This window comes from Legionella quateirensis, from assembly GCF_001467955.1.
Taxonomy (GTDB): Bacteria; Pseudomonadota; Gammaproteobacteria; order Legionellales; family Legionellaceae; genus Legionella; species Legionella quateirensis.
The window spans coordinates 171,740-212,402 of sequence record NZ_LNYR01000049.1 but is presented as its reverse complement, the minus strand read 5'-3'; the positions used below and the strand labels follow the sequence as shown (position 1 = coordinate 212,402).

Below are 40,663 nucleotides of genomic sequence, written 5' to 3'. Positions count from 1 at the left end.
TTAAGAATATAGTTATATGTTTTTTCTCTTTTGGACGCACTATTCATGGACCCTCCGCCTTCGCGGAGGGTGACGGAGTGTGGAGGGTTACGGAGTGCGGAGGGTGACGGATGCTTCGTCACACTCTGCCGTTTCGTCATTCTCTTCCACTACGCCACCCTCCAACACCTCGTCACCCTCCGCGAAGGCGGAGGGTCCATTCTTTGGCTATATTCTTTTGCTCCCCAACCCCTTTATATAAGATTTACTGTTATTACGCCCCTTTTTGTTATTAGTTACAAAATACCCTTAAGAATATAGTTATATGTTTTTTCTCTTTTGGACGCACTATTCATGGACCCTCCGCCTTCGCGGAGGGTGACGGAGTGCGGTGGGAGTGCGGAGGGTGACGGAGTGTGGAGGGTGACGGAGTGTGGAGGGTGACGGAGTGTGGAGGGTGACGGAGTGCGGAGGGTGACGGAGTTCGGAGGGTGATGGAGTGCGGGGGATGACGTGGCGGTGGATGGGGAGGTGGTTGTGTTAGCTTAGGAAGATAACCCGTATTAAAAGTGAAATAATACGGGTAGATGATGAAACTATTTTAATTAAAAATGTTTTCGTAATATATCCAGTTCATTCTGCATTTTTTCAATTTTTTCTAACAGCTCAAGTGCCAGCGCTACGCCCGGTAGATTAATTTCCAAATCTCTGTGTAAACGGAATGCGGATTCAATGCGTCGAAGGGCTTTTTGATCCATCATGATGTTTTTGGGATCCGTTGGTTGATTTGGAAACAATCCATATTCTATCATCTCAATGAGCAAGTCTTCAGGAATATGGTATCGATGACATACTTCTACGAAGGTATAAGTAGTTGTTTCTTCAATAAGCATGCCGGTTAAAAGATTATTTTTACTCATGCTATGCTCCCATTTTCTCGCGTGGATTGAAAGGCATTACTTCCGCCATTTTTTTATACATCTCTTTTGCTGCTTCTGAGGTAGCTGGTGGAGTAATTATTTTTAAAAGTACGTATTGGTTGCCAGGGGTTGCTCCTGGTAATCCACGGTTCTTGATTCTTAGTTTTTGTCCACCTTGGGAGCCTGGGGGAATTTTTAAATCAATTTTTCCGCTCAATGTGGGTACTACTACTGTAGTGCCTAGAGCGGCTTCCCAGGGAGCAATGGGCAGAGTGAGATAAATGTCATTTTCCATTACATCAAAAAGTGAGTGTTTCATTACATCTATAGTTAAATACAGATCGCCTCTGGATCCGCCATTAATGCCTGCTCCGCCTTGGCCTGCCAGACGTATTTGCTGACCGGATTTTATTCCTGCTGGAATTTTAACATTTAAAGTCTGTAATTTGGTTTCCGAGCCTTGATCCACTGGAACCTGCACACTTTTTACCGCACCATTAAAGGCTTCTTCCAGACTGATTGTGATCTTACCTTGATAATTCTGTCCCGTCATTGGTTGATGTTGGTATCGAGAATGGCCAAATAAAGATTCAAAGAAATCACTATCAAATTGAACATCCTGGTATTGATGTTGCCTTCCCGTTCCAGCGTGTCCAGCGGACTGATATGCCTTTTGGTTGAATTCACGATTTTTAACGTACTGATCGTATTCAGCTCTTTTAATGGGATCTTTCAGGATTTCATAGGCTTCACCCATCTCTTTAAATTTTTCTTCAGCATCAGCTTCTTTACTGATGTCAGGGTGGTATTTACGAGCTAATTTTCGGTACGCTGTTTTGATGTCTTTATCAGAGGCATCAGGGCTTACACCCATAATTTTGTAATAGTCTTTATCCATATTATTGTTCTCTTTACTTACATTGTACGCAAGAGTTCTAATGCATGCATAGCCATCATTTTCTCTTCATTTGCCGGAATAATCAGGACAGAAAAAGGTCGCAGAACTTCGAGTCGAGCAAGGATATTCGTTCTAATTATTTCTGAATTTTCACCTATTCCACCAGTGAATACAATACCATCAACACCACCAAGGGAAATTGCCATCATTCCCATAAATTGAGCTGCTTTAAGACAAAAATAATCCAGCGCGAATTGAGCTTGTTTATCCTGACTTTCTTGTAATTCCCTGACGTTATTGGTTAATCCGGATAATCCAAGAAGACCTGAATCATTATAAAGTATTTGTTCAACTTCAGAAGGAGATAAACCTAATTCCCTGATCATGTAGGTAATTGCGCCAGGATCCAGGCTGCCGCATCGTGTGCCCATGGGTAGCCCATCCAGTGCGGTTAATCCCATAGTGGTATCAATACTGATACCGTTATGCATGGCACATAAGCTGGCACCATTACCCAAATGTGCTGTGATAATCCGACCCTGAGCCAAACCGGGATGTTTCTTTTTTAAGGTATGGGCTATCCATTCATAAGAAAGCCCATGAAATCCATACCGTCTGATCCCTTGTTTCCGGAGATATTGAGGCAGGGCATATACTGTAAATAAAGGACTGTGCTGAGCGTGAAACGCGGTATCAAAACAAGCGATTTGAGGTAATTGGGGAAATATATTATGGATAATTTCTATAGCGACCAGGTTATGTGGTTGATGCAGCGGCGCCAAAGGATTTAGTTTTTTTAATTGAAAGAATACATCGTCTGTAACCAAAACACTTTGAGAGAATTGAACACCACCATGCACCACTCGGTGCGCCACAGCACTGACTTTCCAATTGTTTTGGTGATTTATCCAGTCGAGTATTTCCTGAATTGATTGTATGTGATTAAAATCTATCGCAAGTGATTTAACTGTTTTTTGCTCGGATTGAGTTTCATTGCAAGCGGAAAATTGGGGTTCTGTACCCAAGTCGGATATTTTACCATGGGCCAGTGAAGTCAGTTCTGCCGTATTGGTAAATACTTGGAATTTTACGCTGGAAGATCCTGAGTTAAGGATTAATAAAACAGAATCCGTCATTTTATTTTTCCTGCTTTTCTGGCTGCGGAAATTTTCACCGCTACCGCGCAAGATAACAGCCGAGTCCTTAAGGAGTCAGCCCTGCTTGCTAAAATGATCGGGACGCGCGCTCCCAATACAATACCCGCGGCATCGGCGTGCCCCAGAAAGGACAGTTGTTTCGCAAGAATGTTTCCAGATTCAATTTCAGGTACCAGCAATATATCAGCATCACCCGCTACAGGGGATATTATCTCTTTTTCGATAGCCGCTTGTTTGTTTATCGCATTATCAAAAGCCAGGGGCCCATCTAAAATACCGTCACAAATTTGTCGTCGATCTGCCATTTTACAAAGAATAGCTGCATCTACAGTTGCTTGCATTTTAGGATTCACGGTTTCAACTGCAGCAAGTATGGCGACTTTGGGCTTATGTTCATCTCCAAACAAAATCCGCCAGAGATTGATGGCATTTTGACAAATATCCGCTTTATCTGCTGCATTAGGAGATATGTTGATTGCAGCGTCGGTAATCAGAAGTGGTTTATGATAGGTAGGAACATCCATCACATAAACATGGCTGATTCGATACTTGGTACGTAATCCGGATGATACAGGAACTATAGCGGACATTAATTCATCAGTATGCAGCGCTCCTTTCATTATTGCATCGACCTTACATGATGAAGCAAGCTCTACAGCTTTAACAGCCGCAGCATTACTGTGCTCTGTATTAATAATCTCCCATTGGGATATGTCGATGTGGGCTTCCTTTGCAGCGGATTTTATTTTTTTAATAGGGCCGATTAAAACAGGAGTGATCAACCCCGCTTTGACGGAATCATCGACTGCTTCCAATACATTGGCAGTTACCGGGTGAACTACAGCCGTCTTGATAGGAGGTAGATCGCGACAGGATTCTATGGTGGCGTTAAAATGATCGTGATTCAGGATTTCAACATGGGGCAAGGAGATACGAGGTACTCTCAACTTTTTAACAGGAGCAATCACTTTAGCTAGTCCTTCAACGCTAATTTCTCCTTTTTGATTGATGCCCGTACAGTCAAAATTGACAATTTTTGTTGCGTCATCCTTGTCTCGAACTACTACAGTCAGGGTTAATTCATCACCTATATGTACCGGGTTTTTAAATTTGATGTCCTGCTCCAGATAAATTGTTCCTGGCCCTGGTAATACTGTGCCCAATAACGTGGATATAAGTGCTCCAGCCCACATACCGTGTCCCACTACACCATGAAAAATATCACTTTGAGCGTAATTGGGATCCATGTGAGCGGGATTCACATCTCCGGACATCGCCGCAAATAAGTTGATGTCATTTTCTGTTAAAGTTCTCACTAATGTCGCTTTTCGTCCTAAAGTGAGTTCATCAAAGGTGACATTATCAAGAAATTCGTTATCCATTTTATCCTCTATCATTTCTGTAAGACATATTCTCCTGGAGCATCAGGGAGTTTTTTATCGAGTTTGGGAGGAGTCACGAGTTGAGGCGATGAATGTTGCATTAACCACTTATGCCATGCCATCCACCATGAGCCTGTTTCCGTTGCCGCTTCTTTTAACCAGGTTGTCGGATCAAGATAGGTTGAATCTTTTTTCCTTTCGCGAATCAGATAGGATCGGCCTTCATGCCCCGGCTCACTGACGATTCCAGCATTGTGACCGCCATTGGTCAAGACAAAGGTAATGTCGCTATTAATAAGCAGATGGGTTTTATACACAGATTTCCAAGGTGCCACATGATCTTTTTCTGTGCTGACGACAAAGGCGGGTAAATGAATGTTTTCAGCGACTATATGTTTCCCTTCAATTGAAAATCGTCCTTCAGCAAAATCATTGTTAAGAAATAATTGTTCCAGATATTCGCTGTGCATTTTATAAGGCATTCGGGTCGCATCCGCATTCCAGGCAAGCAGGGCTATCATTCCTCTTTGAGTACCATGCATGTAATCTTGAACCATTTTAGACCAAATCAAATCATAGGATCGTAGCATCTGAAAAGTTCCGGACATTTGTTTTGTATCCAGATAGCCTTGATCCCACATCATGCTCTTTAAGAACGATACTTCACTTTTAGTGATAAAAAGAAGCAATTCGCCTGCTTCAGTAAAATCTCCCTGAGCCGCGAGAAGTGTCAGGCTTTTTAGACGGGCATCATGATTTTTTGCCATGGCTGCGGCTGTAATCATTGCCAGAGTGCCACCCAGACAATATCCCATTAGATGAATCTTGCTATCGGTTCTGGTCTTTGATACCGCATCAATTGCCGCCATCGCACCCAGACGGTAGTAGTCTTCCAGTCCAAGATTTCTATCTTCTTTGGTTGGATTTCGCCATGAAACGATAAAAACAGTATGACCTTGTTGGGTGAGCCAGTTCACCAGAGAATTATCTGGAAGCAGATCAAGGATGTAATATTTCATGATCCAGGCAGGTAAAATAAGAATCGGTTCTTTATATACTTTCTCTGTCTGAGCCTCATACTGAATTAACTCAATCAGATGATTTTTAAACACTACCTTTCCTTTAGTGACAGCAACCTGTTTGCCAGGAATGAAGTTTTCAACCCCGGCTGGAGGAGAGCCTGTCAGTTTTTCTGTAAAATCCTGAATGGCCAGTTCGGTTCCACGAATCAGATTTTTTCCCTGAGTCCGAAATGTTTCCAGAAGTAAATCAGGATTGGTCAGTACAAAGTTAGATGGTGATAAAGCATCAAGAATTTGCCTCATGCGAAATGATACGGTGCGTTTAACGTGGGCCGGCAATCCAGGCACACTGGTGGTAGATTGTAAACTCCATTCTTCCAGTTGAAGAAATAGTTCTGCCCACAAGCGCCACGGATAATGACTCCAATTTTCTGTATGAAATCGAACGTCTTTCCCATTTTCCGGTTTATCTTGGGTGACAAGATTAGAGATCATATCCTGAGCATGAAGCAGGGGGAAGAGAGTCAGTTGGGTCATTGTTCCAGGGGATTGTAAGAGCTGGGCAATCCATGAAAAATGGGCTGTCATTAATGCAGCAGGACTGATTCCTGCGGTGAGTTTCCCTAATTTTGCCTGGTAGAGTTTATCAATGATGCTAAAAACTGAATCTGGCTCCTTGGACTCACCATGGGTATCCTGTTGTTGATTGGGATCTGATTTGGTGATTTTCTTCTCTTTTTTCATACACTACATCCTGTAGGGGCTGATTTATAAAAAGTAGTATAGCAGTATTCCATTATAACTACCTTACTGTAGAATTATTGACAAATGTGTTACTATTCCTTCAAATAAGTACAGGACTTACGAAAAAAACCAATCTCTTCGTTAAAAGAAATTTTTAATTCAGTCATTTAGTTTATCTAAACTCCTTCATTAAAAATTCCTTTTGCCTCGACCTTGGGGTTTTTCGTAAGTCCTGAAGTAAACTCATGAGTTGATGCGTTCTAACCAGAATAAGAGACTGTTATGCCATGGATTAAACCAGATAAACTTCAAACCAGAGGTGAAGAAATCGGAAATGCGACGACTCATGCCATGGGCGCATTACTGAGTCTTGCCGCTATTACTTTACTCATTGTTTTTTCTGCAACTCAAAATGACGGATTCAAATTGTTATCCGGGATTGTTTTTGGTTGCACCCTGATTTTGATGTATGTCAGTTCTACTATATACCACAGCATCACAAATCCCAGATTAAAACATTTTTTTCGTATCGTTGACCATGCATCCATATATTTACTGATTGCTGGCAGCTATACCCCATTCATGTTAGTCACTCTGAGGGGCCCCTGGGGCTGGACCATGTTTACTATTATATGGTCTCTTGCCGTTGCAGGTGTGATCTTTAAGCTTTTTTTTGTACATAGATTTGAACTCTTATCGACATTACTCTATTTATTGATGGGGTGGATGAGTCTGGTTGTTATCAAGCCAATTTATCAATTATTGCCCTCTGGTGGTTTGGCATGTATTGTTGCTGGTGGATTATGCTACACTGTCGGCGTTATTTTTTATGCATGGGAACGATTAAAGTACAGTCATGTGCTTTGGCATCTATTCGTTTTAGCCGGAAGTATTTTTCATTTCTTTGCAGTGTTGTGTTATGTGGTTATAGAATAAGTCTGGTTTGAGGGCTTATCGGGTTGTATATCAAGATGTTCAGGATGGACTGTACTTACTCTCTATTGGAGAATCTAATGCAAAAATATTTAGTAAATGGCGTTTTGGCAGGCTTGTTTCTTTTATTGACTGGATGTATGAATAATACGGGCAGCAGCACTATGTTCAGCCCTTATCAGTCCAGTATGACTTTGGCGCAATCAGTACAGGATGCATTAATGCGTAATCCCGATCCTCTGATAGCACAGGTTCATGTTGTGACCAATCAAAACACAGTTATCTTAAGTGGATATGTTAAGAAAATTCGCCAAAGCGATACCGCGGAGCAAATAGCACGTCAAGTTCCCGGGGTACAGACTGTAGAAAATAATATTATTGTGCGTCAATAAAACCGTTCCAGACTCAAGTTCATAAGGCCGCATTGGCCTTATGAACTTGATGTAACTTCTCAGTACTTCCGAACATGTCATCCCGAATGCAATGAGGGATCTTCTTGAAGTGGCTGGATGTCTGCGATTGGAGATCCTTCACTGTGTTCAGGATGACGACGAATGAACCGTCATCCCGAGTGAAACGAGGGATCTCCTGAATGTGGCTGGATCATGAGTTCGGTGCCACTTAGAAGGAGATTCTTTACTGCGTTCAGTATGACGAACCTTCAAGAGTTCCTGTGCAGGGATCTATTGATTCATTAAGCCTTTGTTTCTTCTTTGCTTTTCATACCGCAACAGCTGCATTTACAGCAACTGAATTTATTGTACAGCCAGGCAATAAGAAAACCCGTAATAAACGCATTAATAAATCCCAAGATACCACCAATGATGCTCCCTTTTATGGAAGGTTCATAGCCTAAATATAAAGTTGCTACTGCTTCAACGAAGGGTTTGCCATAGCTGTAATGATAAGCAGATAAGCCCAGGAATAACATGGATAATCCCCAAAGAACACCTATAGACAGGCCTAGTCCAACCGGGCTTAGTTTGCAACCGTTCATGACAATCTCCTTATAAAATTGATGTGTAATAGTCCAGGGTATTTAGAGTATTCATCTATCCAGCGATGACACTCCAATCATTCTTATATTGACATATAAATTAATTGTTCGGTACTATATTTTTTCTGTAGAAACAGGTGATTACAACTATTCTCGATTCCTCCCGAGTTGTGACGACAATCCTGTTTTCAGGACGAGGGATACTTTAATTTATTTTTTATTAAGGTGTCTCTATGTCTGATTTTAACCCCTATCTGAATAAACCTTCTGTCGCTATAGAACTATCCGATTTTCCAGGAGGTGTAGCTGCCTGGGGGGCTTTGCCTGCTGTGTTTGATAGCCATGATCAAGCCTTTGATCGAGGAGTTCATATTCATGCCCGATTAACTGAGATCGGAAAAAAAGTAATTGATAAATCGTTTTCTGAAATCGAAGTGATATGGCAGGGAAAAAGCATGCTGCTAACCGAAGATAGTGCCGTGAGTTATACCATGAGTTCTATTTTTGATTTTGCCATTGTCAGCATTGACTGTGATCATTGCGGAGCTGAATTGCTGGATAAAGGCTGGTCAGCTGTACGTCCATCAAGCGAACATTATTGCAGTCAATGTGGTGGGTTAACAGCTACAGCTCAACCTTGTGTTGCTAATCCAATTATTCGGTTTAAAGAATGGCTTGGAGACCTTCAGGTACAAAGACCTTCAATACGTCCCGCTAGAACAATAAGATTGGAGCGCGATCGATATCCGGGCGGATTTCAGATTTGGGGATCAAATCCATCAATTATCTGGACAGCCAAACGTCCTGAAGAAAGTGCCATACATGTTCATGCTTATTCCAGTGAAAACAAACGGGTGGTTGATAATACCTACAGTGAAGTGTGGGTAGATGACGTGCTTTTGGATATTGAAATGGTGCGCGTGCTGCAGATTCAAAGGGCGATTCCAGAGCTTCGCCATGATTTATTCAGCTTTAATTGCCCTCATTGTAATCATCCTCATTTTGATAAAGGACTTCACTCGGTACTTCCTCATCAACATCACCAATGCGAGTTTTGCCAGAATGTTTTTAGTACGCCTGAGAGCATCAGTAATCCTTGTATTGCCATTTTGGACAAATTAACAGCAACTAATTATGGAGTTTTAGAAAATGAATCAATTCAATTTGCCGACCATTTATAAAGCTGGAGCTTTAATATTTGACCCTTATAAACGCGTTTTAGCAGTTCATAAGCGTGGAAAACCAGCCAGGGAACTTATAGTTCCTGGAGGCAAAATTGAACGGGATGAAACGGATGAACAGACATTAACGCGTGAGTTGTATGAAGAGTTGAATGTAGAAGTTCTTTCTGTTTATCCTTATGGAGTATTTCAGGCTAAAGCGATTTATGAAGATGCTCTGTTAGTGATGCGTACTTATATTGTGAACATAAAGGGTATCCCAGTTCCTGGAAGTGAAATTGATCGACTGGTTTGGTTGGATGCCAATTATGGTGACAGTGGGTATGAATTCGCCTCCATTCTGGGGCAACAGATTATGCCGCGATTATTTGCAGAAGGATTACTGGGAAACTTGAAAGAGGCAATGGGTATTAGGATTGATTAATTCGTTATGCAATGTGCGTTTTCGGAGTCTACAATTAAATCATATTCATTAATTGTGATGAAATGATGAATCCTGTTATTGGTTGGTTCCTGGGTATATTCATGGCAATGAATTGTTATGCTGATTTATCAAGTTCAACGCTTCCAGAAAATGTAGTTAAGGTAACCAAGGAAAATAATTCAAACTGCATGGTGTATCTTACTTATAAAGGAGAGCTGTATTGCAGTCTTGTCGCATTACAAGACGATGCAGCATCCCCTGAAATAGTGACCTACGATAAACAGAATGTTCATTTCGATAACAGGGTATGGAAACCTGCCTGGGGACAAAAAACCAATGCTGTATGGACCGTGGAGTATATCCCCGCAGGAGATAATATTAATCAATGGAATGAGCTGGTTACATCACAGTTTTTGCCGGGCATGGAAGAAGTGACCCCCACTCAATTTAAAAATAAATTTGTAGACAGCTTGAATAAAACGGGTGTTACGTATTCGATTAATACGATTGATGATCAACCCAATCAACTGATTTTTGAGTTTAAGGTGACAGTACCTGAAAACCTGCAACAAGATGAAATTCAAAAGATTACCCGAGGTAAAGACGGCATCTATGTACTGCATTATGCCATTAAAAAAACAGATATGAGCAAAGCGAATCGACAGAAATGGATTGAGAATATAAAGAAAAGCTCTATTAAGGAGTAGGATGTAATGGCACGTTAATGAGTTAATATTCACAGGCCTTACGAAAAACGCCCAATCTCTTTGTTAAATGGAATTTTTAATTCAGTCAGGAGACGTCATCTCGAACGAAGTGAGAGATCTCCTGAAAGAGGCATGGTGCCTGCTTCTGGAGATCCTTCACTGCGTTCAGGATGACGTATAAAACAACCGTCATCCCGAGTGAAACGAGGGATCTCCTGAATGTGGCTGGAACACGAGTACAGTGCTACTTTGAAGGAGAGTACTGCGTTCTGGATGACGAAATTTCCGCGGTAATTGAGTAGTTACAAAAATTCCTTTTGCCTCGACTTTGGGTTTTTCGTAAGTACTGATTCAGTTCGTTGCAGATAGTTCTGACTTGAAAAGAAATACGAAAGGCGAGGCATTAATTTCCGGATAGGTTCTGCACAGAATAAATATCATAAAAAACTGTTCCTACTGATCTTATCTGCTTTATAATCAACTCATTATAAAAAAGGAATTATTATGAAATTGACCTTTATGGGTGCCACAGGTACGGTGACAGGTTCCAAATATCTAATGGAATTAAATGATAAAAAAATTCTGGTGGATTGCGGATTGTTTCAAGGGTTAAAAGAACTGAGGTTACGAAACTGGGCTCCTTTTCCAGTATCGCCCAAATCGATTGATGCCGTTGTATTAACCCATGCCCATATAGATCACTGCGGCTATATTCCTTTACTGGTAAAGCAGGGCTTTAAGGGAAGAATTTATGCGACCAAGGCTACAAAAGAGCTTTGTTCCATTCTTTTGCCTGATAGTGGTTTTTTACAAGAAGAAGATGCGCGAAGAGCAAATAAATACGGGTACAGTAAACATAATCCAGCAGTACCCTTGTATACTCAAGAGGATGCCTATAATTCCTTAAAGCATTTTGAGGAAGTCGAGTACGATACTCCTTATCCCATGCCAGGTGATTTTGAAATAAGCTGGCATCGCGCTGGTCATATTCTTGGATCGGCATTCCTACAATTTCAATACAACCAAAAGAAAGTATTGTTCAGTGGGGATATCGGCAGATTAAATGATCCGATCATGCGACCTTCAGAACTCATGAAGAATGCGGATTATTTGATTCTTGAGTCCACATACGGAGATAGACTGCATGATAAATCGGATCCGCTTAAGGTTATCGCCGATATTATTAATACCACATACAATCGAGGCGGTACTGTATTAATACCCGCTTTTGCAGTGGGACGTTCCCAATCGATTCTCTACTATATTTATCTCTTAAAACACAATAAATTAATTCCGGATATCCCGGTATATCTGGATAGTCCTATGGCCATTGACGCGACTGAGCTGCTGTTGAAAAACAGCAATGAACACAAGCTTAGCCCTGAGTTATGCCGTGCTGTGTGTCATGTGGCGAGTTACGTCCAGACTTCTGAGGAATCCATGGCGATTGACCGTGATCACCAACCTAAAATCATTATTTCCGCCAGTGGAATGATGACTGGCGGCAGAGTGCTTCATCATTTGAAAGTGTATGTGACTAATCCTCTAAACACTATTTTGATGACCGGATTCCAGGCATCAGGTACCCGGGGTGATAGAATGTTAAGACATGAGCCTACAGTCAAAATTCATGGCGATCAATATCCCGTTAATGCCCAATTGGAAGTATTAACCAATGCTTCGGCACATGCAGATTATGAGGAGATTCTGACCTGGTTAAGCCATTTCGAAAAAGCGCCTAAAAAAGTGTTTATCACTCATGGTGAACCCTCGGCTTCCCTGGCATTGAAAGAGCATATTGAAAACACATTGAAATGGACTTGTGAGCTGCCAACTTATTTGCAAAAGGTGGAGCTCAGTTAACGCTAGGGATAATATATGCGTCGCAAGATTGCCTGGTCTCGAATAAAAGACTCTACCTCTACTGAGTGGAGTCTTGATAATGAGGATGTGCTAAGACGCCGAAATCAATATGGACTTAACGATATTGCTGGCATAAAGGTAAATGTCTGGTATGAATTAATCATCAATACCATGACTGATCCCATGATTTGGTTTTTGTTAATTACCAGTATGTTGTTTGCCAGTTTGAACAATTATCGTGAAGCCATCATTCTGGGTTTAGCCATCATTCCATTGATTGGTATGGATGCATTTTTACATTGGCGCACGCAATCATCGACTCAAAGCCTGATTGGGCAATTGGCGACATCAGTGAGCGTGATTCGTTCCGGAAAAGTAATTCACATACCCTCTATTGAATTGGTACCAGGCGATTTGGTTCTCATTCAGTCTGGGGAGCCAATTCCTGCAGATGGATTAATTCTTGCTGCAGATAATATTCAAATAGAGGAATCCTCATTAACTGGTGAATCAATTCCAGTGACTAAAAACACTGGATTATCTCTGCAAGTAACGTATAAGGATAGTCCTGTTGACTCCAGTTATTGGGGTTTTGCGGGAACTAAAATTCTGACAGGGCACGGTCTTTTAAGAGTGGTTTTTACAGGTAAGGAAACGCTTTATGGACAAATCGTTCATTCTGCTTTAGCGACTGCGAAAGAGAAAACTCCATTACAGGCTGCACTCAGTAAACTGGTTTTTAATCTAATATTTGTTGCTGGTTTTTTGTGTGTTTTATTAGCCGTGGTTCGTATTGTTCAGGGATTTGGAGTAATTGATGCAATCCTAAGTGCGGCTACACTCGCAGTAGCAGCATTACCTGATGAGTTTCCTATAGTACTTACTTTTTACCTTGGTGTCGGTGTATATCGATTAGCACGGAAAAAAGCATTGGTACGACGTGCGGTCTCCGTTGAAAATTTAGGCCGTATTACCGTGATTTGTTCCGATAAAACCGGAACAATTACAGAGGGACATTTTAAAGTAGCCGAGTATTTTCCCACCGCGATTACAGATGCCAAAACACTGTTGTATTTAGCTGCCATTGCTTCTCGTAAAGACAGTTATGATCTTCTCGATATAGCCATCATGGATGAAGTAGATAAGGCTCAACTTTATGTTGAACCAAGATTAAAGACTTATCCCTTCACCGAGGACAGAAAAAGGGAAACGTCGGTTATAGCAAAAGATTCTAAGTGGTTGATCGTTACCAAAGGTGCACCTGAAACAATTATGGCGCTATCCACTTTGAATTTTGAGGAAAAAGCAGCATGGAAGGAGAAAATAAAGGAACTCGCGGCACTCCGCTTTAAAGTGATAGCCTGTGCCAAAATCGAGATGGCTGAGGATTCCGATTTAAGTGAACCCACACAGTATTATGAATGGATGGGGCTGCTCGCATTTTCAGATCCGGTACGTCCGGGAGTCATTGAGGCAATCGCGGAATGTCAGGCGTCACATATTCATGTATTGATGATAACCGGGGATCATCCCTCGACTGCTCAAGCCATTGCCCGGCAGATAGGCTTAGGCGCTGGTAACCCGACTGTTATTCGTGCTGAAGAGTTGAATGACTATATTGGAGAGAGAGCCAATAAAAATTTACTTGATATTGATGTAATCGCCAGAGCGATTCCTATTCAAAAACTGGATGTAGTCAAGGCTTTGCAGAGTCAGGGCGAATTGGTTGCGGTGACTGGTGATGGAGTCAATGATGTGCCTGCACTTAAAGCCGGAAATATAGGGATTGCCATGGGGGAGAGGGGATCTCAAAGTGCTCGTGAGGTTTCGGATATAGTATTGTTGGATGATAATTTTGACAGTATTGTGAATGCCATTTCTGAAGGGCGGCAATTATTTAAAAACATCAGGCACGCTTTTAATTATTTATTAATGCTCCACTTTCCATTTATACTATCAGCAGCTTTGATTCCTTTGATGGGCTATCCATTACCTTTTTATCCCATTCATGTTGTTCTTTTAGAGTTGATTATCCATCCAACTGCTTTGCTGGTATTTCAGGACATACCTGAAGATAACGAACTTGGACCTATAGAGCGCAATAAAAATTATAATTTCTTTAGTCCTCGCGATTGGCAAAAAATAATAGTCACTGGAGTAGTTACGACGATTATTATCACCATGAGCTTTATATTATCTTTGAAGCTGGGATATACAGACAATTATGCCAGAGCATTAATTCTGGCAATGCTCAGCTCAATCAGTATTGGGATAACCATCGCTTTAAATGGTCTGAGCATTAGAGGAAAACGAATAATAATTTATATTATTGCTTTATTTACTGTCCTATTGATTCAGCTGCCAGTTGCTGCGGCATTTCTGGATCTAGTACCTCTTAATTTTTTAAGTTGGCTTTTGATTCTAATGACGGGGTTAATAACCTGGATTATGGTGAGAGTGAGTTGATGACGCACTGCAGTCATCAACACGGTTTGGTACAAGGCGCATTTGTCTTTAGTGCCGCAGCACGTTTTAATTTATGCATCCGGTATTTTATAGACATCTTACCTGATTAAAGTCGGGTTGAATGATTCAATAGTTCCTTCCTGGGCCATTTTTCTTAGCTCAGAAACATGGCTTGATCGAAAAAAGCCCGATAGTCCTAATTGGGATGATAATGAACCACTGTCTTGCTTTAAACTGTTCTCTATCATTGTTTTAAAATCTGTATAAGAGATGTAGGGGGTATTTGATTTATCAATTTCTTTTAGAACTTTGGCAATGCTGTGCGGGAGGGTATAGCCTCTGTACAAGGTTCCACCAGAAGTAACTTTGCTTTGCCAGAATAGCATTTGCTTATGCTCATAAAAATTTAGATTTAATTTATTGAGCAGTCTATTGATGCTTCTTGGGTCATTGGATGGTTTTAACGTTGTGACAGGAATCTCTGCTCGTCGTGAGGGATTTGGGACGGCTTTCTTAGGTTGAAGTGCTGAAAATTGGCTCAAATCACCACTTTGTTCCCAATCGGATTGAGCTCCATTTCGTTTAAAAATTCCAGCAAGTGCCTGTCCATTTTGGTATAAAGCTGCTTTAGTGGCCAATGCAGGATTAGCGTTATTGTATATCCAGTCAAGTTGTGACATGGACACGAATGCTTGATTGGTTATCGGGGCATTATATATTATATCTCTAAACTTGTTTAAATGATCTGATTTTTTCCATTCAGTATGGGTCTTATCTCTAAAAATACCGATAATAACGGTGCCTTTTGAAATGTATGCAGCTCGATTCTGGCCCTGGCTACAAACCCAGTATCCAGAGTGTTGAGAAGTGGGGAATTGAGCTTGACTTATTTGAGGGGCTGCATGAGTAACAGAGAGTTGATTTTGTTGCGGTTCCAGAATGTCATGGGATAATTGATGACGATGAGATTTTTGTAATGCAGAATATGCTCCTCGTGGATCAGCGATCGTGAGTGAGTAGCCATGTTCCGCAAGCAATCGATTGCCTTCTTCCAGAATTAATATACCTAACATATTCAAACCAGAGCCGTCAGGACCAGATGCCCAATTGTAGTCATGGCGACTGACTTCTATAGGTAAAATTCCTTCACCGGCCAATTGCATTACCATGTGTTTCAGGTTGGGGTTTGCATCCAATTTAAGACGAAGAACAGTCCTCATAAATTCGAGGGTGTAAGGTTCCTGTGTGAGTGGATTACTGCCACCTGCAGGATTATATTTTACATGAAAATGTGCATCACAGAGGCGATCAAAATCTTTTTTAGTCTCTCCAAAATGCCATGGATAATTTTGTGTTAACTCATCAACAATATTTTTGTAATCTTCAGGTAAAAAACTATTCTTTCCTGAAAAATTGTGAATTGACCAAAGAGCGGTGGTTAATAGTTGTTGTCTTGCATCGTTAGCGCTCAGTTTGCTTTTTAAATGCAGTATTTTTTGAGCGTGATAGGCTTGTTCTGATGAGTTCCAAATAAAAATCAAAACCTCGTCATTGATTCGAACGGTTTGAGGTACACGGAATTTACCCAGAGGAGTTGTGTTGATTAAGGGACCATAGAAATAATCAAAATGTTTGAAAAGAGCAATTTTTTGGTTGTTGATTAGTACGTGTGGTAAAGGCATGTAATTCTCAGAGTTGAATTGATAGTGCTTATCATAATCTAACAAGCTCTAAATGTAAACATAGTTGTCATTAATTGAACTACTAATGACATTGAAGGCTAGACTTTAATTAAACCTACACACTGGATATTTTACAAAATTGATATGTTTCACAGCCTCTTACGGTCGCGGCTCGGTTCTTATGCATTATTGATATTCAATTAATTGCAAACGCGGTGAGTAATGTTCATGTTGGCTTGACAATTTTTAAGTTCACTCTCTAGAATGATGTGGGCAAAAATTTTTATTTTGTCTGGCTTAAAATAATTTTAACTTAATATATAAAGGGAACTTTAATGAACAAATTACAATTAACTGGTGCTGCTTTGGCAGTAGGTGCTGCTTCTATGTTTGCTTTAGCTCCTGCTTTTGCGGTAGAAACTACGACAGCACCTATGGTTCAATGCCAAGGCGGCAACGCATGTAAAGGTCAAAGCGCTTGCAAAACCGCTGACAACGCATGCAAAGGTCAAAACGCGTGCAAAGGAAAAGGCGTTGTTCAAATGACTAAAGAAGATTGTGATAAAGCTGGTGGTACTGTAGCTCAATAAGCCAGGTATCGCAGCAGGAATTACTCCAGGCATGTCACGCATGCCTGGTTTTATACGTTATATAGGGAATATATGGAATTATCAGAACGTGTCAACATTCCCAAAATGCCTTTCCTGGGGTTTGGTTTAGGATTGCGTCCCAATTATTATGAAGAAATAGTATCACGTAAACCTGATTTGGACTGGTTCGAAATATTAAGTGAAAATTATTTGGTTCCAGGTGGTAAGCCTTTGTATTACCTTGATAAAATACGTCAAGATTATTCTATAGTCATGCATGGCGTATCGCTGTCTTTGGGTAGCAGTGACGCACTTGATATGGACTATATGCATGAATTGAAAAATCTGGCAAACCGTATTGAACCTGTCTGGATTTCGGATCATTTGTGTTGGACTGGAGTCGATAGCCTAAATGTACATGATTTGCTTCCTGTTCCTTATACGAATGAAGCAATAAATCATATTGTTTCTCGAATTCAGCAAATACAAGAGTTTTTGGGACGTCCACTATTAATAGAAAACGTCTCCAGTTATCTCACTTTCAAGCAATCTGAAATGACCGAATGGGCATTTTTATCTGAGATAGTTAAGAAATCGGGTTGTTATATTTTATTGGACGTGAACAATATTTATGTCAGTTCAGTGAATCACCAATTTAACCCTCTGGATTATATCCATTCTGTTCCTGCAGACCGTGTCGCGCAAATTCATTTAGCAGGTCATTCCAATCATGGAGATTATATCATTGATACACATGATGCTCCGGTTATTCAACCAGTTTGGGATTTGTATGCTGATACGATTCAAAGATTAGGGCCGGTTTCTACAATGATTGAACGGGATGACAATATGCCTCCTTTTGATGAGCTGTTACATGAACTTAATCATGCCAGGCTTATCGTTGAACAGGTGTTAGTAGAGGAGGTTCTGGTATGACTGAGCTTCTTAATTTACAGAGTCAGTTTCAAAAATTTTTGTTAACAGGTCATCCTGATATCAAACATTCTATCGAGCAAACGGAACGAGTTTTAATGGATACTCGTCTTGGAATTTATCGTGATGCTTATAAATTGAGATTGATTGAGAGTTTAACAACGAGTTATCCCGCATTACATGCTTATTTAGGTACCGAGGAATTTAATAAACTCTGCAGCAGTTATATCGATGCTCATCCTTCAACCTATCGCTCCATCAGATGGTATGGTGATGCTTTAGCCGATTACGTACAACATTACTATGATAAACCCTATGCTTATCTGGCTGAACTTGCAGATTTTGAATGGAAAATGACTCTGGCGTTTGACGCAGCTGATGATCAGGTTTTAATGATTCAGGACATGGGTAATGTCCCCGCTGAATCCTGGGCAGGGTTGCAGTTTATGCTTCATCCATCAGTACAACGATTGAATTATTTTTGGAATGCGATTCCTGTTTGGCACACTCTAATCAACGATCAGGATTTGCCGGAATGGAATAAAAGTGCTAATGCAGTTTCATGGGTGGTTTGGCGAACACAGGACTATCTGATTCAATATTACAGTTTATCTGAAGAGGAGGCCTGGGCTTTGGACGCGGTGCGCCAGGGTTTATCATTCGGAGAACTTTGTGAAGGATTGTGTCAATGGATTGCAGTAGATGAAGTGGGGATGAGAGCGGCTTCTTTTTTAAAAAGCTGGATTCAAAACGGAATTCTGTCACGTTTATTAATTTCTGATTAGGTTCTGTTCGCGAACTTCAGGTAGTTCAAGGTGTGGGTTGTGTTTTTGCGAAAACATCTTTGACAGGGTACACTCACATATCATTCTCCTTCAAATTAAAAAGCAATTTAAAACATAAGGATATGTCATGCTGAAGTCTAGAGAAGTTCATTCTATTGAAGATGCAAAACGCATTGTTGAAGAAAGACAACTGACTCATGTCAAAGTAGGGATATTTGATATTGATGGAGTAATGCTTGGAAAATATATGAGTCGTGAAAAGTTTTTTTCCGCTCTGGAACATGGTTTTGCTTTTTGTGATGTCATTTTAGGTTGGGACTCAAAAGACAAACTGTATGATAACGTACAATACACTGGATGGCATACGGGTTATCCTGATGCGCATGTCCGTATTATCCCTTCCACCTGCCGCGATATTGTCTTCGAAGACAATCAATTGTTGTTTATGGCTGAGTTTGACCAACACGCCGAATCAATTTGCCCTCGCGCTGTATTAAGACGTGTGATTAAAAAGGCTGAAGACATGGGCTTTGATGCTTATGCAGCCCTTGAATATGAATTTTTTGTCTTTGATGAAACTCCCGAAAGTGTTCGTGCCAAAGGCTATCGAAATTTAAAACCGATTACTCCGGATAATTTTGGTTATTCAATTATTCGCAATACGGTTCATGCCGAGTTTTATCATCAAATACTCGATATGGCGCAACGAATGGATTTTTCAATTGAGGGACTGCATACAGAAACGGGCCCCGGAGTTCTGGAAGCGGCTATAGCTGTAGATTTGGCTGAAGCAGCAGGAGATAAGGCTGCGTTGTTTAAAACCTTTATGAAAATTCTTGCCCAACGCAATAATAAAATGGCAACTTTTATGGCCAAGTGGTCTCCAAATTACCCAGGGCAGAGTGGTCATATTCATCTGTCTTTAAGAAATAGGGATGGGGGTAAATCTGCTTTTTATGATTCGGGAACTACTCATAACATGAGTAAAATTCAACGTCATTTTCTCGCTGGCCAACAAAAATTAATGCCCGAATTATTGGCTATGTTTTCACCCACTGTGAACAGTTATTCGCGATTAATACCAGGCTATTGGGCACCTACCGATGCAACCTGGGGAGTAGAGAACAGAACTACAGCCTTACGAGTCATTCCTGGAAGCGATAAATCCCAACGCATTGAATATCGATTAGGTTCTGCAGATGCCAACCCTTACCTGGCTCTGGCTGCTGCCATTGGTTCAGGATTGTATGGCATAGAGCAGGAATGGGAACCAGAACCAGAAATAAAGGGGAATTCTTATGAACAGACCCATAATCAAGAATTGGCTTTACCTCGAACTTTATGGGAAGCAGCCCAAAATCTGCGATTTTCAAATGCGGCAGGCCAGTTATTTGGAAGGGAATTTGTTGAGCATTTTGCAGCAACCAGGGAATGGGAAGAACGTGAATTCAGGAAACATATAACGGATTGGGAATTAGACCGCTATTTTGAAATTATTTAACCGAATTCAGGTTTCATTTAATCGAATAACATTGGACTAAAAATGACTGAAATTTTGAGAACTTATTCACCTATAGATAACTCACTCTATGTCGAACGATCTTATGCAAATCAACAGGAAATGGAACAGGCTTTAATTAAGGCACATTCAGCACAACAATTATGGTGTCGTTCTTCCCTGGCAGAACGCGAAGAATACTGTAATGCCGCTGTAGATGTCCTGGTAGCAGAGAAGGAGGCAATAGCCGAGGAACTGTGCTGGCAAATGGGGCGGCCTATCCGTTACGCTCAAGGAGAAATTAAGGGTTTGGAGGAACGGGCACGGTATATGATTGCTGCTGCGCATTCCGCACTGGCTCCCATAGAGTTACCTGAAAAAACAGGTTTTATCCGATATATTAAAAGAGAACCACTAGGTGTGGTTTTTGTAATTGCCCCTTGGAATTATCCTTTTCTCACCGCGGTAAATGCAATTATTCCAGCCATAATGGCGGGTAATGCGGTGATCTTGAAGCATTCCGCGCAAACCCCATTAGTAGCAGAGCGTTTTGATGACGCATTTAAAAAAGCTCGTTTGCCACAAGGAGTATTTCAATTTTTGCATCTTACTCATTCTGATACCGAACAATTAATTCAATCCGAGTTGATTAATTCAATTGCGTTTACTGGTTCTGTATCCGGTGGGGAAATGGTGGAGCGTGCAGTCACTGGTCGCTTCATTAACGTGGGTCTTGAATTAGGAGGCAAAGATCCTGCATACATTCGTGCTGACGCGAATCTGGATCATGCAGTGGAAACAGCAATTGATGGGGCATTTTTTAACTCAGGCCAATCCTGTTGCGGTATAGAGCGTATTTATGTACATCAAGACGTCTATGAAGAATTCGTTAATAAAGCAGTACATCTGGTGAATCAATACCAATTAGGTCGATCTGATGATCCGGAAACGACCTTAGGCCCTCTGGTTCGAGCTGAATCGGCTGATTTTGTTCGTAATCAAATTCAGGAAGCTATAGAGCAAGGCGCTGTGGCTCATATTAACAGCGCTGATTTTAAAATGGATAAACCTGGAACACCCTATATGGCGCCGCAGATTTTGACTCAGGTAAACCACAGCATGCGGATTATGACCGAGGAGACTTTCGGTCCTGCAGTAGGGATTATGTCAGTTAAGAATGATGAAGAAGCAATACGTTTAATGAATGACAGTTCTTTTGGCTTAACAGCGGCAGTATTCACCACGGATATTAAACAGGGAATTAACATCGGTGAACAATTACATACAGGTACTTTTTTCATCAATCGTTGCGATTACCTGGATCCCGCTTTAGCCTGGACTGGAGTGAAGAATTCCGGGCGAGGATGCACCTTGTCTACCCTAGGTTATGAGCATATGACTCGTCCGAAATCTTTTCATATAAAAACCAGTATTTAAAAGTAAAAAGGAATCTATTTTTATGAACAATCAATCGTTAACCGCTAACTGGAATTATCCAACCCGGGTTCGGGTTGGTCCAGGGCGAATTCAGGAGCTGGCCAGCGCGTGTAAAGAATTAGGCATGAAAGCGCCATTATTGGTTACAGACCCGGGTCTTGCTGCCACATTAATGGTAGCCAACATCATGCAAATATGTCGCGCTGCTGATTTACATGTTGGTGTTTTTAGTCAAATTAAAGCAAATCCGACTGGCGAACAGGTTATGGCTGGGGTTAAAGCCTACCAGCTAGGCCAGCACGATGGAGTTATTGCTTTGGGTGGTGGTTCAGGTCTTGATGCGGCCAAGGCAATCGCTTTAATGGTTGGTCAAAACCGGCCACTATGGGATTTTGAAGATGTGGGTGATAATTGGAAGCGTGTTCAGGTTTCTGCCATGGCTCCTGTTGTTGCCATACCTACGACTGCGGGAACTGGCTCAGAAGTAGGGCGAGCATCAGTAATAACGGATACAGAACAACAGATTAAAAAGATAATCTTTCATCCTGGTATGCTCCCAGCGATTGTCATTATGGATCCTGAGTTAACATTGGGTTTACCTCCATCCCTTACTGCGGCTACTGGGATGGACGCTTTATCGCATTGTCTCGAAGCTTATTGTGCCACCTATTATCATCCCATGGCTGAAGGAATTGCTATGGAGGGCGTTCGTTTGATCAAGGACTATTTGATCAGAGCGTATCAAAATGGTAATGATTTGGAGGCTCGAACGAATATGTTAGTGGCTTCTGCGATGGGTGCTACCGCGTTCCAAAGAGGTTTGGGAGCCATGCATGCGCTTGCTCATCCTTTAGGTGCATTATATGACGCTCATCATGGTCGGCTTAATGCGATTTTGATGCCCTATGTTTTGATGGCAAATCGACCAGCGATTGAAAGTAAAATAATTCGTATGGCCAATTATTTATCTTTGGCTAATGGGTTTGACGGGTTTATGGACTGGATTTTTCAAATGCGGTTGGAATTGGGAATTGAACATACTCTGTCGCAACTAGGTATAGATGGCGCTCAATTGGATCGTGTAGCACGCATGGCTACAGAAGATGCGGCGGCTGGTTCTAATCCCATTCTGTTTGATCAGGAACACTATAGAGCTATTCTGGAAGAAGCTAAGGGAAAGTAATGAAAATAGGTATTCTTAAATGTGATAGGGTGAGTGATGTCTTTGTTGAACAGCATGGACACTATCCAGAGATGTTTGCCAATCTTTTGCATCCTGTAGATCCCAATATTGAATTTATAGTTTTTGATGCAGAGAATGAAGTGCTGCCCACCGATATTCATGCAGTGGATGCCTATCTAATTACCGGGAGTCGTCATGGTGTAAATGATGGATATCCATGGATAGCTCAACTTGAAGAATTCATTCGTACTTTGCATGCAGCTCAAAAGAAGGTTATTGGCATTTGTTTTGGTCATCAGTTAATTGCCAAAGCCATGGGGGGAACAGTAATCAAATCACCCAAAGGCTGGGGAGTGGGTATGTCTCAAAATCAAATTGTGCAACAAAAAGATTGGATGAAGCCCTTTAAAAATGAATTTAATATCCTGGTCAGTCATCAAGATCAGGTTGTAGCGTTACCTCAAGATGCTCAGGTACTGGCTGGAAGCGATTTTTGCCCTAATTATCTGATGCAAATTGGAACCCATTTTTTTTCAATTCAAGGCCATCCCGAGTTCACTAAAGAATATTCACGCGATTTAATGATTTCTCGAGAGGATGCGGTTGATGAGCATATATTTGCCCAAGGAATTAAATCATTGGAATTACATGAAGACGACGCCTTGATAGCTCAATGGATTATGAATTTTATAAGTACTGTTTGAGGTGTGCTCATAGGCCAATCCATTGACTACTTTATGATCTTGGAGGATAATATATGATCATTAAATTGATTTTCAGTGCATTCCTTGGGGTGGTTCATGAGTAAAGTAATTGAAGCTACAGGCGATGGAGCTTGTTTATTTAATGCGCTGGCAATTGGGCTGGCTGTTGAAATAAAAAGCGGTCGATTGGACGGTAAAAAAGACACGCCTGGATATCAACGATTCCTGCAGGAGTGTGGTCGACATCATCCACAATTTAGACCCCAAACCTGGGAAAATTTAAAAAAATGGCTGAACTACTATAATAACTCCAGGGATTGGGAACTAATTTTAGCTCCTGTCCTGTTTAAATTAAATCAACAATATCAGGAAAAACTGGAAAATGACGTTTTAAATGAACTGACTCATTTTATTCGAAATAATAAAGAGTCTATTGTTAGTCACGTTGCGCCTTATCATATGAATTACAGTAATTGTCCTAAAATCGATAATTTGAATCTTAAGGACAGGCAGGACTTCATCACAAAACTTATACCATTAATTCAGAATTGGGATCACAATCAGGACTTTAGCACTATTAAAAATTTGGTAAAAGACCAGGCTGGTTTTTATCTGGAATTATTGATGCAATTAATAATGGCTGATCCCAATGCCTTTCAAAGAGGTTACAGTTGCGCAGAATTAAAAGGGATGACCGATGCTCTATCTTTAAATTTAATTGAAAATGGATTAGAACATCCTTCCGAGGAACTTATTCAAATTAGATTACAAAATAGAGAGCAACATTGGAATGTACTGTGTAGTGACGCTGACTTTGAGTCGGTAGTTCAATTCGGTCCACAGAAATTAGGTTTGACTTCACTGGAGGCATTTCATGGAGTAAAATCGGTTGATGCGCCACGAGATCTGCAATTAATATTGGCAGATCAAGAGAACGTAGATGAAGTTCAACTTCACTCCGAAGAAGTTGATAATCCCGGTGCTGGAGATTGTGCTTTTTATGCATTCGCGATTGGATTAATTAATATTATTCAGGAAGAAAACAGTTATAAAAGCAAACTGATGTTCGAACGCTTGGTTGCCTATGATGCATCCTTGCGATATCAATTTGATGCGATTATTAATTTTAACGTTGATTTGCCAAATAATGAATTATTGGATCAATTGCAAACCACATTAAGATTACTAGATTATCATTATCGTCTCAGAGAATTAAAAGAGGCCTGTGCCAATCCTAAAGAAGATTATGCTCAATTAGTGGCAAACAGTAATTTTATAAATTTTGCCGCGCTGTATTACAATGATCCTCAAGATATCGATCCTCATTACAACGAATTTGCCAATTCAGACGTCATACAAATCGCTGTAGCTGATATTGATCGGTCACAGGTAATAGAAAATTTTGAACATTTGACTTTAGTACCATTATTTTTAAACCTGATGTACGGTGAAGATGTTGTTCAGACATCAATAACACAAGATACAATTCCCAGTTCAACTTCACCGATTATTGATTCCATGAGTAATATTACTCAGCAAGCGTATTGGGGAACTCATTTGGATCTGGATTATTTGGCAAGAGCCTTTGAGGTTAATCTTCATATTTATGAGAATGCTCATCCAATTCATGAGTTTCATGATGTACCAGAGCGTCATACAATTACCCTAAGGAACCAGAATAATGCTCATTGGGTGACTGAACTGATTAGCGCCAAAAGGGCGAACACGGCACTTGCCTACGATTCACCAAAATTGAAATCTGAACAGTTACATCATGAAACGATCACTGAAAATAGATTGAACGCCGTGACGGATGATCAAAGTCCAGTTACAGTTTCACAAAGCCCAATAGCTGTTGTACCTTCCACTTCGCAAATAGTAACTGATACTCCTTCTCGTTTAGAACCAAATCGTTCCTCTGAAGCTCAAAAAACGCATGATCTTGTCCCATCTATAAAAAAGAGAGAGAGTTCATCTGCTTTAAAACCAGAAGAAAGCGATGAAAACAAATTGGTCCGTTTAAAACAATCTATTGCGAATGCTACAATCGCCTACACAGACTACAGTGAAAAATATTGTTATTTTTCCTTCTTTCATCGACATGGCAGTACTGGTCGAGCACGAGCTCATCAGTTTAATGAAGAGTTTGCCAAAGTAAGCAATTATAATGATGCGAAAAGAATGTTGGTTAATTTTTTGAAAGACAGTAAGAATGGTAATACTTATGCCCATTCGTATAGAACAATGTTGCTCAATGAACTGCAGATGGACAGACCCAAGCCCTCTTTGGAGAGTACTTCCAAACAGTTTAATACGTTGCTTAAAACGTTAATTACTACTTTAAATGTTACACCTCTGAGTACTACGAATAGAAGATAAATGGTCGGATTTTTTCTAATTAACGTTGAGACTACGAGCGGTGTATCTGTTTAAAATATACGGCGCTCCGGAAGATGGTTTAACTGATACAATTAACCCGGGGTTGAATTGTTAGAGCCCGGGTTTTGTATGTGGGAGTTTCATTATTTTTTAACGGGCAGTACGGTTTTTTTTACCTATAAAAGTAATGATTGGCGGCAATAGTGAAATTAAAATGACTCCATAGATTACCAGTGCAAAATTTTCTTTAACAATGGGAAGTGAGCCTAAAAAGTAGCCAAGGCTTAGAAGACTACCAATCCAAAGCAGAGCGCCAATAAGATTGTAAAGTGAAAAATGCATTACTTCCATAGTACCAATACCAGCAATGAACGGTGCAAAAGTACGGATTATTGGCAGAAAACGAGCAAAAATCAGCGTTTTCCCTCCATGTTTTTCATAAAAAACATGGGTTTCCTGTAAGTGTTTTTTATTGAGTAACCAGGATTTTTTAGAGTTAAAGATATGAGGGCCTAACACTCTGCCGATAAGGAAATTCACCTGATTGCCCAGCACTGAGGCAATGAACAGTACTACCAATAAGACAATGAAACTCAAAGGATTGCCCGGTTGAGCCGCGATACTACCTGCAGCAAATAACAGGGAGTCTCCAGGAAGAATAGGGGTAACAACTAACCCGGTTTCACAGAAAATCACTGCAAATAATGCCAGATAGGTCCAAAATCCATAGGTTGAAACAAAGGTATTCAAATAAATGTCTATATGAAGGATATAATGAATCAGGTCATGTAAATAATGCATTGTCACTCTGGATGTAAGGTTTATATAAAGAGTAGGCTTCACTCTGATTTAATTATCTATTATCACCGAACTTGGAATTTAAACCAATCAATTCAAATAAAATTAAATTTTCTGGCGAAATATGTATTAAGATAATACACTTAAATTAAATTGCAGGCATTAACAAAGGGGATTAAACTGTAGTTCTCAGTGAATATTGGAGGTATTTCGTGGTTCTTACCTGAGATTCTCTTACTGGTTGATGTCACCTATATGTTGGCAGAATAGAGCAATAGAGGGGTTTTAGAAATGAGTAGAAGATTCATTAGTAGAGCCGTCAGTTTGCTCGGCATGACGAGCTAATAAGAAATCTAATTAATACTGATAAAAGAGGACTATTTATGAAAACTTGGACTGAATCAGTATCTTTAATTATATTGTGTCTGGTAATTAATAATGCTCATGCCGATATTACTACGAATAACCCGTTAATTCTCAATTTTACGCAGCTGGTCAAAGCTGTTGAGAGTGGAAATGATGTTAAGGCAATTATTCATCTGGATAGATGCCAGATTACGGATCCGACAATCCAGAGCCAACTTGCGCAAAATCTTATTGGCGCATCTACCCGATTTAACTTTACTCAATACCTGCATTATAATGTACGAGTCAACGGTCAATTAAAGGATACTGTGACCACAACAATGACCAGCTCTGTAGAGTTGCCTGTTCCTGGGGTATTCTGGTCTGTTTTCGGTCGATTGAGTGTTTTTGATGATGATACTGCAACACTATATGTTGACTATTTTGATCCGCTCCATCATCACTCCCATTTGGTTGTAGAATGGCTCTGCGATATTAGCAATGGAAAAGATACTAATGGCCTGGTGCTGATTAATGGTTTTTAGTTTGGACTGGTTACAACCCATTCAGTTTTTATACCCTCCTACTTTGAAATGATTCAATTCGAGTCCTAAGTTGATTTTCAAAAGTTAATTCGCTCTGGTAATCAATAAAAAAAACATGTAATAATGATTCTGGTTATTTAAAAAAGAGTTTTTAAAGCTTCAAGATTTTGTTTTGCATGTCCGTTCCTCAGTAAACGACTCGGAGAATAAAAATGAATTTTTTAAAAAAACTCTATGTGCAGGTTCTTCTTGGCGTTTTATTAGGTGTACTTTTCGGATACATGCTTCCTGATTTTGCCGTACAGTTTAAAGTCCTTTCTGATGTGTTTATTAAAATAATCAAAATGCTGATTTCCCCCATCATTTTTCTCACACTTGTTTCGGGCATAGCGGCGATGAATGATATGAGGCAGGTTGGGCGACTTGCCGGTGGTGCTTTATTATTTTTCATGATTATCACGACAATTGCATTAATGCTTGGATTGGGAGCTGCGGATTATTTCAAACCTGGTGTTGGACTGAATATTGATCCCACCTCACTGAATCTGGATGAAGCCAATTCTTATTTAGGCACAGCACACAAAGCAACCAACATGACTGATTTACTCATGAACATTATTCCCAGAACATTTATCAGCGCATTTGTAGATGGTGAAATGCTTCAAGTACTCTTCATTTCAATACTGTTCGCGATAGGATTAATTCTAACGGGTTCTATTGGAAAACAAGTAGTGAATGGCATGGAAGTGATCGCCAAAGTGTTTTTCAAAATAATACATGTGGTGATGTACATGGCACCGGTGGCTACTTTTGCCGCTATGGCATTCAGTGTAGGCAGGTTTGGCATAGCGCCGTTATTTAACCTGTTTGGTTTGTTGGCTTGCTACTATCTGACGTCAATTTTGTTTATTCTTATGGTGCTGGGAACTATTTTACAATGGTATTGTAAAATTAATATCTGGCATCTTTTACGGTATTTAAAGGATGAATTGGTCATTGTTTGGGCGACTGCATCTTCAGAAACGGTGTTGCCCAGCTTGATGCAAAAACTCGAAAATCTTGGCTGTGAGAAGTCAGTAGTGGGGTTGGTATTACCATTAGGCTATTCATTTAATCTTGCAGGAACAGCCATCTATCTCACATTGGCGGCCATGTTTATCGCTCAGGCAACCAATACTGAATTGACTGTATGGCAGGAACTAGCACTTTTGGGAGTGATGATTATCAGTTCAAAAGGGGCTGCCGGAGTTTCTGGTAGTGGATTTATTGTGCTGGCCAGTTCTCTGGCGACTATTGGTCATATCCCTGCGGCTGGAGTGGTTTTGGTACTGGGTATCGATAAATTTATGAATGAAGGACGCTCAATTATCAATATGACTGGTAATGCGATAGCAACCATCATTATTTCCACCTGGCAACATTCTTTTGATTACAAACAGGCTCAATCCATATTGAAGGAGCAAGACAAACCGGATACTCAAGCAATTTATCTCAGTGAATAGTTTCTGTATTTATTTTAGTCAGATGTGTGTTTTTATAATGAAAAATGTGCTATAATTTTGAGCATATATTTGCGATTAATTATAAGTGAGTTATGAAACTGAATTCAACTGATAAGAACAAACTATTGTCCTCTGCTAATGAGGTTTATTTAGCTTATGCTGCTCTCGACTTTTTCAAATCTCGAACTTTTAAAACAGATAATGGAAAAAAAAGTATTTATGAATTATGTCAACAGGCCATTAAAGATAAACAGTATGAACAAATCGTGTTACTTAATGGTGTTAATTACAAGCTCGAGTTAAAACCCCAAAAAGATAATACGTTTCAAGTACAGTTTTCCAAGCCTTTAGCTACAAAGAGCTCTCCTGTAGTAAAAAAAATAAACAGCTATCTCGATCAGGATGTACTTAATTTATTATCCAGCCAACAATTCATTCTCCAAATTCCTAAAAAGAGTGACGAACCAGTAGTTTCAAACAAAATTAATAATCAAATAGTGATTGGTGGTATTGGCAAAATTGAACTGTATCGAACGCATCTTGTAACCCTTCATAATATTATTGAAAAAATTGAAAGTGAAGAGGACATCAGCAATTTATTAGTCGCTTTGGCTACCGGGACGGGTAAGACTTATGTTCAGGCACTGTGGATGTTAATTTTAACTCTTTCTGAAAATAATGGAGTTTTTGCTGTTCCTGATAGGTTGGCGCATCAGTTTGCCAAGGATTTAAAACGATTATTGCCCGATTCATTTGTCGATTCCATATTTGTCTTACGGGAAAAGGAAAATAATCCTGCTGCTGAAGAAGCACTAAAATCTCTTAAAAATAAAGAGACTTCTGGAACCATTATCATCGGTTCCAGTGAATATCTTCTCGATAAGCATTATCATGATCTTGAAAATGCAGATTCAGAGCATACTTTTTTAGCATTTGATGAACAACATCTAATCATGAAAGCGGAACGTCGTCGGATCCGGTTGATTGAATTGTCACAAAAGAAACTTTCCATGTTTCTCACTGCTACTCCCAATCAGGAGACTTATAAACTCTCCGGAAATAAACCGGTAGCCATCATGTCCAGTGGTCAAAAGATGGAAGCCGGGCAGGGGCAGTTTCCTAAACTGGTTTCTTTTCAGGCGCGAAATATTACGGATCGAAATAAATTAAAAACCTATCAGTTTTGGACGGCTGAATTCTGGAACAATATGTTTAATGGCTTATTGCTGCGTTTAACCAATGCCATTCAGGAAGAGCAAAGTTCAGCAGCTGTCTCTTTGGTCGACGATCTGCTTTATTATCATTTTGATAAAGAAGATGAATCGTCTGCTCGTTGGAGAATGCAGGTACCTGTTGCGCGTAAAATGTTGTGCATTATTGATGACAACGAAACATTAGTTAATTTCTGTAATTCTTTGAAAGACAGTTCATACAACAGAAGAGATGTGTATCGCAATGGTAATCTCGTGGATCGTTCTGATGTTGCCAATTTTTTTCATTTACCTGATGCTGAAGGTTCGGTTATTAGAAATGATTTGAACGATAAACGCAGGGAATATGACGCTTCATTAAAACCTGATGAAAGGCAAGTTAGTATCCTGCAGGGTGAGCCAACACTGGCAAAACAAATTAAAAATACTATTTTTCATAATTTAATCGAGTACGTACTTACTGATATTACCGGACTTGATGAGATAGAGCATAATCGTTTACGCAAGCTTAACATGAACGATTTTCAACAATTGGTTATCGATCGGTTCCAACCAAGAACGGCCATCTATTATCAAAAAAAACTGGCGAAAGAAATTGACGCAGATGGAGCACGTGTTATAGGTGAGTTGCTGGCTGAATTGTCTTCCGTATTGCAGCTCATGATAAACAAACAATTTGACTCGCGACTTACTGAGAATAATAAGGACTTAACCAACTTTATAGATAACTGGCCCTTATATAACCAATTAATCGATAAAATTAAAAGAAATCGATGGGAATTTGGGCGAGCGTTTGAGAACTATGCTGAAAAACATCTGATGATGGGCGTGATGCAGGGTATGAACGATGCTGAAACACCCATTGCAGAATCAAAACCTTTTGCGGGAATGAATCGTCAGATAAATCGTTTGTATGATAGTAATGGAATCCTGGAGAAAGATGCCAAAAAACGCAAACATACTTCTTTGGAAATATTAAATGATACCTCCACTGAGTCCGTATTTGATCCCTCTTATTTAAATATATCGGAAGAAGTTGCTGATAATTATTTTCGATTGGGCTTTGTCGGTATTTACGTTAGTAATAAAAAAACGGAAGGATTTAGCGATAGAAACCTGCATACAGTAATTAATATCGCTGAAGAAACCTTGAGTAATACGAATAGCCCGGATACACAGATACAGGGCATTGGCCGTAATAGAGGTTTGGATTCTACAATTGTGCCGTCATACATACACAGTTTGGGACGAAGCCAAAAAACTGTATTTAATCTAAATAATCTACAGAAGAATGACTATTACCCTGAATTATTTAAAGCTCAAAAAGAATACAACAATCAATACATCCAGGTTTTGGGAAATAAAGTCAGCCAACAAATCATTGATTGGGTGTACGCTAATCTTGATGAAGATGAGACGATTAATCCTGACAGATTAAAGCGGCAGGTATTAAAGTTCATTGCTCTCGCTCTGCGTGATATAAACAATAAAAACAGCCATCAGATCAAATTGAGTCGATCACAATTAGCTGACGTTGTCGATTATGCAATGAAAGGGCTTGATAAAGAAATTGCGCATATCAAGAAACCCTATCGTATATCGGTTTTCCTGCGTGTCTTGAGCCATATATTAAATTTTGTTGCTGAAACCTATTATACTGTGATTCGGATTCCAGTCGCATTTCAAATTTTTTATCATTCATGGTTTGGCAATAGAACGCCTAAAGCGGACAATGCAGATCCGAAACATCCTGATGACGTCTATATAAAAATTCTTAATAGAACCAGTTTTAAAAGTATTATTGGAAATATGTCTACCGCTCTTGAGTTTAAAAACTGGATGGGTAAAAAGACACAGGGCATAACCAAACATATTAATAAAAATATAGTTAATTATTTGAATGAAGATGTTATCAGTACTTATACCACTTATCAAAAGCAGTTGTTGGAGCCTCTGCTGATTAATATGGTCATTGATTCGAAGAAAACTAAAGTAGCAAACGCCTTGTCTGCATGTCCTCAGAGTCTTAACTATTTGCATGCTCATTTACCGTTACTTAGCTCTCTTGTTGCTAAAAATTCAAAGCATCTTGAGCCAACTGTGTTGACTTTTTTACAACAGATTCCTGGGCTTGGTGATTTGCAAACAAGCGATATAGTACATTATCCCAGGAAAATGGAACAATTGGTTTCATTGTTCAATGATACACCTGCTGCCATTTTAGCTGCCGATTCCAAGCTGCAAACTTCGTTCACTAATCAATTGGCTCTCTTTTTACAAAATGACCTTGCGAAGTATCTTTCAGCATTTTTAACTTATCCTGATGTGCGTGCAGTGACCGAAGTATTGAGTCAAAGCAAAAATTCCAGAGCTTTTGCAAAACACCTGATGACTTATTTTATTCAAAAAGGTGAGGAGTTATCTCCGGAATTAGTGTTGGGTGAATTTAGTACCTTTTTCAAGAAACAGGAAATCAGGCCTGTTGATCAAATTATTGAGACTTTGCAAATCAAGATTGATACATTGCAAAATCAGATACAGGGTAATTTGTTCCGGAGTCTTAAGGTTGAAGTTGTTGATCAATTGACTGCAATAGTAAGAACTCAGTTACTCCCTTTATTAGTGAATAACTATCCTTTGGAGTTCCGTGAAGAATTGCTTGAAAAAGCATCAAATGAAGCCAATATAAAGAAATTTCTTGAGGGCCATTATCAGGAATTTATGGCTCTTGATGTACAGGATACTGGTCGGTTGGCTGACACTATTTTTTCCGGATTAATTGATGACCCTTTGCCCGATTTAATTAACCTGGAAGATGAAATTGAAAGTACTACTGATTTTGTTCAGAGAAAATTTGAAGAAATTGGAACTAAAAATGCAGGTAATTTGGTTTTGGGAAAATTACTGGCGCCATCTTCCTGGAGTTTGAAAGCTGAATATTTGTATGACCGACCTATTGCTAACATTTTGCAAAGTGATGAGTTCCTTGATGCAATTTCTTTGTTATTACCTTTTGATCAATGGAAGATGTTAAAGAGTGATATGCAGCAGAATTATCCAGCCTTGATTCAAGTGGCCAGGGAGTTAATTGATACTCAAGTTATGGACGAGCAAGCAATACCCTCACCAGAAGAAATACTTAAGCTATTAAATAAACATCTTAAGAGACAATATCAAAGTTCGGAACAGGCCGCTGAATTAGCAACAAAGCAGTTTAAGGAAGTATCGAGTAAACTGGTGAACAATCCTTTACAGAATATTTCGCCAGAATTACAGGAGCAATTTGTAGCGATTGGTTTTAGTCATTTACTCCCTTTGATGGCACAATTTATTAAAGCAGATGCTAAAAAAGAACAGTTTCTTGCTTTAAAACCAAAGTCTGAAAAACTCTTTGAATTGATGATTCAAAATTCAAATGATCTGGATGGCTTAATGACCGGTAGTGACTCTGAAATTAAGCAAAAAGTCTTACATTTGATAAATCAGTTGGTTCCTGAGAATGATAAATTAACGGAAGCTGATATTCAAAATCCTGTACTTCACGCTCAGAATTCCGCGGAACTGTTACAGATAGATATGGTTAAGCTCTCTTTAAGATCTCTTTTAACAAGCGAACTGTTTCTGGATCTCTTAAAAAACTCATTTAATCCTCAAGATTATGAATCATTAATGGCTACACTGAGTACGGATGAAGGGATTAATGCTTTAGCGTTGAAGATAGTTCCATATGGAATTGAGTCCTTGAATAAAGAGACTCTCGTGGCATGTATTAAATCCCTTAATCCGAGTCTTGTAGACATAGAAACATTAGATGTGCGCTTGAATAATTTCGAAAAATTTATCACAGATGTTGTTGATAATATTGGAGTCAACCTGAATAAAAATAAAACTTCAACATTGATAATGGATACTATGTCTCCTGTTTTATTTCACCCCAAATTTATTAAGGTTATTGATAATATTACGGGATTTTTAAATGAACAGGATTTAACTGTAATCTTTAATGCTTTTGGACGAGAAAATCCAGCACAGGAAGCGAAGCAGTTTCAACGGTTCATTTCTTTAATCAGAAATCAAAATAAGAGCGGATTGATTCAGGAATTCATGTCCATGCCTATTGATAGCAAAGAATTTGATTTTGATCAATTACCCGCAAAAAAAATGCTGGATACCGTTTCTTCTCTAATTGAAGAAGTATTGGATTGTCATTGTTATTATAATGATCACGATAGAAAGGGTTCTATTGGAATTAATGAAACACCTAAACTGGTATCCAAAATATCAGATGAATTAGCGGGTATGCAGATCCCTGATGATTATTCCTTTTTTAGTGGATTCTCCAGAAAAGGATTTTACATACACGGCATAACTCAAGGGTTGAGTGCTGGTGGGGAAATAAGCGCTGATTCGAATAAGCATATAGCGAAGATTTTACAGCAAGTAAAATCTCATATTTTACGTCCAATCTGGTGGAGTACTAACGTTTCTCAATTATCCCACGGTTTTATAATGGGATGCCGAAATCTGTTGCAAAGTATGAAATCAGCATGGTATAGCACGGTTAATGGGGTTAAGTCGGCGCTTAATTGGGTGACTAACAGTCATTATTTCAAGTTGACTTCCCAAAATCCTGACAGTAGCGATTTTAATGATACAGCTTTTGATTTTTCCAAAAGAGTGAATATGCTTGATCCTTTAGCGACCGATCATGTTAAAGAAAAAGATTGTCCAGTGGATGTAGTGACTCATATGGAAGATTTTGTAGCAAAACGTCCCGCAAGACCCGGCTTTTTTGGGGGTAACCTGGGTACTCAAATCAACGCTCCAGAAGAGCCGAAATCACCAGCGAAATCACCAAGGCCAGGTTCGGTTTAATTAGTTGCTGTAATTTCGAAGTCCCACCAATCCCCGTATGAGGAGCTGCTGTAATACGGGATTGATGAAGCTCCGGCTCCCGTATTACGGCTTCGCCTAATACGGGCTACATTGTACACTTAATCGACAATGCTTCAGCTTGTTGATCCATCTTAGTGATTTTAATTGAACTTTGCTGATTAAAGAAACCTCGAGAGACCGTGGATTTACAATCAGCAAGCTGTATTTGTTCAGGTAGCGTATTCATCAGGTAGATGAGTGCTTCATTTGAATCCAAATGTTTAATCCATTCTTTGGAGTTGCCCCGATTATTGATGTGGTTCAGCATGAGATTAAAGAGTTGATTACAGGACGAATTATTTTTTAGTTTGCAACAATGCCCTTCAGCGAAGCGATGTAATTCACCGAACGTATTAAGCAGCAATTCCATTTGTTGTTCTGTATTTTCTGTATTGTCGCTTGGTTTATTCAATTCTTTGATGCATTTAATAATGCGTAATTGGGTTTTATAAACCTGAAGAGTGACATTGTATTTATAACAATCCAGAATACGAGTCGCTGTTAATGCTTTATTTGTACGTGATTGGTGCAAGAAGGCACTGGTATTATCACAGTATTGGGAAATCATTTTGGAAAATTGCCTGCTTCCTTGAGGGTTTAATTCTTGCTCTGAACTGCCATAGGCGAATATTTTAGCCGGACGAGCGCCGGGATTTTGTAAAAATTCGTCAAGATAATAATCTAAAATATCGATTAATTTGAAATTATAGGAGTTATAGGCCACGTCCAGAGTGATAGCCTGGGTAATATTTTCCAATTCAAGGTCTGTAACTATAAACTGATCGCTGTTTTTGTACGTCTTGGAATTTTGGACTTCTTTATTCAATAAAAAGCGCTGATTGGCAAGGTCATCAAAAATGACCTCAGTATCCTGATTAAATCGATTTTTAATAAATCGTTTTATTTTCAATTTTATCTCTGTATTAACCTCTTTATTTTCAGATAAGGAAAGAGTAGACAGCTGTTTTAATAATAACATTCGATAGAGGATAAATTCATCTTTAACTCTGGCGGATTGTTGTAAGGGATCAAGACCTAACCCTGGTGATATTTTATTGCATAAGGACAGTAAAAACGCATAAGAATTATTGAGATAAGCGTCTATGTTATCGGCAGTTACTGATACCCCGTAATCTCCTCGGGAAATCCCTAACATTTGGCGATATTCCGGATCTCCTAAAAAGATAAGCTCGGAAGAGTAACGAGGTTCGTATTTTTTAAATAAATTAAGAGCGGTCGAACATAAATAATTATAGGGATTAGTGTGGTCGTTATTGTTTGAATTTATTGGAGCAAATCGCTTGATATGGTCAAAATCCGATTCATTTCCTCCTAATCCACCTTTGGAAACAGGGGCACAATAAAAATCAAGTAATTTGGGTGGCGTATAATGAGAACCACTAATTACCTCCAATACCTGCTCTTTAATTTTTTGAATTAATTCAAATTCTTTTATCACATCAGCATGCTGGGTTTTGCTTAAATACGATTGAGTTCCAGCAATCCAGTGATTTAATAAACCGGGTTCTTTCTTATTGATAGAGTTAATCAGATGTTCCGTTTGTTTTTTACTTTGAATAATCAAATCTTTGTATTCATGTCCCAGATCTATTTCCACGGCTTTACTGTGTCGGTAACGTGACGCATATTCTCTTAACCAGCCTGAAACTGATCCTCTGGCTACTTTATCGCCCTCAAAGGCGTAGAGGAATTTTTGATTGATGTGTTTGAAATCGCGAGTATTTTCAATATCTTCCGATGAGGTTTCCTTACTTTGAATCAATTCTTTTTTTAAACGCAAATACTCATTATTGATCATGGTTATCGCATGCTGAATCTGATTTCTGTTCTCTGTATTACGTTTATAAGTAATGAAATCGATATTATTAACAAGAAAGTATGCCCCCATACTGGCAAGAAGAAACCCTACTGAGGTAAGGGAACCGATACTCCATAAAAATGCTGCCCCAAGAGTTAGCGTGACGGTTATTGCGAGAACAGTAGCAACAATAAGCCCGGCTATTAGAGAGAAAACCAGAGCATGCTTTGCTAAAAAACCCGGTTGATTCATTTGTTCAAGTAAAAAATCGCGAGAGATGAGCATGAATTTTAATTGAATTTCTTGTGTAAAAGCCTGTCTGACCTTATCTGATTCGGATAATTGATTGATCCATTTAATAAATGGAGATTGAAGCTCTGATTGTATTTCAATGTCATGAACTTGATAAAGCGATTGAAAACCCTTGTTAAAAATTTTGCTTAATTCTCGAGCAAAATACAGTTCTATCGCAAAATTAATAGTATCGGGTGATTTATCCTTAAGTCGCGCTCTTCTGATAAATTCAGTTCGTACATCAGGCTCAATCGCTGTTCGACTTATTTTTCCCAGAAGTAACATTTCTCTGAAATGAAAGAGTTTAATGAGTTCAACAGAAATTTGTTTGCATTCGTATTTAATTAATTCAGATAATTCCTTTTGTTTGTCCAGAGTACTAGCAAATTGTTTTTGAGTATCCTCCTGATTGCCGCTAAATTGGGTTTTGAAATAATCGTATAATACCTCGGTAATGGAGTTTCCCAGAGTTACAGAAAATAATTCTGCGGTAACTGAATTAAACAGAGAGTAGTCGCTTGTTCCAAAACTTAAATCAGAGACAAAATTCCTGAGCTGTTCTGGAATGAGTAGTTTGGCTTTATTGATATAATACCAGAATCCTGAAGATTCATTGGTTAATGACGCTGTGGTCAGTGGAGCCTGTTTATGGATAAGGGTATCCAGGTAATGTTCGGCTAATAAACGTGTATCACCGATCAGTTCTATCCATGAATATATTTTTTCAGGATATTCTGATTGTTCCAGATAGACGCCGTAATGAGTGAGCATCTGATTGTGTAATTGCTGTTGATAATTGCGCTGAATTGCTTTAATGATGCTAAGTTCTCTGGAATCCAAATCTGACATAGTGTGCTCCTGTATCGAGTTCTTACATACAGCGTTTTAATTGGATCTCTTTTGAAACGGCCAGGGAAGAGTTTTTAGATTGATGTATCGGTACGATTAATAGGGATAGTTAGTTCAATTACCCACAAATGTCTACGTACCGCGGCTTGTCCGCGGTATCCATAGATCTTCTGGATGGCGCGGACAAGCACTGAGTGCTCCTCTTTTTTTATACGTCATCCTCGCGAAAGCGGGGATCCATGCGAGAATGTGGCATTGTACTAATGTTTAGGATGGATCCCCGCTTTCGCGAGGATGACAACCTTATATAAGTGCGGATTTATTGAGGACAAGCCGCACCACGTAAGGATTCTAGAGCACTTGTCAACAGCCCCTAGTCAGAAAGCTTGGTTCCATAGAGCCTGTCACCGGCATCACCCAAACCAGGTACTATATATCCTTTTTCATTTAATTGTTTATCTATAGATGCTGTAAATACAGGAACATCAGGGTGTTCCTCATGGAATGACGCTATTCCCTCTGGTGAAGCAAGTAAACAAAGGAATTTTATGGATTTTGGATTTATGGCCTTTATTTCTCGAACTGCTGCAATGGCAGAATTTCCAGTGGCGAGCATGGGATCCACGATAATGACGTCACGATCCTGAGTATGTTCGGGTAGTTTAAAATAATATTCTATGGGTTCAAGCGTCTTAGGGTCTCTATAGAGGCCGATATGGCCAATTCTGGCTGTAGGAACAAGTTGCAACATGCCATCAAGAAGTCCATTTCCTGCACGCAATATGGAAACAAAAACCATTTTTTTCCCTTTTAAAACAGGGGATTGCATTGTTGCCAATGGCGTTTCAATTTCTTCATACTCTACTTCCAGATCACGAGTTACTTCATAAGCCAGAAGCATACTGATTTCATGCATTAGAGTGCGAAACTTGACAGTACTGGTCTCCAATTTTCGCATAATCGTGAGTTTGTGTTGAACCAGCGGGTGATTTATTACAACTACTTGTTTTGTGTTCATTAAAATTCCTTGTTAAAAAACGGTGCCATCACTGATGATTTGTATGGGGGGGGCTCCATGAATGCGTTTTTCTTTAGCAATACGTCGACCAGCCTCCCATGTACCTCCCTGAAGAATTTTTGCCAGAGGTAGAGAATTTACATCTTTATGTAATTGCTTTCTGATAAGGTCGGCCAATTCATCCAACAGAGCTACAGTGAGAGCCCTCCATTCGACTATTGCTTCTGACCCCGGATCTTGTGGTTTTATCAATAATTCTTTATTTTTAACACGCAAAAGTTCCGTATCAATGAGTAATCCCCCATTTCTGTACTCAGGTAGACCAGTAAGATGATCTAAATCAGTTACTTTAATACCGGCTGTTTCCAGCGGTTCAATAAGAGAGTAGGTTAACCATTGAGATAATTTATGAAATGGTACGTATTCAGAGCCGGGTTTATTTGTCTTTAATGCTTTATGGGTCCAAACATCGCCCAGGGAAATACCATGGAACGATAATCTGATGGGCCACACATCATTGAAGGCATTTAATACCGCTTGAAATATTGTTGGTGCAGAAAGGGTCTGTGCAGTTTTTAGTGAGATAACATATGCATAAAAATCACCAAGCCTGCCATTTTTATCAAAATATCTGGGATTTTTTTTCAATAGTTCTCCCAGTCTATTGAGTAATGCTACTCTACCTGATACTCCCTCAAGTGGATTCGTTGCTGAAACTTGAAAACAATCCAGTAAATCCTTTTCTTCAAAGGCTATTAAACGGTCTGCGTCTACGCGATAGGGTGTTTCTGAATTATTGCTGAACACTCCACTTTGATACAGGGCTAAACTCGCCAGCGCAAGTCCTTCAGAACGTGCGTATTCTTCACCAGTCAGTTTATCTTTATAACGCCATAATGAACCAGCACCAGCATCCAGAAAAACACTGATAATGACCAGTTCAAAGAGTATTTTGCCCTGTTCATCTGAAGATATATGGCTTAAATTGTCTTGCAAAGCCTTAACGCGATCTATGCCTCCTGCCTCAAAATGACGCCATCTGCTGTGATAGGGCACATTAAGATCGGGGTAATTCTGCATAATGACATCAATGATGTAAGACGCGGTAGGCATCATTTTTTCAGGATTTACTGCAAAAAAATCCAATTGATCCTGTTTTGCCAAAGCTAATAAACGATGAGCCTGACTGCGAATGGTTGCCGGATCTTTCAGTGTTTGCAGAATTTTATATATTTGTTGTTCTTCGTTATTCATGAAGACCACGCCCCTTAGGTAGAGCTAATTCATTAATATCAATGATGCCATCTGGTGAGTAATAGCCAGCAGCTCTTTTTGCATCCATTTCAACATTGGCATCCGGTGGTATTAGATCATTAGGTATTTTAACGCGTTCAACAATTTCTATTCCCGACTTTTGTAAGGCTTCATACTTCATATTGGACATGGAAACAAAGCGGTGAATTTTGGTAATTCCCAGCCAGTG

30 protein-coding genes (1 of these 30 only partly in view) are annotated in these 40,663 nt (G+C 39.5%); 18 read left to right on the top strand and 12 right to left on the bottom strand.

The features are described 5' to 3' along the window. Positions 1-584: 584 nt before the first annotated feature. The 5 genes from Lqua_RS17535 to Lqua_RS17515 are packed head-to-tail and all read right to left on the bottom strand — an operon-like array spanning position 585 to position 6,102. Positions 585-899, bottom strand: coding sequence for a chaperone modulator CbpM (locus tag Lqua_RS17535; RefSeq protein WP_058475579.1), 315 nt, complete (start codon positions 897-899; stop codon positions 585-587). A gap of 1 nt (position 900) precedes the next feature. Then, positions 901-1,797 (bottom strand): DnaJ C-terminal domain-containing protein, encoded by an 897-nt coding sequence (locus Lqua_RS17530; RefSeq protein ID WP_058475578.1) that lies wholly within the window; start codon positions 1,795-1,797, stop codon positions 901-903. Between the two features lie 17 nt (positions 1,798-1,814). Then, entirely contained in the window at positions 1,815-2,933 is a 1,119-nt protein-coding gene (locus Lqua_RS17525) for an acetate/propionate family kinase (RefSeq protein WP_058475577.1), read from the bottom strand. After that, positions 2,930-4,336: a bifunctional enoyl-CoA hydratase/phosphate acetyltransferase gene (locus Lqua_RS17520; protein WP_058475613.1), complete on the bottom strand. Its 1,407-nt coding sequence runs from the start codon at positions 4,334-4,336 to the stop codon at positions 2,930-2,932. Before Lqua_RS17520 ends, Lqua_RS17525 begins: the two co-directional genes overlap by 4 nt. Positions 4,337-4,347: 11 nt before the next feature. Then, a complete protein-coding gene (locus Lqua_RS17515) occupies positions 4,348-6,102 on the bottom strand; it encodes a PHA/PHB synthase family protein (RefSeq protein ID WP_083501386.1) in 1,755 nt (584 codons plus the stop codon). A gap of 282 nt (positions 6,103-6,384) precedes the next feature. Between Lqua_RS17515 and trhA the strand changes: the two genes are divergently transcribed. Together trhA and Lqua_RS17505 are read left to right on the top strand one after the other, a co-directional pair. Continuing rightward, the gene (trhA, locus tag Lqua_RS17510) at positions 6,385-7,038 is read left to right on the top strand and encodes a PAQR family membrane homeostasis protein TrhA (protein ID WP_058475576.1); all 654 of its coding nucleotides are present in this window, start codon (positions 6,385-6,387) and stop codon (positions 7,036-7,038) included. 77 nt (positions 7,039-7,115) lie between these two features. After that, a complete protein-coding gene (locus tag Lqua_RS17505) occupies positions 7,116-7,427 on the top strand; it encodes a BON domain-containing protein (protein WP_058475575.1) in 312 nt (103 codons plus the stop codon). A 302-nt stretch (positions 7,428-7,729) separates the two neighbouring features. Here Lqua_RS17505 and Lqua_RS17500 read toward each other — a convergent pair whose 3' ends face one another. Then, positions 7,730-8,032 carry a bacteriophage holin gene (locus tag Lqua_RS17500; RefSeq protein WP_058475574.1) on the bottom strand — a complete coding sequence of 101 codons (303 nt, stop codon included), beginning with the start codon at positions 8,030-8,032 and terminating at the stop codon, positions 7,730-7,732. A 233-nt stretch (positions 8,033-8,265) separates the two neighbouring features. Here Lqua_RS17500 and Lqua_RS17495 point away from each other — a divergent pair, with 233 nt between their 5' ends. The 5 genes from Lqua_RS17495 to Lqua_RS17475 all read left to right on the top strand — a co-directional run bounded on the left by Lqua_RS17495 (position 8,266) and on the right by Lqua_RS17475 (position 14,673). Beyond that, complete coding sequence (locus tag Lqua_RS17495) at positions 8,266-9,213, top strand: hypothetical protein (protein WP_058475573.1); 948 nt, start codon at positions 8,266-8,268, stop codon at positions 9,211-9,213. Next, positions 9,182-9,637 (top strand): NUDIX hydrolase, encoded by a 456-nt coding sequence (locus Lqua_RS17490; RefSeq protein ID WP_065240208.1) that lies wholly within the window; start codon positions 9,182-9,184, stop codon positions 9,635-9,637. Before Lqua_RS17495 ends, Lqua_RS17490 begins: the two co-directional genes overlap by 32 nt. 62 nt (positions 9,638-9,699) lie before the next feature. Beyond that, positions 9,700-10,344, top strand: a complete 645-nt coding sequence (locus Lqua_RS17485) for a hypothetical protein (RefSeq protein ID WP_238585609.1) — start codon at positions 9,700-9,702, stop codon at positions 10,342-10,344. A 504-nt stretch (positions 10,345-10,848) separates the two neighbouring features. Beyond that, the gene (locus Lqua_RS17480) at positions 10,849-12,207 is read left to right on the top strand and encodes an MBL fold metallo-hydrolase RNA specificity domain-containing protein (protein WP_058475572.1); all 1,359 of its coding nucleotides are present in this window, start codon (positions 10,849-10,851) and stop codon (positions 12,205-12,207) included. A gap of 15 nt (positions 12,208-12,222) precedes the next feature. Continuing rightward, positions 12,223-14,673 (top strand): cation-translocating P-type ATPase, encoded by a 2,451-nt coding sequence (locus Lqua_RS17475; RefSeq protein WP_058475571.1) that lies wholly within the window; start codon positions 12,223-12,225, stop codon positions 14,671-14,673. Between the two features lie 98 nt (positions 14,674-14,771). Here Lqua_RS17475 and Lqua_RS17470 read toward each other — a convergent pair whose 3' ends face one another. Then, a complete protein-coding gene (locus tag Lqua_RS17470) occupies positions 14,772-16,355 on the bottom strand; it encodes a hypothetical protein (RefSeq protein WP_058475570.1) in 1,584 nt (527 codons plus the stop codon). A gap of 335 nt (positions 16,356-16,690) precedes the next feature. Between Lqua_RS17470 and bufA2 the strand changes: the two genes are divergently transcribed. From bufA2 to Lqua_RS17430, 8 genes are all read left to right on the top strand, one after another. After that, positions 16,691-16,945 (top strand): BufA2 family periplasmic bufferin-type metallophore, encoded by a 255-nt coding sequence (gene bufA2, locus Lqua_RS17465; RefSeq protein WP_058475569.1) that lies wholly within the window; start codon positions 16,691-16,693, stop codon positions 16,943-16,945. A gap of 72 nt (positions 16,946-17,017) precedes the next feature. Next, positions 17,018-17,881, top strand: coding sequence for an MNIO family bufferin maturase (gene bufB, locus Lqua_RS17460; RefSeq protein WP_058475568.1), 864 nt, complete (start codon positions 17,018-17,020; stop codon positions 17,879-17,881). Further along, a complete protein-coding gene (locus Lqua_RS17455; protein ID WP_058475567.1) occupies positions 17,878-18,663 on the top strand; it encodes an HvfC/BufC N-terminal domain-containing protein in 786 nt (261 codons plus the stop codon). The genes bufB and Lqua_RS17455 overlap by 4 nt, the downstream gene beginning before the upstream one ends. Before the next feature lie 127 nt (positions 18,664-18,790). Further along, positions 18,791-20,164, top strand: a complete 1,374-nt coding sequence (locus tag Lqua_RS17450; RefSeq protein WP_058475566.1) for a glutamine synthetase family protein — start codon at positions 18,791-18,793, stop codon at positions 20,162-20,164. A gap of 42 nt (positions 20,165-20,206) precedes the next feature. Next, a complete protein-coding gene (locus Lqua_RS17445; protein ID WP_058475565.1) occupies positions 20,207-21,598 on the top strand; it encodes an aldehyde dehydrogenase family protein in 1,392 nt (463 codons plus the stop codon). A 22-nt stretch (positions 21,599-21,620) separates the two neighbouring features. Next, positions 21,621-22,781 carry an iron-containing alcohol dehydrogenase gene (locus Lqua_RS17440; protein ID WP_058475564.1) on the top strand — a complete coding sequence of 387 codons (1,161 nt, stop codon included), beginning with the start codon at positions 21,621-21,623 and terminating at the stop codon, positions 22,779-22,781. Beyond that, positions 22,781-23,485, top strand: coding sequence for a glutamine amidotransferase-related protein (locus Lqua_RS17435; RefSeq protein ID WP_058475563.1), 705 nt, complete (start codon positions 22,781-22,783; stop codon positions 23,483-23,485). Before Lqua_RS17440 ends, Lqua_RS17435 begins: the two co-directional genes overlap by 1 nt. Positions 23,486-23,581: 96 nt before the next feature. Beyond that, positions 23,582-25,864, top strand: coding sequence for a hypothetical protein (locus Lqua_RS17430; protein WP_058475562.1), 2,283 nt, complete (start codon positions 23,582-23,584; stop codon positions 25,862-25,864). Between the two features lie 150 nt (positions 25,865-26,014). Here Lqua_RS17430 and Lqua_RS17425 read toward each other — a convergent pair whose 3' ends face one another. Beyond that, on the bottom strand, positions 26,015-26,665 hold the full coding sequence (locus Lqua_RS17425; protein WP_058475561.1) for a DedA family protein: 651 nt from the start codon (positions 26,663-26,665) through the stop codon (positions 26,015-26,017). Between the two features lie 380 nt (positions 26,666-27,045). Between Lqua_RS17425 and Lqua_RS17420 the strand changes: the two genes are divergently transcribed. The 3 genes from Lqua_RS17420 (at position 27,046) to Lqua_RS17410 (ending at position 35,140) form a co-directional block, all read left to right on the top strand. Beyond that, positions 27,046-27,552, top strand: coding sequence for a hypothetical protein (locus Lqua_RS17420; protein WP_058475560.1), 507 nt, complete (start codon positions 27,046-27,048; stop codon positions 27,550-27,552). Between the two features lie 212 nt (positions 27,553-27,764). Continuing rightward, the gene (gene dctA, locus Lqua_RS17415) at positions 27,765-29,054 is read left to right on the top strand and encodes a C4-dicarboxylate transporter DctA (protein WP_058475559.1); all 1,290 of its coding nucleotides are present in this window, start codon (positions 27,765-27,767) and stop codon (positions 29,052-29,054) included. Positions 29,055-29,146: 92 nt separating this feature from the next. Continuing rightward, complete coding sequence (locus tag Lqua_RS17410; RefSeq protein WP_058475558.1) at positions 29,147-35,140, top strand: DEAD/DEAH box helicase family protein; 5,994 nt, start codon at positions 29,147-29,149, stop codon at positions 35,138-35,140. A 106-nt stretch (positions 35,141-35,246) separates the two neighbouring features. Here the strand turns inward: Lqua_RS17410 and Lqua_RS17405 are convergent, their stop codons facing one another. The 4 genes from Lqua_RS17405 to Lqua_RS17390 all read right to left on the bottom strand — a co-directional run. After that, positions 35,247-38,162, bottom strand: a complete 2,916-nt coding sequence (locus tag Lqua_RS17405; RefSeq protein WP_058475557.1) for a hypothetical protein — start codon at positions 38,160-38,162, stop codon at positions 35,247-35,249. A gap of 373 nt (positions 38,163-38,535) precedes the next feature. After that, positions 38,536-39,180 (bottom strand): uracil phosphoribosyltransferase, encoded by a 645-nt coding sequence (upp, locus tag Lqua_RS17400; RefSeq protein ID WP_058475556.1) that lies wholly within the window; start codon positions 39,178-39,180, stop codon positions 38,536-38,538. A 12-nt stretch (positions 39,181-39,192) separates the two neighbouring features. Next, positions 39,193-40,434: a URC4/urg3 family protein gene (locus Lqua_RS17395; protein WP_058475555.1), complete on the bottom strand. Its 1,242-nt coding sequence runs from the start codon at positions 40,432-40,434 to the stop codon at positions 39,193-39,195. Then, positions 40,427-40,663, bottom strand: the 3' portion of a protein-coding gene (locus Lqua_RS17390; RefSeq protein WP_058475554.1) for a GTP cyclohydrolase II. The gene runs 1,032 nt beyond the window's last position; only the last 237 of its 1,269 coding nucleotides appear in the window; the start codon falls outside the window, past its right edge — the gene reads right to left on this strand; the stop codon is at positions 40,427-40,429. Before Lqua_RS17390 ends, Lqua_RS17395 begins: the two co-directional genes overlap by 8 nt.

Bases quoted from the DNA above. Each gene is read 5' to 3' on its own strand.
- bufB (WP_058475568.1), top strand. From the start codon at position 17,018: ATGGAATTATCAGAACGTGTCAACATTCCCAAAATGCCTTTCCTGGGG.
- Lqua_RS17530 (WP_058475578.1), bottom strand. From the start codon at position 1,797: ATGGATAAAGACTATTACAAAATTATGGGTGTAAGCCCTGATGCCTCT.
- Lqua_RS17495 (WP_058475573.1), top strand. From the start codon at position 8,266: ATGTCTGATTTTAACCCCTATCTGAATAAACCTTCTGTCGCTATAGAA.
- Lqua_RS17505 (WP_058475575.1), top strand. From the start codon at position 7,116: ATGCAAAAATATTTAGTAAATGGCGTTTTGGCAGGCTTGTTTCTTTTA.
- Lqua_RS17520 (WP_058475613.1), bottom strand. From the start codon at position 4,336: ATGGATAACGAATTTCTTGATAATGTCACCTTTGATGAACTCACTTTA.
- Lqua_RS17480 (WP_058475572.1), top strand. From the start codon at position 10,849: ATGAAATTGACCTTTATGGGTGCCACAGGTACGGTGACAGGTTCCAAA.
- Lqua_RS17475 (WP_058475571.1), top strand. From the start codon at position 12,223: ATGCGTCGCAAGATTGCCTGGTCTCGAATAAAAGACTCTACCTCTACT.
- Lqua_RS17420 (WP_058475560.1), top strand. From the start codon at position 27,046: ATGAAAACTTGGACTGAATCAGTATCTTTAATTATATTGTGTCTGGTA.
- Lqua_RS17455 (WP_058475567.1), top strand. From the start codon at position 17,878: ATGACTGAGCTTCTTAATTTACAGAGTCAGTTTCAAAAATTTTTGTTA.
- bufA2 (WP_058475569.1), top strand. From the start codon at position 16,691: ATGAACAAATTACAATTAACTGGTGCTGCTTTGGCAGTAGGTGCTGCT.
- upp (WP_058475556.1), bottom strand. From the start codon at position 39,180: ATGAACACAAAACAAGTAGTTGTAATAAATCACCCGCTGGTTCAACAC.
- Lqua_RS17440 (WP_058475564.1), top strand. From the start codon at position 21,621: ATGAACAATCAATCGTTAACCGCTAACTGGAATTATCCAACCCGGGTT.
- Lqua_RS17395 (WP_058475555.1), bottom strand. From the start codon at position 40,434: ATGAATAACGAAGAACAACAAATATATAAAATTCTGCAAACACTGAAA.
- Lqua_RS17450 (WP_058475566.1), top strand. From the start codon at position 18,791: ATGCTGAAGTCTAGAGAAGTTCATTCTATTGAAGATGCAAAACGCATT.
- Lqua_RS17535 (WP_058475579.1), bottom strand. From the start codon at position 899: ATGAGTAAAAATAATCTTTTAACCGGCATGCTTATTGAAGAAACAACT.
- Lqua_RS17515 (WP_083501386.1), bottom strand. From the start codon at position 6,102: ATGAAAAAAGAGAAGAAAATCACCAAATCAGATCCCAATCAACAACAG.
- Lqua_RS17445 (WP_058475565.1), top strand. From the start codon at position 20,207: ATGACTGAAATTTTGAGAACTTATTCACCTATAGATAACTCACTCTAT.
- Lqua_RS17525 (WP_058475577.1), bottom strand. From the start codon at position 2,933: ATGACGGATTCTGTTTTATTAATCCTTAACTCAGGATCTTCCAGCGTA.
- Lqua_RS17425 (WP_058475561.1), bottom strand. From the start codon at position 26,665: ATGCATTATTTACATGACCTGATTCATTATATCCTTCATATAGACATT.
- Lqua_RS17490 (WP_065240208.1), top strand. From the start codon at position 9,182: ATGAATCAATTCAATTTGCCGACCATTTATAAAGCTGGAGCTTTAATA.
- Lqua_RS17470 (WP_058475570.1), bottom strand. From the start codon at position 16,355: ATGCCTTTACCACACGTACTAATCAACAACCAAAAAATTGCTCTTTTC.
- Lqua_RS17410 (WP_058475558.1), top strand. From the start codon at position 29,147: ATGAAACTGAATTCAACTGATAAGAACAAACTATTGTCCTCTGCTAAT.
- Lqua_RS17405 (WP_058475557.1), bottom strand. From the start codon at position 38,162: ATGTCAGATTTGGATTCCAGAGAACTTAGCATCATTAAAGCAATTCAG.
- dctA (WP_058475559.1), top strand. From the start codon at position 27,765: ATGAATTTTTTAAAAAAACTCTATGTGCAGGTTCTTCTTGGCGTTTTA.
- Lqua_RS17435 (WP_058475563.1), top strand. From the start codon at position 22,781: ATGAAAATAGGTATTCTTAAATGTGATAGGGTGAGTGATGTCTTTGTT.
- Lqua_RS17430 (WP_058475562.1), top strand. From the start codon at position 23,582: ATGAGTAAAGTAATTGAAGCTACAGGCGATGGAGCTTGTTTATTTAAT.
- Lqua_RS17500 (WP_058475574.1), bottom strand. From the start codon at position 8,032: ATGAACGGTTGCAAACTAAGCCCGGTTGGACTAGGCCTGTCTATAGGT.
- Lqua_RS17485 (WP_238585609.1), top strand. From the start codon at position 9,700: ATGATGAATCCTGTTATTGGTTGGTTCCTGGGTATATTCATGGCAATG.
- trhA (WP_058475576.1), top strand. From the start codon at position 6,385: ATGCCATGGATTAAACCAGATAAACTTCAAACCAGAGGTGAAGAAATC.